Here is a 51,146-nt window from a genome sequence, read left to right as displayed (position 1 = left end):
TTAACGCTACGTAAATACACTATCTCAAAAGTATCCTAGCGTTATCATTTCATTTGGTTAGCCACCTTTAGATTTACTTTATAAATAGCCTCTAAACAATGCATATTTTTGTTGTACAGCAATATTTTCAGCTTTTTAGCAGATTGATTTAACATACTAAATACTGAAGAGCCGTTTTATTTATGGAATCGAATAAGAAATTAAACTTTTTTTTAGCCTGTGATCCTTATCATGACTGTATTTTCAAGTTTTAAGATTTACTATAAACCTGTAATTTTAATACCTTATCATAAAAGCAACCCAAGAACCAGATGTTTTATGGGAATATAGTTAATTGAATTTTGGTTTTTCAAATGAACTCATCAGGGTGCATTAAAGTAAAAAATATTGCTTATCCACTAACTACCTTTTTCTATGAGACTTTCTACAAACCAGGTCTATCCCGTTATTTGGCACAATGACTCAGTGTCACTAATTGATCAAACGCGCTTACCAAACGAATATACATTTGTGGAAATTCACCGCAGTGAAGATATGGCGCGGGCGATTAAAACCATGATTGTTCGAGGTGCGCCTGCAATTGGTATGGCTGCTGCATATGGAATGTATCTTGGTGCAAGGGAAATTCAGACAAGCGATCGCCACGAATTTTTGCAACACTTAGATAAAGTAGCCCAGATGTTGCGTTCTACTCGTCCGACGGCGGTAAATTTATATTGGGCAATTAGCCGGATGATGAAAGCCGCTTACGAAACGCTGGGAACGGTAGAAGATATCAAGCAAACCCTGTTGCAAACAGCCCAAGCAATCAACGCTGAAGATTTGCAAACCTGTCAGACGATCGGCGACAATGGTTTGGCAGTCTTGCCCACTACCCCAGAAAAGCTGACGCTGCTTACCCACTGCAACGCTGGGGCGCTAGCTACTTCTGGAGCTTTGGGTGTTGTGCGTTCTGCTTGGAGGGAAGGACGTTTAGAGCGTTTATTTGCCGGCGAAACCCGTCCCCGTTTGCAAGGTGCAAAACTCACCACTTGGGAATGTGTGCAACAAGGGATTCCAGTGACATTAATTACTGATAATATGGTAGCCCATTGCATGAAACAGGGTTTAATTCATGCTGTAGTTGTGGGTGCTGATCGAGTTGCTGCTAATGGCGATACCGCTAATAAAATTGGGACATATAGTGTAGCGATCGCAGCTAAAGCACATAATATCCCCTTCTTTGTCGCTGCACCTTTTTCCACCGTTGATTTTGAATTAGCCGATGGCAGCAAAATTCCCATTGAAGAACGCGATCCAAGAGAAATCTATCAAGTTGGTGATACCATTCTCACACCTGCGGGTGTAGATTTTTACAACCCAGCTTTTGATGTGACTCCGGCTGAGTTGATTACAGCAATCATTACAGAGAATGGAGCGATCGCACCAGGGGAATTGGTGAAATCTCAGCTAAAGCAAGTAGCTTAAGTAGCTGGACAAAAATATTTATAGTCATTGCGAAGTTGTGAAGCAATCCCAAACCCTTGCGATTGCTTCTCTACGAGACGCTGTGCGAACATTTCACTTCGTTACACTCGCAATGACATTGTGTGATTAATTCTGTCCGACTACTTAACATCAATCCTGTATGAAGATGAAGATGCATATAACATTGATCGGACTTTGTAAAAAAGTAGTGCCAAATCCGGCTAAAATGCTTGAATTTGAAACTATTCCGCTCAATTAAACAGTATTGACCTCAACTTCTTTAGTAGGAATTATGTGATGAAAACGAGTAAATCTTTGGCGATAGTGACTATCTGTGCCCTGTCAGCATTCACCATTCCATTTGCTGCGATGAATCTGCGTCAGGCGAATGCCTACCCCAAAAAGGATTGTGATCGCTTTGCAGTTGGCACATACCTCATAACAATTATCTGGTGCATCCTCAGCCCGCGAACTGCTAACGTTGACCCAAGATGGCAACTTTTTCGCCTCTGACTCCAGCCAAGCTGGTATTTCGGGTACGGCTGGCGTGGCAGGGCAACCCTTTGGTAATATACAGGGACGTTGGAAGTGTACCGGGAACAGGGAGATCACCGTTACGGCAGTCAACTTCGGTTTTCCAACTGGGACATTATCCGTTAGCGTTGTTCGAGATGATTATCATATAACGTTCGATTCCACAACTCAGGTAGTGCAAGGGACACTCATATTTCGTTCCTTCCCTTTAAACGCCAATCCGCTAAATAGAAATAATGATTCGTCAGTGAAGTCGTTCAAAACCACTTTCACAGGGCAGCGCGTCAACGCTGATTAAATTAACTTACTGACCACTTGCCAACGCTCTACACGCTCTAGAATATCCTACAAAGCCTCTTAATCCCTTAGACGTTAATCTTTGGCATTTATTAGCTGTCGAATTCACGTCAGGTTAAGAGGCTTGAAGCTAGCGTGCGGATTCTATTCGCCGGAACTTAAGTTGACACCAGTGCATTTAACCAAAATGCTGAATAATTGCCTCGGCAAATTCAGAACATTTTAAGGGTTCAACTGGCGGTTCTAGCAACCGGGCTAAATCGTAAGTGACTTGACTACTCGCGATCGCATCGCTTAAACCTTTCTTAACTAGGTCTGCGGCTTCTTGCCAACCCAGAAACTCCAGCATCATCACACCAGACAAAATCACTGAACCAGGATTAATCCGATCTAAGCCGGCGTGTTTGGGTGCAGTGCCGTGGGTGGCTTCAAATATGGCACTAGAATCACCAATATTTGCCCCTGGCCCCATTCCCAAACCACCAACAATGGCAGCAGCCGCATCAGACAAGTAGTCGCCGTTCAAGTTCATTGTCGCCAAAATCGAATACTCATCCGGTCTAGTTTGGATTTGTTGAAAAATACTGTCAGCAATCCGGTCATTCACCAAAACTTTATCTTTCCATTTGCCCTCGCCGTGGGTTGCCCAAATTGTGTTAAGAACAGTTTCAACTTCCTTGACAACTTGCTCTTTCTTGTCTTGAGTGAGAGCATTAAACCCAGGCTCAATCTGGCGGGCGTTTTCTTCCAAGGAAATATTGGGATTTTTTTCCTTGTTACTCAAAATCCAAGATTCCTGTTCAGTGACAGTTTCTTGGCGAAATTCATTGATTGCTAGTTCATAACCCCAATCGCGGAAAGCGCCTTCGGTGTACTTCATGATGTTGCCCTTATGCACCAAAGTCACTTGTTGCTTATGTTTGGGCAATAGCAAGGCGTGTTTGATCGCACGTCTGACTAGACGCTGGGAACCAGTTTTGCTGATGGGTTTGATGCCAATACCAGAATCAAGAGGAATTCGTTTTTTCCCATGTTCTGGGGTGGCGGGGATCAGTTCTTCGTTGAGAATTTTTATTAAGCGATCGCCAATTTCGCTACCTTGTCGCCACTCAATGCCTAAATAAATATCTTCCGTATTCTCTCGATAAACAATTACATCCAGCTTTTCAGGATTTTTGTGGGGTGAGGGCGTACCTGCATAGTAACGGCAAGGACGCACGCAGGCATACAAGTCAAAAATTTGCCGTAGCGCCACATTTAAAGAACGAATTCCCCCCCCAATGGGAGTAGTCAAAGGCCCCTTAATAGCTACACCATATTCTTCAATAGCCGTGAGAGTGTCTTGAGGTAAATATTGATAAGTACCGTATAAATCGCAAGCTTCATCCCCAGCGTAAACCTTGAACCAACTAATTTGACGCTGACCCTTATATGCTTTGGCTACCGCAGCATCTAGCACTTTTTGGGTAGCAGGCCAGATGTCTATACCTGTACCATCGCCTCGAATAAAGGGGATAATTGGATTGTCAGGTACGATTGGTTCACCATTTTTGAAGGTGATTTTTGCTCCGGTTGCAGGGGGGGTAATCTTGTCGTACATAGTTCACACACTCCTAATCGATACGCTGCTAGTTAAAAAAACCTTATCTGGCAGGCTTGTATATTTTGCTGTATCTTTTGTTTACCAAGCCATAAGGCGCAGATTTTCCCCCTATTCCCCTTGTACATTATTTGGGGATTAAGTGTGGGATTCAGTGAAGCGATCGCAATTTTGTACGATCAAAAATAGTAAACTACTTTTCGCTATCAGTGCTTTGTCTTGGAGAATGCCTGATAGCTTACCACTCTTTCACTGACCGCTAAAACAAGAATGGCATGACAGACCCAATGATTTTATCAGGCCCTGCTAATGACATCGACTCCCTCCGACGACCGTTAATCGCTGGGTCTGAAAAAGTCCAACAACAGATAATCCCACAGTTAGCTGAGTTGGGTAATGAGGGATTAGACGTGTTGATGGAATTTTTACTGAAACGACGTGACAACCTAGCGACTTGGGTTGATGGCAAAGCTTACCAAGTCCTTTACAACTCTGATGCACCTCAAGTCAAAGAATTTCTGCGATCCTGTTTTCCTGAAGGAATTGTACCTCTAAAATCAGAGTGCGGGATTAATTACAATTCTTTGCAACAGCTACTGGCTGTTCAAGACTTCCAAGCAGCCGATCGCGTGACTATAGAGAAAATGTGTGAACTATCAGGGCCAACGGCTGTACAACGAAAATGGTTGTATTTTAGTGAAGTAGAAAATTCCTCCGCTGTTGACTTGCAAACCATTAACAACCTCTGGTTAGTCCACTCCGAAGGTAAATTTGGCTTTTCAGTGCAGCGAGAAATCTGGTTGAGTTTGGGTAAAAACTGGGATAAATTCTGGCCGAAAATTGGCTGGAAAGAAGGTAATAACTGGACGCGATACCCTAACGAGTTTACCTGGAATTTGAATGCGCCTAGAGGTCACTTACCCCTCTCTAATCAACTTCGGGGGGTACGAGTTTTTGCTTCTTTACTCTCTCACCCTGCTTGGTCGAAGAATCCATAAAAATGATTTTGAGCTTACGTATAAATAGATTATGATCAATCCTAGCAACCGAGAATTCTACGTGCTCATTGAACGGGATGAAGATGGCTATTATGTCGGAGAAGTCCCTCAACTAAAAGTCTGTTAATGATGAAAGAGTACCTGCAAATTCAGGTATTTAAAAGGGTGATTTAATAATTCCATGAATTTTGAGTGGGACGAAAACAAAGCAGCAATAAATCTTTTAAAACATCAGGTTTCGTTTGAAGAAGCCAAAACTGTTTTTTATGATCCGCTCTATGTTGACTTCTATGATCCAGACCACTCTGAAAATGAAGAGCGTTATCTTATTATTAGAGAGTCAAGTCGGGGACGCTTACTAATCATGTCGTATACGGAGAGAGGAAATTCGATTCCTCTCATTAGTGCAAGAGAAGTAATGCCAACCGAGCGAGAAGCCTATGAAGAAGGGTAAGCCAGAAATGGAAGACGATCTGCGTTCAGAATATGACTTAAAGAGCCTAAGGTTTAGAAAGTTCGGCCCTGAACGAAAGAGCTTTGGTAAGACGACAATTCGTTTAGAACCTGATGTTGCAGAGGTTTTTCCCAATGCCGATGCCGTCAATGAAGCTCTAAGATTTCTGATTAGAGTTGTGCAGGACAACCAAGTTTCTGCACTTATAAAGCAGCCTCACAGTTCCTCAGAGGGGGGGGATAAAAGCCCCTAGTGCTGAATTGGAGGTTACTTGCCGCAGATCCCAAACTGAAAATATCAAATCAGATAATGGCAAACGTTCGTCTAGAAGAAATTAAACGTAGATTTAATAACGTCACCGCTATCGAGGATATTACCTTTGAAATTCCTGATGGCGAGTTTTGGGTTTTAGTTGGGCCATCGGGTTGTGGAAAGTCTACAATTTTGCGAACGATCGCTGGTTTAGAAACTGCGACATCTGGTAAACTCTTTATTGGCGATCGCTTGGTGAATAATATCCCAGCCAGACAACGGGATGTGGCGATGGTGTTCCAAAACTACGCTCTTTATCCTCACATGAGTGTGGCGCAAAACATCGGCTTTGGCTTACAGATGCGAAAGATTGACCGAAAAATCATTCAAGAACGGGTGGTGAATGTGGCGCGATCGCTTTCTCTGGATCACCTATTAGATCGCAAACCCAAACAACTTTCTGGGGGACAGCAACAACGGGTAGCATTAGGGAGAGCGATCGCTCGTGAACCACAAGTGTTTTTACTTGATGAACCTTTATCTAATTTAGATGCCCAATTGCGCGATGATACAAGGGCAGAATTGAAACAGCTACATCAAGAATTAGGCATTACAACTATTTACGTCACCCACGATCAAGTTGAAGCGATGACTTTGGCTGATAAAATTGTCGTCCTAAATCGAGGGCGGATTCAACAAATTGGCGATCCTCAAACTATTTATGCAAGTCCTGCTAATCAGATGGTGGCAAGTTTTTTAGGCAGTCCGCCAATGAATATTTTGCCTGCAATCTATCAAAATAACGGTTTTGATGTAAGTGGGCAGTTATTAGCGCTTCCAGCAGTTGTAAAAGAAAAATTACAGTTGCGTCAAGGACACAGTTTTGATTTGGGGATTCGTCCAGAGCATATTTTTCTTAATGAACCTTCAAGTCACCTTTCCTTAGGAACACTACGCGAACGTGTTGGTGAAGCTTCTGGTAGAGAAGCGTCTGGTAGAGAAGAACGCCAAGATGGAAATGAGAGTCAGCTGATTGTAGAAGTTAAACTGGTGGAACCTTTGGGAAGGGAAACTTTGATTCGTGCGAATTTACCTGGTACGGCGGTGGTGTTGAATATTCAGGTGGGTGGGGATGTGCGTCCACGTCCAGGCGATCGCCTTTCTCTACAACTCGATTTAAATCAATTGTTTGTATTTGATCCCAAAACTGGGGACAGAATCTTATAAATAGTTTCTTAAACTGCCAGAAATAATCGCAAATTCTCAATTTTTTGTAGCCAAAATCTAAGAAAATAAAAACTGCAATAGAGACTTAATGGATTTGCTGCAAAAACTTATATGACTATTAATCGACGCCATTTCTTGTTTTTACTCACAGCAGGTGCGGGTACTTTTGCATTAGATGCTTGTGCATTGGCAGAGAAATCCCCTGATGGAAACACTGCAATATCAAGTACAACAGCAAGTGCAACAGCAAGTACAACAGCAAGTACAATAGCAAATACAACAGGGGCTATCCAATTACCGCCTTTACTTTACGCCTACGAAGCACTAGAACCACACATCGATGCCAAAACGATGCGGTTTCACCATGATAAACACCATGCAACTTATGTGAAAAACCTGAATGCAGCCTTAGACAAACACCCAGAACTCAAAGGTAAAACTGTTGAAGAACTGTTGCAAAAACTTGACAATGTACCACAAGATATTCGCAAAACAGTACGCAATAATGGCGGTGGTCATGTGAACCATTCAATGTTCTGGAAAATTATGAAGCCGAAAGGTGGGGGAGAACCAACAGGAAATATAGCCTCTGCAATTAATCAAAATTTTGGCTCTTTCGCAGTTTTCAAAAAACAGTTTAACGAAGCTGGTGCTGCTCGTTTTGGTAGTGGTTGGGTTTGGCTAGTGCGTAACAAAGCTGGTAAGTTGGAAGTGACAACTACAGCTAACCAAGATAGTCCTTTAAGTGAAGGCAAATATCCCATCCTGGGTAATGACGTATGGGAACATGCATATTATCTCAATTACCAGAATCGCCGTGCCGATTATTTAGATGCTTGGTGGAACGTGGTTAATTGGGATGAGATTAACAAGCGGTTTGCAGAAGCCAGTAAATTTGCCTGAAACAAAACAACAATTTAGAGTTATAAACGCTTAAAAAATGGCAATAGAAATAACATTCTGCTGCCATTTTTTTGATGTGATATCAAATGTGGTGTGAAAATTTCCCTCATCACGTAAGTGTCCTCCTCTGCGTTTCTGGCTGAGATAAAAAAATAGCTTCATTCAACCCTTGCAGTTATTTTTTTATTTTTTGGAAATTTAATCTAGCTTAATTTTACGTGAAAATCCTGAATATATCTCAACAAATATTGTAATTAAGCTTACACATCTCGGCTAAATTATTTATACTTGCAAAAGCTCTATTAAGATGAAAATTTAAAATTTCATCATAATAACGCGTAAGACTTAGAATCATTTCTTCAAATGTGCAATTTGAGTAAAAACACTCTTGAGTCATTTTGATTATAAGGAGGATGTTCTCATGAAAATTGGTTGCAAATTATTCACGGTTGTTTTAACTATTCCATTATTTCTTGGAATTTTAAATTTTAAAGCACAAGCTCAAGTTACTAGACAATGGGGAACAGGTGACGATATTCCCGTTCCCGGCAATTATGATTATGATGGTATAACTGATTTTGCAGTATGGCGACCAAGTAATGGTACTTGGTATATAATTAACAGTTTTACAGGTCAAGTAGTTACTAGACAATGGGGAACACGTGGCGATATTCCTGTTTCCGGCGATTATGATAATGATGGTATAACTGATTTTGCAGTATGGCGACCAAGTAATGGTACGTGGTATGTAATTAACAGTTCTACAGGTGAAGTAGTTACTAGACAATGGGGAACACGTGGCGATATCCCTGTTTCCGGCGATTATGATAATGATGATATAACTGATTTTGCAGTATGGCGACCAAGTAATGGTACTTGGTATGTAATTAACAGTTCTACAGACCAAGTAGTTACTAGACAATGGGGAACACGTGGCGATATTCCTGTTTCCGGCGATTATGATTCTTCTATTGGGAGTGACTTCGCAGTATGGCGACCAAGTAATGGTACTTGGTATATTTTTGGGAATTAGGGCTAATATTTTGTCTGGTTAATTTCCTCCAAACAATATCTTTACCAACCCTGCTTTAACAAAGTTTAGTCTTTGCTCACCTCTTTCCCGCAAGCGGTGAGGAGTCATTTTATATTGCACAATTGGTATTACAGCTATTTTCAGATAAATAGACTACGCGGTAGGGGTTTAGCAATGCTAAACCCCTACGACAGATGGGGTTCAAATACATGAAAACTGTTTTTAATTGTGCAAACTTTTATCTTTTATGGAAACTGGTTATGACATTAATTGTAGTATGAATCACTCTTGTACCTTTTTTAAAAACGCCAAAATATAAACTTTCTCTCTGGGTAAGGCTAATTTATTCAGGAATGTCTTTTTTATCGCACTCTCCCCTCAAAGCGGTTTTTGAGAAGATACACCTACAGCACGGGGAAAATTAGCTGGTGTGTTTGCTACCTTACGCACATAAAGGCAATGACGAATGCTATCACTTAGAGGAGTGGTAAATTTTTCAATTAATTCAATCACACCACCTAGCTGATTAACAGCATTTTGCAAAACTGTGGTTTCTTCCTCTGTCCAATTACCACGATAAATTATGGCTAAACCACTCTGTTTGAGTAATGGTAGGGCATATTCTGCACAAACAGAAGCTGTGCCAACAGCGCGGATCAAGGCAATATCATAAGCTTGTCGGTGCTGGGGTTGCTGACCGATTTCTTCAGCCCTACCAACGAGAGTTTTGGCATTAGTCAGAGCAATTTCACTTAAGATTTTTTCGATAAAAGTAATTTTTTTCCGGGTTGAATCCATTAGAGTAATTTTGCAATTAGGTGCAGTAATTGTGACTGGAACACCCGGAAAACCTGCACCCGTGCCAATATCAATCACACATCCAGCATCTTGAAGAGATGGGATAAATTGTCCCTGTGGCGCAATTCCTTTAAGAGAATCCCAAAGATGTTTTTCCCAAAACTCTTGGGAGTCAGTGATTCGAGTTAAATTTAGTTGGCGGTTACCTTCTAGGATTAACTCATAAAGCCTTTGGAATTGCGCTTGCTGTTGAACAGTTGGTTGCCAATTGAGAGTTTGCTGCCAAATTTCTGCCATCTCAGGCAATAAGTTAGTCATTAGTTAGGAGTTAAAAGGAGAGACGCGATTAATCGCGTCTGTACAGGAGTTAGGAGTTATTTTCTTTATCTACCCATCTCTGATCTCCCTTATCTGTGTCATTTTCCCCTGCTTTCCTTTCATACTGCTGGAAGAGGTTCTTTAACTTTGGATTCTAGTGTCTTTGGGTCTACTGATTGTAGTTCACCGTGGTTGAGTGTCCAGCAACGGTCTGCGATCGCTAACAGATCCCCAGCATCGTGTGTCACTACCAACAGTGTCCAATCTTGTTTCAGTTTCGCTAATAAATTTACCAGCTGCCGACGCATTGACCAATCTAAACCAGCTGTGGGTTCATCCAATAACAGTAAATTTGGCTGGCGAATCAATTGTACTGCCAAAGCTAAACGTCGTTGCTGACCACCACTCAAAGCATGGGGGGCAGCAGAAAGCGATAAATGCTCTAATCCCACCTCACTCAAGGCCTGTCTGACTCGTTCTGACCCTAACTCAGGATGTCCTAAACGCAATTCTTCTAAAATTGAACCACCGCAAAAGTGCCGTTCTGGAAACTGAAATACCAACCCAGCCAATTGTTGCAGCTGTTCGGCTAGAAGTTCTTGTTCTCGCCAGAAGAGTCCGCCAGTAGTGGGTTCAGCTAGTCCCGACAAAATTTCTAGTAAGGTACTTTTTCCTGAACCACTTGGACCAATAATCAGACCTAGCTGCTGGGGTGCTAATTCCAAGTTGATCGATTTGAGAATCGCTGTTGGGCACGCTGTCGGGTGATAAATTAGATTTCGGAGATAGAGCATTTGTTAAGATTACCAAAAAATCAGCAAATTACTGATTAGCTAGACTGAGAGCGCATTACCTGGATTAACACCTTAATTTAGCAGCAACAATCATCCACTTTTCTTCTATTGTGGCAGAATCACTCTTAAACAATGGCTATAACAAGCTTGGGAACATGAAAAAATTATCAAAGTCAACTTTTATATAAGAAAATTTTGGTTGAAGCAGAGGCAAGTTAACACTTCGACTTCTCTACGAGACGCTACGTGAACGCTCAGTGTAAAAATTAACCATTTTTTGCATTCTAAGTAACACATACAACTATTTCAACCGCAATTATTCTGAGGGTTAAAATGACTAAAAGGTTTTCTTCGCCTCGATTAGTAGTGTCTACTAGACTCACTATGCTTGCTCAGACTGCTTTTGCTACTGCGTTCGCCTTTGGCGTTGCCCCTTGGGCAATCGCACTTAATCTATGGGTAAATCCCTCCCTAGCTGGCGATCCGTTTCGCAATAGTGAACCTCATCAAATTGGTGACCAAACAGAAGCAGCTTTTAAAGCGATTTTCCAACAAGGCAACTATCCAGCCGCAGAGCGTTATCTGGAACAAGCATTATCCAAAGAGCCAAATGAACCTCTAGCTTATGCCATGAAGGCATCTTTAGCATACGGAAATAAAGATTGGGCTAAACTAGACACCTACAGCCAGAAAACTCTAGAAGCCGGACAAAAACTGATTCCTAGCGATCCATTGCGTGGTAACTTATACACTGCTGTTGGTCATTTTTTAGAGGGTGCAGTAGTTATCACCCGTAAGGGTACAGTCAACGGTGTGCCGCAAGCCTTTAGTCGGTTGCGGCAAGTTTATGAATATTTAGACAAAGCTGAAGCAATTTCTGCTAACGATCCAGAACTGAATTTAATTAAGGGTTATATGGATTTATTGTTGGCAGTTAATTTGCCTTTTGCTAGCCCAGATCAGGCAATTGGACGGTTAGAACAAAATGCTGCTCCTGGGTATCTCGTGGATCGGGGTATTGCTCTTGCTTACCGGGATTTAAAACGGTATTCACAGGCACTAGAGTATGTCAACCGGGCGATCAAAACCACATCCGATAATCCAGAAATTTATTATCTCAAAGCCCAAATCCTGAAACAACTGGGGCAAAAAGAAAATAGCCAGCAGATGATCCAGGAAGCGATCGCTAATTTTGACAAAGCATTGACTAAAAAATCCCAACTCCCAGGCGATTTAGTTAAACAAATTGAGGGTGAACGCAGTCGTGCTGTTAGCCTGAACAATCCTAGATGATTGGGCATAGGGCATAGGGTATTGGGTGCAGAGGAGAAGAATTTTTCCCCCACTCCCCACTTTGATATGCTTATTTTCAGAAGAGTAATTGAGATATTAGACCAAAATGGAGATTCAGTTCCGCGAAATTAATCCTTTTGATATGTGGATTTGGCTGAAATTCAGTACAAATCCTTCTGCGCGTGAAAAGCAGTTTGTAGAAGAAGTTTTCAATTCCTGGTTTTATCTGGGTAAATTGGGTGCATTTAATGCAGAGAATCTTCAGGTGCAAGACACTGGACTCGATATCAGCTACATGAATTATGATGCACAAGGGTATGAAAAAAGTCTGCTAGCACTGATGCATAACATCGGTGAGTTTGAATATGAGGGTCAGTGGGGGCGTTGTTGGCTTGACTTAGGAACCAGTGATGCGATCGCTCTGGATATTTTAATCAACGCCCTCACACAGCTAAGTGAGGAATATGTCACCATTGAAGAATTGTACATCGGTGGCGAAAATCCAGATTGGCCTGTTGAGGATAGTGAAAGTCGTCCTCAGTCTATTTACGATAATTAGTTATAAAAATGAATAAAGCAGGCGAAATTCGGGTAATAACCTTAGGGTTAATTCGGGATGGCGAACGCATATTTGTTTCTGAAGGCTACGATCCCGTCAAGCAAGAAACATTCTATCGGGCTTTAGGCGGTGGTGTTGAATTTGGCGAAACCAGCCGTGACGCTTTGCAACGGGAGTTTCAAGAGGAAATTCAGGCAGACTTAACGAATATTAAATATTTAGGTTGTATAGAAAACCTGTTTATATTTAATGGTAGGCAAGGTCATGAAATTATTCAGCTTTATGAATGTGACTTTGCTGATTCAAAATTTTATCAACTGGAAAGTTTAGTTTTTTCAGAATCACCAAATCATAAACATAGAGCGTTATGGATAGATATTTCACGCTTGCAATCTGGTGAATTACGATTAGTACCTGAAGTATTTTTTGAATATTTATAAATTATCTGGAAATTGACTAAGATTGCTTTGCTGTTAATTATGCTACTGCACTCAACAAAGACACAATATACTGGTTGAGACTAACGCCTTCTTGTTCAGAAGTCTCAGCCAAACGTCGATGTAAAGATTTCGGCATCCGTAGCAGTAGTTTACCGCTATAGCTATCATTACTAATTGGTAAGGGAATATCATCGCCGGCTTCATAAGCTGTCTCAATCCACAATTCCCGCGCCTCATTGAGATTTGCCACTGTCTCTTCAAGGGTTTTGCCTTGGGTAAGACATCCAGGTAAATCTTTAATTTGAGCTACATATCCCCCCTCTGGGTCGGGGTAAAGTGTTAAAGGGTACTGAAGATTTAAATAATATTCTAAGGACCGCTTCTCAATCTGCTGGTTCTTTTGGTTCAGTGTCTTCATCAATCCACTCTTCTAAATTTAATAGTTCAACTATTTACTGTACATACATTCCTTTAACTTTTTGTCCTCCTGTTTTGGGTACAGTGATCGTTTTACCTTGGGAGTCTCGGAAGCTATGATGGCTACCCTTAGACCTTTTCTCTTCAAAGCCAAAAGCTTCTAATAGATAGTAAACTTCCTGAAACTGCACTTCTGGAGGTCGTTTCAAGAAGCAATCTACTAATTTTCTTAATTTGCTCATTCAGAGATGATACTATATATAGTATCAAAGTATCAAAGTTTTAAAATATAAAAAAGTGATCACTTGTTCAAGTAGCTCAGTCACAGCTGTTATACGAAAGTCATACTATAAATTATCCCTGCTTGCACTCTGTTGGGGTTGCTAGGGTGCGATCGCTTAGGGTGGGAGTAAAGCGCGATCGTTCTCCATAGCCGAAGTAGTAAAGTTTGAGTAGAAGCAAGTGTTGAGTTTATTCAGGAAACCCAAACTACGTCAAAGGCGATCGCACTACTGCCTCAGTTACGCAGAGAATTGGATATTTCTTAAGAATGGGTTCTATACTGATATCTATCAAATTTACAGTTAACCCAAGCATATAACCTGTTTCTGTAAAGCAATAAAGGGCTGTAAATGAGTCTGTATTGGCAGCTTGCCATAGTCCGATAGTACGACCAACACGTTTTAATTCTAAGTAAACCTTTTCATCATTTGTAATGAACTTGAGGCAATTTGGTTCGCTTCCTTTGATAGTTACTATTCCAGATTCTAGTTCGATTTGTTTGCCTTCTAGAGTGAGCTTGTTACTGCGAATCGCTTCCCACCCAAAATGACTTATCATCACGGCAACTTTACACCCTTGCTTATATAGCTCTTCTGCTTCTTTACGCTCGTTCTGAACACTTCGCTCAAGTTCAGCCCGAATATCGTATGGATATCCAGCGTCAGCAGCGTCGTAAGTTCCTATATGTTCTTTTAAGAGTTTAAGACCAGCAGCTGGAAGAGGATTCCACAAATGAAGAATTGCCATATTCACCTTAGCCACAGATATTCCAGCTTCGACTGCTTTAGCATACGCAAGATATGCAAGTGAATAAAGTTTTAGCTCATAAAACGCACGCCCTAGATTATTTGCAGCAGTTCCTTGAACATCAACCCAATCTGCATATTGAGCGAAATAAGTAAGCAAAGAAGACCATTTATTATCAAGAGCCAACTCTGTGAGGGCGTTGAGTATAATTGAAGAGTCAGCTTTATCGCTTAGACCAGTTAATAAAATAACTAGTTTCTCAAGAAAGTGAGGCTTTTGGTCAAAATTTTGCCACGTTTCTACAGCTTCAGTTCTAAGGTCTCTATCTTCACTGACCATTGCTTGTCGTAAGGTCTCAAGTGCTATATCTTGCTCACCGATTTTGAATTTATTCTTAGCTAAAGCAAGAGTTGCTTGGTTAGAAAAGAAAGTAGCATTATTAGCTGTAGCTAGACGTAGGCATTCTTCATAATAAAAGATTGAAGCAGCAACACGAGATTCAAATAAGCCAAGCCAAAACTGGCAATGGTAAGTATTACGTAATTCAGGAGCTAGCGACTCTAGCTCCTTTACAGAGTTACGTTCTTCCCGATCACTATTTAGCAACCTGGTAATTCTAATCTTTGCTTTATCTTCGTTGGTGGATGCAGTTTCTTCAAGCCGCTCAAAGAGCGTGTTAGCTTTCTCTACTTCTCCACGTTGCAAAAGCTTAATTGCTTGAGATAGAGATGAAGACTCTTCTATATTTTCTTCAATAATCTCTAATAGAGATGAAGACTCTTCTATGTTTTCTTCAATAATCTCTATTTTTTGATCAGCTTCAATTTGTTTAGAAAAAGCTTGATATCGTTGATTTAAACGTGTCTTAATATTACCACCGACCGCCTGAGCGACTGCAATTAAGAGATGCTTAACTTCTTCTCGATCAGATGCTCGCACTGTTTGATAGTCAGCCATAGTACTAGCTAGCTCACTTGGGCTTGTACCAACTAGTAAGGGTGCATACAACTGATTGCGTCCCCAAGCAGCTCCAGCTTCAAAGAAAAGCCACTCACGTTCCTTGGATTGCTGAGTAATAATAGCAATAAATGCTCGTGAAGACTGGGCAGCTGCTTGTATCTGGGGTTTGTAACCAATGTTAGATGGGCGTAGACCACCTGCCCCAGCAACGAAAACGTGAGGTCGGGGTTCTATTGCTCCCTCAATCAGTTCTTTAAGAGCAACTGCAAGACCTTGATCGGGGCTAGTACGATAGGAAATAAATACCTCAAAATCACTGGAAACCTTTTCAGTTCTAGAACTGCTATTGCTTGACTGACTTGTTTGAACTACTGAGGATTGTAGAGATGGATGAACATTGTCTGACATAATTTACTGATTCAGTAATTGTCCTGAGCGGGCAGCCTTGTAATAAATTTTTTAAGCAGCAAGACCAAGTATAGCTTTTTGTTTTTCAGACGCAATTATAGTTCACCTTAAAAAATAAAATGAAGGTAGGTGTAAAATTGCGCGATCGCTCTCCACAACAATAACTATTGTTTAACTACTGCTCAAAGAACAGCCACTTTAGCGATCGCTCTCAATAGTAGAATTAGTAGAGTTTGAGACAGTTATACAATAAAGGCAAAGACGTTGAGGTTGAACTAACCTAATGCGTGTACCTAAAACAAACCCAAAGATACCAATGCCTTCACTAAGCCTCTACGAAACTGATTTTTACGCTTGGACACAGGAACAAGTTACTTTACTTCGCAATCAGCAGTGGAATCAGATTGATCTGCAAAATCTGATTGAGGAGATTCAATCTTTGGGTAAACAGCAACGTCAAGAACTGCGAAACCGTCTGAGTGTGTTGATTGGACATTTACTAAAATGGCAGTACCAGTCAGGGCGTCGTAGCCGTAGCTGGTTAGCAACACTTCGTATTCAACGCTTAGATATTGCTGAACTGCTCGAAGACAATCCTAGCCTAAAGCCCTACCTTGAAGAAGCACTTCGCAAAGCCTACCTTAAAGGTGTCGAACTGGCTGTTGGAGAAACAGATTTGCCCAAGCGGACTTTTCCGGTAGAGTGTCCTTACAGTTTGGTAGAGATCGTGGACTATGATTTTTACCCCGGTGAACCAAGCAAGTTAGTAGATGAATCAGAGTAGTAATCTCAACCTGAAATGCTAAATAATTCTAACTCAGTATTTAAATTCCAATTAACACGAATCATCTGTGAGATGGTATTTGAAGAGATTTACTAGAGAAGACTTTACAGACCATTATCATGTTCACCTTCACCGTAATATCTCAGAAACCTGAACTTCTTGTTAACATATTTATAGTGAATTCTTGTTGAGGATGGCCGTTGAGTAACCCTGAAACGATGTTCTTTTGTTTGTGGTAAATATTCATCTTTTAGATATGAATCTTTAGCTGCTTCTTGCTGGTTTAATGTTAACCTCTTTGCAGCATATTCAATAATTTGCTCTCTATGAGTTTTAGTTTTAATAATATCTTTTAAGAAAGCATTTGAAAACTCATATTCATAAATCGCTTTGCTGTTTAGTTTTTTAAACATAATGTTTAATGCCGTTTGAAATTTTTCAATTTCATCTAAACTGTCAGGCCAATAGTCTGATGCTAAATTAATATGATTAAGCCATTCAGTTGGTTTGGCGATAACCAAAGGAGTTATTCCAAAAGAGTGACAGTCACATGAAAAAAAATAATCGTTTTTGATTCTACTAGCACCTAAACATAAATATATATTTTCACTTCTATCAATTACTATGTGCATCAACTCTAGAAAAGCAAGTAGGGTTAAATCTCCAATTTCGCTACAGTCTAGAGAAGGTTGAACTAAGCAAGAAGTTAGGTTTTTAGAGTTCTGTATAAACTCTTGAGTGGTATTAAAAGCTCTATATATAACTTGAACTATTGGTAGGTTCCAATCTCTATTTAGTCGCCAAGGTGGTAATTGTGGAGAATCCCAAAGGAGCTTTTCTAGCTCGTCTGTCCAATATATTTTTGTTATTTTATAATTATTAATATAATCTAAGTTTTCTAATAAATGCTGTAAAAAATTATCTCTTTTTTCTGCATCATACCAGTCAGATTCAGATAGAAACAAATTTCCAGGCTCAAAAACAGTTTTCACAACTTCTCCCTATTTTTCACTTTTCCTACTATTATTTCTAGACAATTGTCGCTTCCTTAGCCCTGCTTTTAAAATATTTTCCTGTTCTAATGCAGCTTGATCAAAGAAGTCTACAGGCCAATTAGTAACTCCAAAGTTTTCATCAATACAGATTTCTTCACAGACAGAACCAGAATCAGTTGCACTAATAAAATATATACCAATTAGCGCTTTTAATACGCCTGTTTCATCCTCTACGATTCTTCTGACTAATCTATTTATAATATGATCGCTGTGAGTCTCTACCATCACCTTCTTACCAGATTTAGCTAATGCAATAAAATAATCAGCCAACTGCATCTGAAGATTTGGATGTAAATGAATTTCTGGTTGTTCAAGCAGGAGAGTATTTCGATGTGGCATCCTCAAACCTTCCAGAATAATGGGAAATATTTGACTTACTCCAAAACCAACATCAGCAATGCTAACACGAGTTTTAGAAGCAGAGCTTGAATTAAGATTTAAATAGACAATTTCATTTATAAGCTCAGATTTTAGCCCTTTTATATTCATCAAATCAAGCCACTCTTGTACGGCAGCAGATAAAGTTAATTCTTTTTTAGGCTTGAATAAGTTAGCTTTTTGATCATAGAAATAGTGATTAAAAACAGTTTTATCTTGATCAATTAAATAAATATATGCTGCATTTTCACCTTTCACGCCGATTTCTGTAATTTCATCTTCATATATATATCTTCTAGATGGTTCTTCTCTTAGAGGGCCTATGTAGCTATACGAAGAAAGAATCGTTTGAAGCAAGTTGTTTATTCTATAAATTGAAAACGAAACATCTGAAAAGTTAGCAATCTTCTCAGAATCAGCTTCAATCGAGATTGGTCCGATTGAAAATAGACTAGTGAATTTTATCTTTGCAGACACAACTCCACCTTCATTATTTGATTCTTCTCGGGAAACTCTATTTTTTAAATTTTTCCAAATAATTGTGTATAAATCATTGTCGCTAAGTTTTACATCAATTGAAGCACCTGGTATCTTCTGTTTATCTGAACCTACTGCCTCAAGATTAAACTGGAATTCTTCAACAATTATCGTTTTAATATGATTTTTATTCTTGCTTCTAGGTTTAGGCGCTCTCAACACAACTTTCACACACACAAGAATATCGTGAGGCTGAGGGAGTAATCGTTTAGGAAAAAGATCCCCCAGTAAATATCTCAATGGCATGGCATTTGCCCTAGAGGCTGATCTCTGATCCTCTTTAGTAAGCTGAAAGTTAAGCTCAAAGCATAATTTGTTGTCTAAGTTTTTCTCAAAAATTATGTTTTCAAATGAGCCTAGATGTACAAATCTTCCATTTAGTAAAAGAATTTGATTTGGAGCCTGACTTTCAAGAGTTTGTTTTAACAGAAGTACACTTTGCAAAATTGAACTTTTTCCACAGCTATTAGTTCCACATAATATAGTGATTGGTTTAAAGTTTAAATTTTCTAATTCTTTGAATCCCTTGAAGTTTTTTAAAGAAATGTTTTCCAACATATATTTTTGCCTTCAAGTCACTCTGTTACTCAATCAAGTATACTTCTGGAAGATAAATATTTTTAGTTTAATTATAATAAACTATAGAATCTTATCCATACTGCTGTCCTTCCTCCAAAATTATACTGCGATCACATCCCTTCGTAGGGTGTGTTGTCCCAAAACCACAACACGAAGTTTTAAACCAGATGAAGAATCTTACTAAGACTTAAGCAAATAGAGTTAGTATCTAGCAAATACATCAACTTTACCTATTCTCGCTCACGGGTTTAGGCTTCATGACGCAACTTACGAGCGTATGTTTGACTATCTGTAATATCAGGTCGTGAGTTGATAACACCTTTGCTCTGCCAATAAGCAACAAGTTCGGCTCCTGTCTTGGGAGGATTTGCTAAAACCTGCCTCACAGAAAGAATCCGAAGAATGTATTCAGAAAAAGGAAGGTTTAGCTGAGAAGCTTCGATACAAAGCTCGTTTTCTAGCTCTGGTGGCAAATCAAGATTAATACTCATTCTGATTATCCTATGTAGGTTTGGTTCTAAATTGATAGAAACTTGAGCAAAACTGATCAAATAACAGCCGCCTCTGGAATCGCACCTTGCATTCTCCCGAAAGCATCAATCAAATTCTGCAATTGTTGATCTGCTTTAAAAACTCCTAACCCACGCACCGTCACTTTACCTGGAGAATACACAAACCGCGTCTTGAGATTCTCTGGTAAATTCGCCGCCAACAAATTCCAAGCGGGTTCCTCCATCGGCGTTTCTAAAACAACGTGCTGCTTGTTTTCTGGTTTAATCCGACTAAATCCAAGTTTTTTCGCTAACTGTTTGAGTTCCATGACTCGCAAAAGTTGATTCGCCGACACTGGTAAATTACCATAGCGATCGCTCCACTCGGCAGCAATCTGCTTTAATTCTGATTTAGATTTCGCTGTCGCCACCGCCCGGTATGCACTCATCTTTTGATCCAAATCGGTAATGTAATCTGCTGGGATAAATGCTGTGAGGTTGAGATCAATCTGGGTATCCTCCACTTTCGGAATTTCTTGTCCTCGGATTTCCCGAATTGCTTCTTCCAGCATTTCCATATATAAATCAAAACCGATGGCATCCATTTGACCAGATTGTTCTGCACCTAGCAAGTTACCCACGCCTCTGATTTCCATATCACGCATCGCCAGTTGATACCCAGAACCTAGCTGAGTAAATTCCTGAATTGCTCGTAATCGTTGCCGGGCCGCATCAGATAATGCCCGTTGCTTCGGATAAAATAACCAAGCATGAGCTTGTATCCCTGCACGTCCCACACGACCGCGTAATTGATACAGCTGTGCCAATCCAAAGCGATGAGCATCCTCAATCAAAATGGTATTTACTCGTGGAATATCTAAGCCAGATTCAATAATTGTCGTACAAACGAGGATGTCTGCATCGCCATTATTGAAAGTAAGCATGGTTGATTCTAACTCGCTTTCATCCATTTGACCGTGAGCGATCGCAAACCTAGCCCCCGGTATCACTTCTCGTAAATTGGCTGTTGTCTCTTCAATTCCGTCCACACGTGGAACTACATAAAACACCTGCCCACCTCTGTCTAATTCTTGACGAATAGCAGTACGGATACTTTCGGAATTAATCGGGGAAAGATGGGTTTTTATCGGGCGTCTGGTTGGGGGTGGCGTGGTAATCAAACTCATTTCCCGAATTCCCGACAAGGACATATACAAAGTCCGAGGAATGGGAGTGGCAGAGAGGGTAAGCACGTCCACCTGAGTTTTCAGGCTTTTAATTTTCTCTTTTTGATTCACCCCAAACCGCTGTTCTTCATCCACCACCAACAGTCCTAAATCGCGGAATGCCACACCTTTACCTAAAAGCTGGTGCGTACCAATTACTACATCTAATTCACCCGTTGCCAATCGTTTTTGAATATCGCGGCGTTCTTCAGCAGACCGAAAGCGGTTGAGTAAGCCGACATTTACCGGGTAGGGAGCAAAACGTTCTTTGAGTGTATGGTAATGCTGCTGTGTTAAAATAGTCGTTGGCGCAAGGAGTGCCACTTGTTTACCGGCGATGACTGCTTTGAAAATAGCACGAATCGCCACTTCCGTTTTCCCGAAACCGACATCGCCACAAACTAAGCGATCCATTGGGCGATCGCTTTCCATATCTCGTTTCACATCTTGTACAGCTTTGAGTTGATCCGTTGTGGCTTGATAAGGGAAAGAGTCTTCCAATTCCTCTTGCCAAGGCATATCACCTGGAAAGCTAAAACCTTGTTGTTGCGATCGCGCTGCATAAAGTTTCAACAAGTCCACCGCCAATTTTTTGATCGCTTTGCGGACTTTATTCTTGGTATTTTCCCAAGCTTTACCGGTCATCCGGTTGAGTTCCGGTGCTTTATCACCTGCGGCGCGGAACCGGGATAGAGCTCCTACTTGATCGGCTGCGACTCTGAGTAATCCGTCAGCATACTGCACCACTAAATAATCACGGGTTTCATTATTAATCGTCAAACTTTCCAGCTTGACAAATTTGCCAACACCATGATTTCTGTGAACTACATAATCGCCTGGACGCAGCTTATTGGGATCAACTTGTTTAGAAGTAGCTTTGTGGCGCTTGCGGATATAGCCAGGAGTCGCCAAAGAATGCTGTCCAAAAAATTCCCGATCTGTAACGATTACTAATCGGTATGTAGGTAGGATAAAACCTTCTAGTTCCGCAAGGCCAGAATATTTTAGGGCTATGGGAATATGGTTGATTTGGAGCTTATCTATCGCTTGGTAGTCGCGGGGATTCGGGATAAACTGAGCCGGACAGTCATGTTCTTGCAACAGCGAGACGGAACGCGAAGGTTGAGCAGAAAACAGCCAGATAGAAAAATTGCGATCGCGTTCTTGGCGGATGGTTTCAGCTAGTTTAGCAAACTGGTGTGGCGTAACTGGAACAGGTCGGCTGGCAAGATTGATCCCACTATTTTCCTCTGACAGTTCCGATAAATATAATGTTTTAAATTTGGCAACGTCAGCCAGACACTGATCAAAAGACCGATGAATTTTCGGCAATGTTAAGGGAGTAGATTCCCCATACCCCATTCTCCATTGTTCCTCAGCATTTTCTACCCAGCGATCGCTATGAGCATGACACTGTTCTGGCTCATCAATGGCAATCAGGGTATTTTCTGCTAAGTAGTTTAGCAGAGATGCTGGTTGCTCGAACGCTAACCCCAAAAAGCGACGACTCCCCTCCAAGAGTGATGAATTCTGAGTGCTAAGTTCTGATTCAGAATTTAACTCATAACTCCTAACTCCTAACTCAAAACTCTTCTTGAGTGCTGCCATCACCACGGGAGTAAAGCTAGTGGGGGTAAGAATTAACTGATCTACTTTGTCGAGGGCTGAACGTTGAGTTGCTGGGTCAAATTCCCGCATTTGCTCGATTTCATCGCCAAACCATTCCAACCGGACTGGAAACTCAGATGAAACTGGGAAGACATCAACAATATCGCCCCGCCGACTCCATTGTCCTTCCGTTTCCACCAGAGGTACCCGTTCGTATCCCAGAATAGTTATTTTCTCACTGAAAGCATTCAAGTCTAATTCCATCCCCCGCTTCAGGGTAAGACAGAATTGCTGAAAAACTGCTGGTGGTGGTAAGTGGGGTTGCAACGATCCTTGGGTAGCCACAATCGCCATCTTGGGTAATTGTGAGGGATTGGGAATCTGGTTTTCTTCCCCATGCCCCATGCTCAAATCTGCCAGTACCTGCATTTGCCCCCAACTCATTTCAGTTTCCGGGTCAAAAGGTTCGTAGGGAGAAGCCTCGGAGGTGGGGTAAAAATGTACTGTTTGCCATCCCATTGCCTCCAGTTGTGCATAAACGCGTCCAGCTTCTTCCAGAGTGGCGCAAACTACAAACAAATCCTTGTCCATAGCGCGCGCTAATGCCGAAGCCACTAGAGCCTTGGGCAGCCGGGGAATGCCATTTAACCGCAATTCTTGTTGTCGGTTTAGCTTAGAAATAAATTCAGTGGTGAGCGGCGATCGCGCTAAGGCACGCACAATAGAAGAAAATGACATAAGTACTACTAGCGTTGGGAGTCTTTGTGGGTCAGAAAATCTTGAGGCAGTTTATGTCAACCATTTTAAAAGTGTTAACAGCCTTCTTATTCCTCCGATGGAAGAATAATGCACAGCGACTAATAGACTTAAGAACTATAACTATTACTTTGTGTACAGTCAAAGCATTTATCGAAGCATCTTTAAATACTAGATACTAGGGATTGAGCTACGTTCGCTCTGATAAGCCGCAATTTTAAACATGTCCTCCATGACTTTTGAAATTTTAATAATTTTGGTGCTAATTATTGCCAACGGCGTGTTTTCTATGTCTGAGATGGCGATTGTCTCAGCCCGCAAAGTTAGGCTACAGCAGCTTGCCAATCAAGGAGATACCAAGGCAAAGGCAGCATTGAAACTAGCTGAGTCTCCAAATCATTTCCTGTCAACTGTTCAAGTAGGTATTTCCCTGATCGGTATCCTGACTGGTGCTTTTGGAGGAGCAACAATTGCCAACCGAGTCGCAATTTATATAAAACGTGTCCCTTTGTTAGCACCTTATAGTGATCCACTCTCTTTCGGAATAGTGGTTTTGCTGATTACCTATTTCTCACTCATTGTTGGCGAATTGGTACCGAAGCGTCTGGCATTGAACAATCCAGAAAGGATTGCATCGATTGTAGCTATTCCGATGCAAGCCTTGGCGGCGATCGCTTCTCCTGTAGTCTATCTCTTAAGCGCTTCTACAGATTTGATCCTGCGAGTGTTGGGAATTACAGCCTCTACCGAGCCACAAGTCACCGAAGAAGAAATTAAAATTTTAATTGAGCAAGGTACCGAGGCGGGAACCTTTGAGGAAGCCGAACAGGATATGGTGGAGCGAGTCTTTCGTTTAGGCGATCGCCCTGTCAGCTACTTAATGACACCCCGTCCAGATATTGTCTGGCTGGACTTAGAGGACTCTGCCGACGAAAATCGCCAAAAAATGGTTGATAGTGCCTATTCTCGGTATCCGGTTTGTCAGGGAGGACTTGACAATGTGCTGGGTGTTATCCCAGTTACCGATTTATTAGCCAGGAGTTTCCGAGGAGAACCGCTAGACTTGACAGTGGGATTGCGACAGCCAGTATTCGTGCCAGAAAGCACCCGTGGCTTGAAAGTTTTGGAATTGTTCAAGCAAACTATCACTCATATGGCGCTAGTAGTCGATGAATACGGCGTGATTCAAGGATTAGTCACTCTCAACGACATCATGAGCGAAATCGTGGGTGATGTTCCTTCAACAGATGGGCAGGATCAACCACAAGCTGTGCAACGCGAAGATGGTTCCTGGCTTTTGGATGGGATGTTGCCTGTAGAGGAGTTTTTGGAACTTTTCGGTATGGAAGAGTGGCAATCTGAGGAACGCGGCAGTTATCAAACCTTAGGCGGTTTTGTGATTACCAATTTAGCTCGTATTCCTGCCGCAGCAGATTATTTTGAATGGCAAAGTATGCGAATTGAAGTGATGGATATGGATGGTAACCGCGTTGATAAGGTGCTAGTCGTACCGAAAGGAAATAAATCATCGGATACGACAAAATCTGACTAGTACCGCAAGGCGGAAGTCAAAAGTCAAAAGTATTACGGAATAGGCTTTTTAGGGTTTTAAATGGTTGCTCTATTTACGCCGTGCTGTACTAGTGTTGGGCACTTGTGCTGAGTGACTTGTAATGAGCGTACCCCTCCAGGGAAGCAAGCTAGCAAGAGCGTCTGGTAGAGAAGTATTGGGATCGGGCATTAAGCATTGGGCATTAATAATTATTATTTACTACTTCCCATGCTCAATGCCCTATTTATGTAATTTGTCAAGTCTTAGATAGACGTTTGACGGCTTCACCCGCTAACAACTGATGGGTTTGTTCCAAAACTTGGGGGATTTTATCGGCGTGGGGATTGCGGACGAGACATTGCCGCAAGTCTAATTCATCTAGCCGATCAGCTTTGTTACCAGGGAACCAGTGGCTGGCATTGCCAAGCAGGTTGTAGCGCATTTTAGCGTAGTCTACCAGATCGTAGGCGATCGCTAGATTCCGCAGCCACAAAATCACCCGAATATTTATCTCACCCGGCGTTTGGTCAAAGGTTGGTAGATTGGTCTGCCAGGATTTTACCCAATCTTCTCCCAAAGTAGCGATCGCTTCTGACTCCAACCTCGCTAAAATTGGTGGCAAAATTTCTGATGCCCGATTTACTAATTCTAAAGTCTTCAGGTGTTCATCAAAATCTTGTGGTTTTTCTGCTCCCAGACTCAGGGTATGCACCTCTTGATGACTCAAACAAAACAAATCATTAAACACCATTGGACTCAAAGGGGCGCAAAGATTTACTAACTTTTCTGGAGGTTTATATAACAAACCCCCTTTATCAGATGGGCTAATAATAAACACTCCCATATCGTGGCGTTTAGCTGCTTCAATTGCTGCCCAATTCCATTGATTAATGTAATACCAGTGGAGGTTGACGTAATCAAATTGGTTAGTATTAATTGTCTGCACAATCATATCTGTTGAGCCGTGTGTGGAAAAGCCAATAAATCTAACTTTTCCCTCAGCTTGCAATTGCTGCGCTACTTCCAAACAGCCACCAGGACGGATGCTGTAGTCGAATGACTCAGCATGATTGATGCCGTGCAACCCTAAAAGGTCAACATAATCTAATTGGAGATTTTTCAATGATTGTTCAAATTTATTACGGAATTCTTTTGCATCTGCCTCTGGGTTGACTTTGGTCTGAACAATCAACTTTTCGCGGGAAAACTTAGGCAATATTCTCCCCAATTGCATTTCGGAAGAGCCATAACCACGGGCAGTTTCAATATGATTAATTCCAACTTCAACTGCCCTTCTAATAATTGCTTCCAGATTCGCCTGATTATCAACAGGAATTTCATTATTAGGAACATCCTGCCATTTGAACTGATATCTCATGCCACCGCAGGAAAACACTGGCATCTGTAATTCTGTGCGTCCAAATCGTCTATATAGCATCAGTGGATTGTAAATTGCTTACCAACTTAAAATCTAAAAACGACAGTCATTCGAGTTTTCAGTGCCACAATAATTACCTCTGTTCAATTTGTGACACTAGCAAGATTCATTGCATTATTAAATTGATCAGGTCTTTTGGTTATTCGACTGTGACCAGTATTCCAGTTTCCCAAAGTAATTATCTCATCCTAGTTACTACAAGCAAGTATTTTTCTATTATTCTCCCAATTGGTTTTTAGACTAAATACTGTATTTCATTAATTCGTAGCGAATTAAATTTGGTAATACCCTGCAATGCTAATGCGTTGTCCGCATTGTGAATGTGTCGGCTTACAATGATAATACATCAGCCGCATTGTGAATGCGTCGGCTTACAATGCCAATACGTCAGCCGCAGTAGTGAATGCGTCGGCTTACAATGTTAATGCATCAGCCGCATTGTGAATGTGTCGGCTTACAATGTTAATGCGTCAGCTTACAATGTCAATGCGTTGCCCTGCATTGAAAATGCTACGCTTTTATGCAAAACTGTACTAAGAAATAGCAAAACTACCCAGCAGTACTGAGTTGTGCAAAGGTAGAGGATTTTCAGATACCCTTCGGGTGACGCTCGTTTGCCCTTGGCGTCTCACGCCACTTTGGAGATAACTGGTTGGCGCAGCCTCTGGTAGAAAAAAGGCTGCACAATCGCCATTTGCCTTAAGTCAGAAAACCCTTTTGCAGCAGTGATCTCACAATATCATTAGCTAACCATAACTTTCAGGTGATCATTTTCTGCCGTTGTGGTCTCTTATTTTCCAAGGCTTCATAGATGCTGACCCGTTGCCTCGAAATCCTGAACTGAAGGAAAAGTTCAAATTAATTCTTTGGAGACTGCGCCTGAGTTAAGCAATTTCTCAATGTTTCAGCTAACACCTGGACGTGGGGTTCATTAAGTTGATCAAGGTGAGATCCAGGAATGTAATGGACATCTAATCCTCCAGCCACTAGGTCGCCCCAGCCGAATTGAGGATCGTATTCTGTGCCTATAGCTTCAAGTCGATTGCGATCCTCCGTTCGCAAGAGGATAATTCGACCAAGGTAAGGTGAAAAGATATATTCACTGAGGGCTTGAATGTTAGCATCTATAATCTTTAAATGCTTGTCAGTTTCAGGTAAATGAAGTACTCCTTCCAAGTAACGGTTATAGCTATTTTGGAGATGGTGCTTACGCCAATAGCTCCATCTCACAACCTTTTGCCAAAGGTAGGTAGGCCCGCGTTGAACTATATTATTTAAATGCAAAAAAACTCGCTTGAGAAATGACGCCCGCCAGCTATAACCTGGACGACAACTATCAAGCATAATTAGAATACCAACTTGTTCACCTTGCTTTTGGAGTTGCCGAGCCATCTCGAAAGCAACTACACCACCAAAAGAATAACCTCCCAGAAAATAAGGACCATTGGACTGAAGGGTCTGAATTTCTTGAATGTAGTGTGCTGCCATGTCTTCAACCCGCGTATGGAAAGGGTGTTTTCCATCTAGCCCTTGTGGCTGTAGTCCGTAGAATGGTTGGTCTGATCCCAGATGCATTGCCAATTCACGAAAACACAAGACTTCTCCACCCAGTCCGTGAATACAGAAAAAAGGTGGCTTGGAACCGTTGGGTTGAATTTCTACCAAGGATGACCAGCTAGATTTTGATTTATCTAAGGTATTTACTAAAGCCAAGTTTCTTGTTAAATCTTCTTCTTGGCAGATTATTTTGGCTAGAGCCTCTACAGTCCCTGACTGGAAGAGAATCGCAAGAGGGAGATTTTTACTAAATGTCTTCTCAATTTGCCAAAACAGTTTTACTGCTAAGATGGAGTGTCCTCCTAGCTCAAAGAAGTTATCCCTGACGCCAATGGGCTGGACACCTAAAATTTGTTCCCAAATCTGTATTAGCTGGTGTTCCACCTGATTGCGGGGAGCAACAAAGGTGGCTTCTGGCTCTTGCCTCGATAAGTCTGGTGCAGGTAGGGCACGCCGGTCTACCTTGCCGTTGGGAGTTAAGGGCATAGTGTCCAGCAAGACAAAAGCCGAAGGTAGCATGTACTGTGGCAATTTTGTTGAGAGGAAGCGCCGGATATCACTAATCGCGGTTGCAGAGTCCTGATTCGGTATAATGTAACCCACCAAACGTTGATCACCGGGAACATCTTCACGGGCAATTACTACAGTTTGGAATACATCTGGATGTTGGGCTAACACCGTTTCAATTTCCCCTGGCTCAATGCGTATCCCACGGATCTTGACTTGATGATCTCGGCGACCGAGAATTTCTAGAGAGCCATCTGGACGATAGCATCCGCGATCGCCTGTATAATAAAGCCAATCCTGTTGATCATTCCGAAAAGGGTTCTTAACAAACCGAAAACAGTTTTCTTGTTGGGCATTGATATAGCCCAAACTGCGGAATGGAGTTCGGATCACAATCTCGCCCGGTTCACCGATACCGCACGGTTGGTTATTTGGTGTGAAAACCAGTGCTTGGGTTTGAGGAAGCGGCAATCCTACTGGCTGTACCCCTGGTGTACACTCAATAGGTACTTGGTAATAACACTTCGCCAAAGTTGTCTCTGTCGGGCCGTAGAGATTAATAATTTCACCTGATTCTGGAAAAGCCTCCCGCCAGCGAAGTACAAGTGTTTCCTTCAGAGGTTCTCCAGCCAAGAACAACCAGCGTAAATTACGTAAAGAGACTCCTGACGGCACATTCGCTAACCATAATTGCGCCAGCGAAGGAACTGTGTGGAGTACAGAAATTTGTTCATTCTCCAAGTAACGCAGAATCCTAGTTGGTTCTAGGTTATCTCCTTCTTCTGGCAAACACAGGGTTGCACCACTAGTCAAAGGTAAAAAGATATCTCTGAGGACGACATCAAAGGAAAAACCCGTTAATTGGGCAACGCGGTCTTGCTGATTAATTTTAAAGGTCTGCCGCTGCCAGTTAAGAAAATGCGCCATCCCTTTGTGACATCCCAACACTCCTTTAGGTACACCAGTAGTGCCAGAAGTAAAGAAAATATAAGCTGCATCGTCAGCAGCGATTTCAGGTAGGTTTACTGCTTCAATGCTGTTTTTGAGTGAATTTATCGCTTCTCCTGTGTCTGGGTTTACACAGATGCTAGTTAAAGACTGCCATATCTTTTCGTTTTCTGGGCACTGACCATCAATATATAATATATATTTGGCTTTAGCTTCTTGTAGCATCAGCCGCTGGCGATTGCTAGGAAGTTGCGGATCGAGGGTGAGTAGCACACCGCCACTCAAGAGTACGCCAACCATACTGGCAATCAGACCAAAGCTTCGTGTCCCAAACACGGCTACGACATCTCCTCGCTCCACTCCGTGAGACAACATAACCTGTGCTAAGATTTGAGCGCTTTTGCCCAATTCCCCATAATTCCAAGTGCGAAATCCTTGACGGAGTGATGAATGTTCTGGAGTGCTATTTACCCAAGAGGTAAACATTGTTGTCGTCAATTCATACCGTGGTTCTGGCAAAACCGCCCTTGGTTCTGGTAGTAAAGACTGGGCTTCTGGTGTTACCAGGGAATATAAACTAATCTGGCTCTCCGGAGCAGCAACAATTTGATTCAGCAAATGATGGAATTGATGAAGCATTTCCATCATCCGCTCTGAAGTAAACAAATCGGTGTTATAGACTAAATCAAGTTTGATTCCTTGGTTTTGTTCTATAACGTACAGGGTTAAGTCAAACTTGGAAGCTGTTTCTAGCATCGAAACTGGTTCTATAGCCACCCCAGGTAGTTCCAGTTGGATGTCCCTTAAGTTGAGCATATTAAACCATACTTGAAACAGTGGGTTGCGACTGGTATCTCGCTCTGGTTGAAGTTCTTCTACCAGTTTCTCGAAGGGCATATCTTGATGTGCATAAGCATCTAATGCCATCTGGCGAACTCGACTTAGCACTGACCGAAAACTGGGGTTGCCGACAAAATCAGTCCGTAAAACAACAGTGTTAATAAAAAATCCGATCAACCCTTCAATTTCAGAACGGTTACGGCCGGCAATGGGAGAACCGATGAGAATATCTTCTTGCCCAGTGTAGCGGTGCAGTATTGTCCCAAAGGCCGCCAGCAATGTCATGAATAGGGTGATCCCCTCCTGATGCGAGAGTTCTGTGAGTGATGCACTCAAAGTCTGCGGTAGGATCAGAGATTGGGCTGCACCTTGGTAAGTTTGGACTGGTGGCCGGGGTCGATCGGTAGGCAATTCCAGTACAGTCTTAGCACCTGCTAACTGGGTTTTCCAATAGTTAATTTGGCTGGAAAGTACCTCACCTGATAGCCATTGATGCTGCCACACAGCAAAATCTGCATACTGAATGGGCAATTTTGCCAGGGGGGAAGGCTTATTGCTCAAAAAGGCTTCATAAACGTCTGTTAACTGCTGCCAGAGAATGCCTATTGACCAGCCATCTGAGGCGATGTGATGCATGACCAACAAGAGTATATGCTCCTGTTCATCTACCTGGAGCAAAGTAGCTCGCAGCATCAAGTCAGATTCTAGGTTGAAGGGATGTTGCACCTCTTGATTTAGGAGACATTCCACTTGCTCCGGTGTTACCTTAATGATTTTCAGTTCCACTGGCCGAGGCGGGCCAATTACTTGTATGGGGCTACCATCAAGTGATGTAATAAAGTTTGTTCGCAGTGCCTCATGATGGACAATGATCGCATCTAATGACTGTTGTAATACACCTGCATTTAATTTGCCCGTTAAGCGCTGTGCATTCGAGAGGATATATGCTCGGCTGTTGGGTTGCAACTGCTGCAAAAACCATACTCGCTGCTGGGCAAAGGATAAAGGGGCTGATTCTCTATTGGCTACTTGGGGAATAGTCTGATTTTGGGGATCATCTTCTTGAGTCTGGTTTTGGGCGATTGCTTGAGCTAAAGTAGCGATCGTTGGATTCTCAAATAAGAGTTGCAACGGTATTTCTATCCGAAAAGCTTGGCGCACCCGAGACATCACTTGAGTGGCCAACAGTGAATGACCTCCTAATTCAAAAAAATTGTCGTGGATACTTACTTGTTTCAGGCGCAAAACTTTCGCCCAGATGGTAGCTAAGACTTCTTCTGTTAAATTCTGAGGTGGAACAAAGTTAGTTGACAGCCTAAAATTAAATGTATCCGGTGCAGGCAAGGCGTGGCGGTCTATTTTACCGTTGGCATTTAATGGCAAGGTGTCCAAAAATACAAAGAAACCAGGCACCATGTAGTCAGGCAGATGACCTTGCAAAAAGCGACGCAATTCAGCCTGGCTAGGGATTTGCTCTGGACTGGCAACAACATATGCCACGAGTTGCTTGTCATCTGTAACATCCTCTCTAGCTATGACTAGAGTCTGTGTCAGTGCCGGATGTTGACCTAATATGGCTTCAATTTCTCCCAATTCAATTCGGAAGCCACGAATCTTTACTTGGTGGTCAATACGACCAAGGAACTCGATATTACCATCACTCAAGTAACGTGCCAAGTCCCCAGTTTTGTAAAGATGTGCCCTTCTTTCAGAAATAAAAGGGTCGAAAATGAACTTATCTATAGTCAATTCTGGACGATTAAGATAGCCTCGTGCTAGACCAATACCGCCAATGTGCAGTTCACCTGATTCACCAACAGGCACAGGCTGCAAATTTTCATCGAGGATGTGAATCTCTGCATTAGTAATCGGGCGACCAATGGGAGCAATGGCGTAATTAGTGCCGCGCTGGCAAGCCCAAAAAGTGGTATCAATAGAAGCTTCTGTCGGACCATAGCAATTATATAGAACATTGTCCAAATTCAGTTGAGCAAAGAAGCGTTCTATGAGTTCGCCAGGTAAAGCTTCACCACCGCAGATAATGTGCCTGAGGAATCGGCAATTTTCAATTCCCTGCTCTTCGAGTAAGACACGGAGTATGGAAGGGACTAAAGCTAGGACGGTGATTTGCTGCTCAGTAATCACCTTCACAAGGTAGGCAGTATCTTGATGTCCACCAGGGCGAGCTATGAACAATTGCCCTCCAAAACACAATGGCCAGAATATCTGCCACACTGAGGGGTCAAAGCTAAAAGAAATAGTCAGTAAAACTTTGTCTGCCTGAGTTAATTTAAAGGTTGTTTGCTTCCAGTAGAGTTGATTGCAGATTCCACGGTGAGGGATCATTACACCCTTGGGCTGTCCTGTAGAACCAGATGTGTAGATTACGTAGATAAGATTATCAGCCGTCGTCTGACTTACAGGATTTTCTTGAGTATTTCCGATATTCCCTTGCCATTTTGAGTCCAAACAAATTACTTGTGCTTGATGCGGTGATAGATTCTTGACAAATTTTTCTTGGGTTAACAATACTGGTGTCTGGGTGTCTTCCAAAATGAAGGCTAAACGCTCTAAGGGATATGCCGGGTCTAAAGGCACATAAGCACCTCCAGCTTTGAGAATTGCCAGCAGTCCTACAATCATCTCCAAGGAGCGCTCTAGGCAAATGCCCACAAGTACTTCAGGTCCAACGCCTAAAGCACGTAAGTAGTGCGCTAGCTGATTCGCCCGCTGGTTTAACTGCCGATAAGTAAGTTCTGTATTTTCAAAGACTACAGCAATGGCTTGGGGCGATCGCTCTACTTGCATCTCAAACATTTGATGGATGCACAGATCCTGATGAGAAACTACTTGGCTATTATTCCATTCCTGTAGAACTTGAGTGCCGATGATGTGAGTTAAGGTATTTAACGGAATATTTTGCTTATATTCTGAAGTCTGGCTATTTTTCTGCATTTTATATATATTAACTCCATCAGCAAATGCCATTCTTTTAATTTATTATTTATCGTATTTTTTTATATCAAATTCCATGTAAGGTTGCAAATTCATGCCTTCAGGTATAGAAGCCAGAGGCTATAAAAACAAAACCTAGCTAGCTTGTAAGAGCAGGGCGCATACGCCTAGCTTGCTTTTCCAAAGGGTTACTGCTTATGGTTTACAGTACACAGGCAATTATATACATCTTTAAAAATAATTGTATTTAAAGCTCTAGCTAATTTACTTATACTTAACATAACACCACCACTTTTTTACCCAGCATCTTAATTTTAACTAAAACTTTAAAATCCAATTTAAACCAAAAAATTGTCTGATCAATTGTTGAGATGCAGCCAGTGACAAATATTTAATTTGCGGCTTTATCTTTTGTTGACAAATAAAAGCTTTTTTGTTTTATTTAAATCTGAGATAGCTCAAATATAACCCTGAACAGACTTTATCGTTTTTTCTGAACATTTGTTGAAAGAAAAAATAATTATTACCAAATCTTCATTGTGTTTCCTCATATGTAAAAATAGTGTAAAGTTGTAATGATAATTTGCTTAAATAATTAAGTAGCCGTCATGAACTGTATACACCAGAACAGATTAAAGAGGGACTGGGGACTGGGGACTGGGGCTGAGGACTAGTATTTTTTTACTCAGCACTTTCAGGTCAGGTCTACAAGTTCAAGCAAATGCAGTTTCTTCGGAGAGCGTTACGCTGACTCAGTAAAACTCTCATCAGGTGGGTTTCATCTCACTAAAGATAAAATGAAAATCTTGCACCAGGCTTAGCATTTGTGTCAATATGACGTTAGATACAGATTCTTAAGAACATTTTGAGTATTTTAACTGATTGAAAAAAAGCGTTTAACTTTAATCTCTCACCGATGTTCAAGCTCTTTGGCTACAAGCAAAGACTTGCAACAAGTCCAATGTTGATTTATTTTATGGTGATACCACCGAATCTAAGTACATCTCGCCGTAAAAAGGGGTCGGAAATCAAAATTGCGATCGCACTATACACTGTTTATCCCAAAAGTTAATTCCCTACCTAATTTCTGGAGACGTGTACTTAGCCCTAAATTCAAGATTAGAATAGTCCAAAATGTAATGTAGACGTAAAAAAATTCGAGCAAAAAAAATAGACTCTCTTAGGAGGCAAAAATGTCTATAACGCAGATATAGTAAGACTTACAAATATCAGACATTGTTGACATTACTTTCAGTTATCAGAATTATTTTCATTAATCTGTGAACAATTCTCTAAAAATGTCTATGAAACTGACCCAAGTTGAACCACAATATTCGACATGTAAAGTTTTGTAACAATAGTCAAATTTTTAATGCATTTTGCTGTAAGTTAAGTTTGTAAGTTTTGTTAATCAGTAATTATGCGTAAAGAAACAGAGAATTTCTAAGCAAAGCTGAATTAGTCTAGCTAAATATGCTACAGTAATTTCGGAAGGAATATCACTGTTTCATAGAAATGGAACTCTGCAATGGAACTGTAGTAACTCACTCAGTTCAACCATTACGCACCTTAAAGATCCTAATATTTTTACCTGACTTACTTAATTATTAATGTCAGGAATTTTATTCAACTATAAGTTAACTCACCAACAAATCCTTTTTTTGGCATTAAAGCTCAAAATCTCCAGACCGAACTGAATTTTATCCTACAACAAAAGCTAAATATCTGGGTAGTAACCATACTTAAACCGACCCTGGAAGATGCTTTTGATCAAGAACTTAAAGTTACTCGAAAGAAAATGGTTAATAGTAGACTACAAAGACCAAGTTTCTTTGAAATAAAAATGTGAGATATCCCACTTATATTATATAAGTTCCCCATTAGATTTTAATTACACCAAGTGTTCCTAACTTATGAGTAATCAAAGCATTACAACAAATAAATTCAGTGAAGTGCCTTTAGATTTACGTGCATCTGCATTTGTCAGGGTACGCAAGGGTTCGTGGTGGTTGAGATTAACAACATTGTTTTTGGTAGACTATACTCTTTTATCCTTAGCTTGGCTTTTAGCTGGATATCAATCTTCTTATGACTATTTTACTTGGTATATACCAAGCCATTATTTACCGATTTTAATAACTATTGGGATTCAAGTAGGAGCACTAGCTGTCCAAGGTATTTATCGAGAAGGTCAAAAACGCTATGACTATTTGAATATTATCAAATCACTAACTTTTGCTCATGGATTAATACTCCTTGTTTGTTCTTTGTATAAACCAGTTGTTGATATTACACGTCCAAGATTAATATTATTATCTTGGTTAATGAGTATATTTTTTATTTGTACTGGTAGATATGCTGTAAATACTACTCTTGAATATTTGCGTAAGCAGAAAAAAATAGTTCGTTCTTCTGTATTCATTATTTGTGACCCTCAAGATCATGAACAGATTGCTAGCTTTATAAAAAAAGAAAAACATTACATCATATCTGGAACAGCGAGTGCTAATTCATTAGACAGATATAAACGTCAACAAACATTGAATCAACTTAATGAATTAGGTGTAACAGAAGTTTTTATATCTTGGGATGCTCTAAAAAATAGAATGTTTTTATGCTGGTTATTTCAAGTATCTGGCATCCAAGTACATATTTTACCGATGGAATTAAAACCAATTTATAGAAACGTAGAATTTAATAAGATAGGGGGGATGCCTTGTCTGAGCTTGGATTGTCCAATAATTACAGGTAAAGATTTTTGGATAAAGCGTAGTTGTGATTTTTGTTTCGCGACTTTATTTGTAATGTTTTCATTCCCTATTTATATAGCTATAGCTATAGCTATTAAACTGGACTCTCCCGGCACAGTATTTTACAGGCAAACCCGTATAGGATTACATGGGCAACAATTTAAAGTATGGAAATTCCGAACGATGAGGTCTGATGCTGAAAAATTACAGAAAGAATTAGAAGCATTAAATGAAACTAAAGATGGAATTATCTTTAAAATTAAAGACGATCCTCGCATTACTCGTGTTGGAAAATTCCTTCGTCGTTACAGCTTAGACGAATTACCTCAACTTTTTAATGTTATCTTTGGAGAAATGAGTATAGTAGGACCTCGCCCTTTACCTACTAGAGATGTTGATAAGTTTTCTGAACATCATTTTATCCGACATGAAGTTTTACCTGGTATTACAGGTCTTTGGCAAGTCTCAGGGCGCTCAGATATTTTAGATTTTGAACAAGTGATTAATCTTGATCTTAACTATATTGAAAATTGGTCACTTGGCTTAGACTTTGAAATTCTCCTCAAAACAGTTATGGTAGTTTTGAAAAAAGAAGGTGCTTACTAAGACTAAATTATAGCGAACAGCAATCATTATACGGTTTACCTATTGATACAAAGATTGCACTTGATAGTAAAATTTTTCACGCATTAAATTTAGATTTTTCTACTTTACTGAGTGAAAAACTATCTGTTTAAGGGTAATAAAAGCTTTCGGATTTACAACCCAAAAGATTTGTTAATAAATCTTGGGAAAAATGCATTTTTGTACTTGACTCCTATGACTGGATGTGATGTATGAAAAAGCTAAAAAAGTTCTAACAGTATATTCAGATAAAAGTAAGTCATGAGATTTAAGGTATTGGTGATTTAAAATTAACGAAATAGGCTGATTAATAATTTTAGAATGGTAGAAAAGTACAAATTAATAAGTAATTCCCTCTCAATGCTAGTGAATCGGTTAGCGCAAAGCATTACAGCCTTTGTATTAACTGCTGCTATTGCTCGTACTCTAGGAGCTGAGGCTTTAGGTCAGTATCTACTAGCGTATAGCTACTATTTTATCTTTGTGGGCATTGCTTCACAGGGGCTAAAGGTATTGTTTACCAGAGAACTAGCCCATGAACCACAAAAAACATCAGTTTATTTAATGAGTGGTACCTGGTTGCAATTAATATTTAGTTTTTTGAGCTATGGGGCGTTAGTTTTTGTAGTGTTTTTACTTCCCTATAGTTCTCAAACGTCTACTGTTTGCTACATTATGGGCTTAACGATTATTCCCTTTGCACTTTCCAACGTAACGGAGGCAATTTTCCAAGCTAAAGAAAAGATGCATTTGATTGCCATTGCTACAGTCCCAGTGTATGTCCTACGCCTACTAATAATGATCTGGGCAATGCAATTGAAATACGGAATCGAATATCTGGGGGCGATCCTATTTTTTTCAGAAACATTAATTTTGGTAATTGAATGGATTCTCATCACCCGCTTCGTCAAAATACAATGGCAGATTGATAGAATTCTTATATGGAATATAATTAAAAATGCACGGACATTTGTTGCTATTGAAGCAATGTCTGTGGTAAGTAGCAGAATTCAAATCTTGATACTTTCATTGTTAGGAAATGAGTTTTTAGTAGGTCTTTTTGGTGGAATAGTACAACTGCTACAACCATTTTTGATTATTGCCAACAGTATAACTGTAGCTATGTTTCCGAGACTCTCAAAAGTAGTAGGTCAAGGGCGGGAAAAGCAGCAGCGGATCACTGAAAGCTTTATTGAAATTCTACTAACTATGGGATTACCCTTATTCCTTGGATTGTTATTTTTTGGCAGAGATTTATTGATTTTTATTTATCATCCTAGCTTTGCTCAAGGAAGTTTAGCTCTGAGTATAAGTGCTGTAGCACTACTTTTCTTGCCCTTCATACGCACACTGTGCTATCTACTTGTAGCCAATCATTATGAGATAGTGAACCTGCGTGAAGTGGTTATTACAACTTCATTAGGAAGCTTGGCAGGTGTGGCATTAGTTTCGCAATATCAGTTACAAGGTGCAGCTATAATGTCATTGCTAATGACTATTCTTGGCTTTAGCCAGTATGTTTACTTTACCTATACTCTTCTATTTCCATTAAATTTCTGGCGAATATTTCGCCGTCCTCTTATAATAAGCACTTTGATGCTAGTTGTATTCTTAATTTTAAAAAAAATTAATTTAGATTTTTTATTAACTCTGATTATTGCGACTTCCTCCTATATTTTGTTTTTTGTTTTCCTGACTATTTATGCTTTAGGAGGAATTCATGTTGTATTGGAAAAATTTCTCAGAAAGGTATGAAGTTTCAATGACTGACTCTGCTTCTAAAATAGTAAAGTTACAAAATTTAAGATAACTAGAGCAATGAATATTGAATATCTTCAAGTAGAAAAAGTAACCACTCAAAAATTAGCAATGGTAAATGAAAGTAATCAAACAATAGTCAGCGTAGTGATTCCTACACGCAATAGACCACAAATTGTTGCTAGGGGTGTCATAACAGCATTAACTCAAACGCTGCAATCAATTGAAGTGATTGTGATAATAGACGGTCCTGATCAGGAAACAGTCAATGTACTATCTCAGATAACAGATCCAAGATTGAGAGTGGTAGAACTACCAAAAAATATTGGACCATCAGGGGCTAGAAATACTGGTGTGAGAGAAGCTAAAGGTACTTGGATAGCCTTTTTAGATGATGATGATGAATGGCTTCCACAAAAATTGCAGCGTCAACTTGAAGTAGCAAATAATTCCCATTATGATTTTCCAGTTGTCGCCAGTCGTTTCATTTCCCAGACCCAAAAAGGTGAGTTTATTTGTCCAAGAAGGCTACCTAAGCTCTCTGAACCTATAAGCGAATATCTTTTTGCGCGTAACTCCTTTTTTAAAGGAGAGGGCTGCATACAAACCTCAACTATTTTCGTGAAAAAAGAGTTAGTGCAAAAAATACCTCTGGAAGAAAAATTTTACAGACATGAGGATTGGGAGTGGTTGCTTCGCGTTAGTGCTATCGAAGGTGTAGGAGTAGAGTTTGTGCCTGAGCCTATGGCAATCTGGCATTCAGAAATGGGAATTAAGCGCTTAAGCAACATCAATGACTGGCAATATTCCTTGGATTGGATTCGTTCTACCCGCAATTTAGTAACACCAAAGGCTTATTCAGGCTTTATTGCAACAATTATCACTCCTTCTGCGTCCTTAGTCGGTGATTGGAAAGCATTCTTTCCTTTGTTGTGGGAAGCTATCCGCTGGGGTAAGCTTCGACCAATTGATATCTGCTTGTACTTAACTATGTGGCTGTTCCCTCAGCAGTTTAGGCAGCAAGTTCGCTCTATTTTCACCAAAAAGTTCAAAACATAGGAGCCTCTTCAGAAAACAAAGGCAGAAGCCAGAAGATAAAAATAATTACAAAAAACTTGGAAGGGTGAATTTCAAGACTACTAAAAAAGGGAATTGTGCCTCCAAGCCTAGCATGAGATATCAAAACTTCTATGCTTAAATTATAGAATTTTGAACGTAGGTTACTTATGTCTTTGGGCTTAATCAAAAAAATGTCAATCTCAAAAATACAGCCATCTCATCAAAAGTGAATGAATAGAGAGAGATAGTAAAGTATTTGTCAAAATCAACTTAGAGTAGTAATCACAACTGTGTGAATTATTTAATATATATGTATCCAATGATATTTACATATCATAATCATAACAAATGAGGAAATTTTTAATTTTTGCTGAAGAATTAGCAACAATCACTTTTTTGATGATCTATTCAGGAACTCCATTAGATGCCTTGATAACGGATGGCTTTACCGCCAAAGAAGGTGATAGAATCATATTCAGATTGTTTTTCACTTTTACTTATATAGTTACCCTTTTCTTAATTACTCTACGTTGGAAGAAGGCTACTTACGTTTTTAGCAAAGATAAATTTATTTGGGTATTACTCGGAGTTTGTGCACTTTCTAGTTTTTGGTCTTTAGATTCAGATACTACTATACGTCGTGTTTTGGGTCTTGCAGGAACAATGCTTTTTGGGGTTTATTTAGCTTCACGCTACACCTTAAAACAACAACTGAAGTTATGTGCATACATGCTTGCTTTCTCAGGAGTAATGTGTTTATTATTTGTTGTATTACTACCACAATATGGTATTGGAGTCGATGCTGAGATGGGTGCTTGGCGAGGAATATACCCACAGAAAAATATTCTTGGCAGGAGATTTTTACTTAGTGGAGCAATATTTTTCTTCTTTGCCATGACTAATCGAGAAAATCGCTGGGTTTCATGGCTTGGCTATGTTACTTCTGGAATAATTGTATTCTTCTCAAAATCAACAACATCTTTAGGTAATTTTATAATCATTACAGCAGCTTTTTTTATATATACTCGAATTTTACATTTAAAGTATAAAGTAATGATACCTGTTTTGACATTCGTATCAACCATTAGCATAGCTTTTTATGCTTGGTTTGTCTCACAAGCGGATACAATTCTAGGCTCAGTAGGTAAGGACACAACACTCACTGGACGTTCAGAATTATGGCCTGTTGTGTTGGAAATGATTGCGAAAAAACCGTGGCTAGGATATGGCTATGGAGCATTCTGGATAGAGGATAATAGTGAGGCTTCTCTTATTGCAGAAGCTGTACAATGGAATGTTCCTAATGCTCACAATGGTTTTCTGGATCTGTGGCTAGCATTGGGTTTACTAGGAGTCCTTGTTTTTCTAATTGGCTTCGTTATTAATTTATTAAGAGCGATATATTTTATCCGGTGGAATCAAACACCTGAAAATTTATGGCTTTTAGTTTATCTTACCTTTATTATTCTTTCAAATTTAACTGAAACTTCATTATTAGAGCAAAATAGTCTTGAATGGATACTTTATGTATCAGCAATATTAACAAGCAAACTTTCTACACGCACAAGTCTGCAAAAATAGAATCGATAGACTTTATCGGTCTCAGTAAAAGGCTAGGCAGCGCTTTGAATCTAGGAAAATCAATCAAACCTATAAATTGTGATTCTTTTGTTGAGATATTAATCCAATATAGATCAATTATTGAAAAATTACAGCTTATGTGTCGAACTAATACTCTCAAAATTATCATGCTAGGTCCTAGCTTACTCCAGCAGGGTGGTATTTCAGGTTATGAGAAACTTTTTTTGGAGTATGCTCCTTCGGAAGTTCAAATTTATCATATTATTACTCACGATGAAGGAGCTATAGCACTCAAAATCATGGTGTTTTTGAAAGCTATATGGAAATTTCTGTGGATGTTGATAAGGGAAGAAGTTGATATTGTTCAAATTGAAATTTCACAGCGCGGCAGTGTTTTCCGACAAGCAATTATGACACTTTTAGCTTGGGTATTTCACAAGCCGATAATTTTACATGCTCATGGTAGTCAATTTCATCTTTTTTATGCTGGACTTGCAAAATGGATACAGAAATTGCTAAGTTGGGTATTTTGTAAGTGTCAACGCTTAATTGTATTATCCGAAAGTTGGAAAAACTTCTACATAGAAAACCTTGGTCTAAAGCCAGAACAAGTTGTAGTTTTTTACAATCCAGTAAAAGTTCCTGTTGAAGTTCCATCCCGTTCAGTTTCTAGTAAAGTGAACTTGCTTTTTTTAGGACGAATTGGTCAACGTAAAGGAGCATTTGATTTAATCAAAGCTTTTTCTTTTTTGCCTACTGAATATCAAACCAGATCAAGTATGATTATGGCAGGAGATGGTGACATAGAACAAGCACGCAATTTAGTTACGACTTTAAATCTAGAAAATTATATACAATTGCCTGGTTGGATAGGGTCAGATGAACGTGATATTCTTTTAACTGAAGCAGATGTTTTTTTGTTGCCTTCTTACAACGAAGGTCTTCCATTAGCAATGTTGGAAGCAATGGCTTGGGAGTTACCAGTCATAGTTACACCAGTAGGAGGGATACCTGAGATAGTTACTCAATCTGAAAATGGATTAATCGTTAACCCAGGTAATATTAAGCAGTTATCAGATGCTATTAAGTCTTTGATTGAAAATGAGGCTTTGAGGCTTTCTCTAGGAGCGAAGGCGAGAACAAGTGTTTTTCCTCTAGACATCAAAAAGCATTGGGTTGATTTTATAGATTTATATCACTCAGTCTTAAATTAAGATGCTATGGAAGAGCGCTGTAAGGGCTGAATTTTTTGTACTGTATGAAAAAATAACAACTGGTAGTTATGAAAATTAGCATTTTTGGTTTAGGATATGTCGGTGTCGTAACAGCAGCTTGCTTGGCCCGAGATGGACATCAAGTGATTGGGGTAGATGTAAATCCCGAAAAAGTGGATTTGATCGGTAAAGGAGAGTCGCCTATTGTAGAGCCTGGGCTGAGTCAATTGTTGATTGACGGAGTGGCATCTCAGTTAATCAGAGCTACTACAGATGCTGAAGCGGCGGTGCTAGCATCAGATGTTTCCCTGATTAGCGTTGGCACACCTCCAATAGAGAGGGGAGAACCGGATCTTACCTACGTTTGGAATGTGTGCAAGCAGATTGGAAAAGCTGCCATCCATAAGACTGAAAGTCATGTGGTTGTTTTGCGTAGCACTGTCCCTCCAGGAACATTAGAAAAGTGTCAAAATCTGCTAGATAGTCTCATAGGTGATAATTCGATTCATCTAGCATTTAACCCAGAGTTTTTACGCGAAGGTTCGGCTATCAAAGATTACGAGCAACCACCTTACACCATTATCGGTACTGAATCTCCTGTGGCAGAAGCAGCAGTACGGCAGATGTATGCCACAGTAGATGCACCGTTCACTGTAGTCAAACCATCTGTAGCAGAAATGGTTAAATATGTTGCCAATTGCTGGCACGCTACCAAGGTGGGCTTTGCTAATGAAATCGGACGAGTTGCCAAAGCCTTTGGCGTCGATGGACGAGAAGTAATGAACATCATTGTACAAGACACGAAATTAAATATTTCCCCTGTTTACATGCGTCCTGGATTTGCCTACGGTGGTTCCTGTCTGCCAAAAGATTTGAGTGCTTTGCTTTACTACGCACGGAACATGGATGTAGCAGTCCCCCTACTAAACGCCCTTCCAACTACTAACAGCCTCCAAGTTGATTTAGCCGCCCAGCATGTATTACGCCTTGGGGCAAGGAAGATTGCTATTTTAGGATTGGCATTTAAACCAGGTACAGATGACTTAAGAGAAAGTCCAGCAGTGCTGCTAGTTAAGCGATTGATTGGGGAAGGCTGCCAAATAAAAATTTATGACCAAGCCGTCTATGAAGCTCGGTTAATGGGAACCAATCTCACCTATATCCAAAATAACCTTCCTCATTTTGAGGATCTGCTAGTTGCAGAACCACAGCAAGCTCTGGAGAGCGCAGAATTAGTAATAGTTACCCATGCTAGTCCAGAGTTTCGCCAGATATTACGGGAAGCGCTCAAAAAAATACAAATTTTGGATCTGGCAAGTGTGTTTTCTGAACCGATTAAGGAGTTAAATTATTGTGGTATTGCTTGGTAAGCAAAGTATTGATGATGAAATAACTTAAGCATTTTCTGGATATGTACTTACCCTTTGTTTTGCTTAAGTAGTAGTACATCCAGAAAATTATCACTATTAAGTTGATATCTGGTGCATTCAATTCCTCACTTTAGATATGCAGATGATATTCCCTAATTTTGCGTTTAGGAATAAATAGTCCAACTGTTTTCAAAAATAAATTATGAGTTTTAAAAATTATCTGATAAGTCTCTGCTCTCCACAATTTCGTATTACAATTCTCTTTTATCTAAAGTAACTTAGAGTGGTATTCAACAAAATTACTGATTTTGGATATGAAGGTTGGTTATTGAATAAAGGTAAATTTTTTCCTTGATCTCAATATTTCCTATTAAAAATATCAAGAGCCGTTCTTGGGAGATGAGACGAAAGCAACATTTACTCATAGAAATAGAGCAAAAGTTAATAATTTTATTTTTAAATCTAGCCAAATTAACTAAAAAATGAAAAGCCAATTGAAAGGCAAATGAGATATGTCTAAGAAAGTAGTAATAATTGTAGAAAACCTGCCTGTTCCGTTTGATCGGCGCGTATGGATGGAAGCCACCACCCTGACAAAAGCTGGGTATGAAGTTTCGGTGATTTGTCCCAAAGGTAAAGGGTTTGAAGAAGAATACGAGGTAATCGATCAGGTTCACATTTATCGCCATCCAATGCCACCTGATATTAGTTCGGTCTCAGGTTATCTACGGGAGTATGGTACTGCCCTTTTTTGGGAGTTTCGCCTTGCCCATCGGGTGTGGCGAGAGCGAGGGTTTGATATCGTCCATATTTGCAATCCTCCAGATTTACTGTTTTTGGTGGCAGGATGGTTCAAGTTGCTCAAGGGTGTAAGAGTCATATTTGACCACCATGATATCAATCTGGAGATGTACGAAGCTAAGTATGGACGACGAGACATATTCTATTACGGACTCTCGTTAGTTGAGCGATTGACCTTTGCGACAGCAGACGTAGTTATCTCAACTAATGAATCTTACCTCTCAGTAGCACTTACCCGTGGAGGTAAGAGTCCAGAGGATGTCTTCGTTGTTCGCAGTGGACCTGACCTTTCCCGTTTTCAACCCGTACCGCCCAACCCCGTCTACCGTAAAGGTCGAAAGTATTTGGTAGGGTATGTTGGTGTCATGGGAGAACCGGAGGGAATCGATTACCTGCTGCAATCGGTGCGCTACATTGTCTATGAAAAAAAACGCCAGGATATTCACTTTATGCTCATCGGTAGTGGACCGATGTTTGAGAAGCTTCAGGCACTATCTGAAGAGTTAGAAGTTAATAAATTTGTAGAATTTACCGGGCGTATTCCTGATAAAGAACTTTTAGAACGACTTTCTAGCTGTGATGTATGTGCTAATCCTGATAAAAAAATGCCCTACAATGACCGTTCAACAATGAACAAGATCATGGAGTACATGGCAATGGGAAAACCCATTGTTCAGTTTGACCTTTTGGAAGGAAGGCGGTCGGCAGAAGGAGCATCTGTCTATGCCAAGGATAATGATGTTGTGGATTTTGCCGAGAACATTCTTGAACTTCTAGAGGATAGTCAGCGGCAACAGCAAATGGGAAAGCTAGGTAGACAACGAATGGAGGAGAAACTAGAGTGGCGACATCAAGTATCTAAACTGTTAGAGGCTTATGAGAAAGCTTGGCAATGCAAGTGAAGTACCCACTACTGCATGCTTTCCATACAGTGGGGGCTTCCCGTCTGACTCGCTTTTGCCATGTTTGGGATGCCACAAGGGCATTCGGGATTAAACCTGATCCTGGACTTACATTGTAAAATAGTACTAGTCTTATCAATAGCTACGCTTTGTACCTACTCTAAGTAGATCAATATTGAGTTTATCGCTTAAAACCTGTACTTTTGAAGATTTATGTCAGAAAAATATATGGAATCTAAAGAATCTATTGATTTAGACCTTAGTCGTTACTTGTTAATATTGAAACGATGGTGGTTACCTGCTAGTGCGATATTTGCAGCTACAGTTATGCTCAGTGCTATAGCTACACAATTTATGAAGCCATCCTATGAAGCCGAAGGAAAACTATTATTTAGAATTCCTTCTTTTAAAGTGGTAGGAACTGATCTGGTACCTAGTAACACTGAAGGAGGAGATGCAGGAGATTTAAAATCGCTGCTAGCAACTCAAAATCCTATAAACACTCAGATAGAAGTTATTACTTCCCCTAGTTTATTGCAGCAAACAATAGACAAACTACGACTGAAAGACGGAGAAGGTAAACCTATAGAAGTAGAAAAGTTCCGAAAATCCTTGACACTAAAAGTTGTTGGTGGGACAGATGTATTGCGAATTAGCTATAGCAGCCATGACCCGGAACAATCAGCAGCAGTAGTCAACACAATTATGAATTTTTATTTAGAAAATGATATTTTGACAAATCGCTCTGAGGCAGGATCAACTCGTCAATTTATGGCCAAGCAGCTTCCTAAAACTCAAGAGGCTGTTAATAATGCAGAAGTAGCACTACGTATATTTAAACAAAAGTATCAGATTGCAGATCTATCAGAGGAGACAAAGTCAGCCGTTACGACTATTGGAAATTTAGACAATGAGATGAATACTGTTAAAGCTCAACTGGATGAGGTAAACGCGCAAACCAATGAGCTGCGCCAGAAAGTAGAGCTAAATTCTCAGCAGGCCATCGCTGTGAGTGCCCTCAGTCAGTCACCTGCAGTACAGGGAGTTCTTACACAACTTCAAGAGACCGAGCGGCAGTTAGCGATTGAGCGCAGCCGTTTCCTAGATGACAACCCCGTAGTTATTAACCTAGAAGCAAAGAAAGCTAGCTTAAAATCTCTCCTGCAACAGCAAATTGGTCAGACTGTTGGCAATCAAACACAAGTTTCTCAGAGCCAATTGCAGATTGGAGAACTCAGACAAAACCTGATACAAAATTTTCTGCAGTCAGAAATACAGCGCTTTGGCTTAACTAAAAGACTTTCCTCTCTAGAGAATTCTCGTTCTAGCTACGAACAGCGGATGAAAATCATACCCCAGTTGGCACAAAATCAGCGGGAGTTAGAACGGAAAGTTGAAGTTGCAGATTCGACCTATCAAACTCTATTGAAAAAGGTTCAAGAATTACAATTAGTTGAGAATACAAATACAGCCAGTTCGCGGATTATTGCTCAGGCTTTAGTGCCAGATAAGCCAGTAGAAACCAAAAAAATTGTAGTTTTGCTGCTAGGAGTGATGTTCGGTTTATTTTTGGCCACTACAACTGTTCTGTTTCTAGGCATGAGAGATCGGTCTCTTAAAACACTTAAGGAAGTCAGAGATGTATTTAAATATACGTTGCTGGGAATTGTTCCTTTGTCTGTTAAAAAGGTTCGCTCTCGTTATTCAGACGTAGAATCAATAACTCAAAGAATTGCTGTCAGAGATACGCCCTACTCTTTAACTAGCGAAATGTACCGAATGATTCAAGCTAATCTGAAATTTTTGAGTTCAGATAAAGTGCTCAAAACTATTGTGATAACTAGCGCAGTTCCTAAAGAAGGCAAATCTACAGTTTCAGCTAATTTGGCAGCAGCGATCGCTCAACTAGGACGTAAAGTTTTACTAATTGATGCAGATATGCGAGTTCCTTCTCAGCATCATCTCTGGCAACTAACCAATGAACTTGGTTTGAGTGAGGTTCTTGTAGGTCAGGCTGAATTTGACGTTGCTGTATCTAAAGTAATGGATAATCTTGATGTCTTACCTGCTGGAGTTAGACCTCCCAACCCACTTGCTTTGCTTGACTCAAAACGGATGGCATCATTAATTGAAAATTTCTCATCTCAACATAACTATGATTTTGTAATTATTGATGCTCCTCCCTTGCTTTTGGCAGCCGATGCTTTGACTTTAAGCCAAATGACTGATGGGATTTTGTTAGTAGCTCGACCTGGAGTAATTGATTCTAACACTGCTAAAGCTGCTCAAGAGATGTTAGAGAGATCCAATTACAATGTCTTAGGTTTAGTCGTGAATGGAATCATTGAGAAAAATGAATCTAGTAGTTATTTATATCATGATCACGAATATTTTAAACCAAGGGAGTTGACAAAAGAACTCAAGGGACTTGCAAAAAAATAAAATCTCCAAAGTTTAGGGGCTACTAAAAGACAATCAATAAACCATTGATTAGAATTTCGTAGTTCCTCTGACCCTAGATTGTTTATCTCGACTTTATCCAAATCAAATAACGTCGCCTTGTTATTTGGCAAAAATTTTAGCTGATCACGCAAGTTTTTTTCCAATGTGACTAATTTTGGGTGACATCGATAAAGTCATAGTTACAGATTGATCAGGGTTTCAGAAGATAATTAGTTGGGACCTAGACAAAAAACACCCATAAAAAAGCTTCAAATCTATATACACAGAGACTTTAACATCTTTTGAAAGGTTGATTGATATATCTGGGTTTGAGCCATTTTCGAGCATTTGATGCATTTTCCTTACCCTGCATATGTTTGAGGCTTGTTTTTCCCTCGAAAAAGTTTAAGTCCCAGTGACTCCAATAATTTCTCACAAGTGCAGACTTTTAATGGGTACTTCAGGCAGAAGAAAGCAGCAGCCGACCGCTATCGCTTTCTTTTCTTAACAATGATTATTATTGTTGAAATACCCATAAATTAATTATTTGGAAGTTCTTAATAGACTATATCTAATTTGGTTTTACCGCCCCCTTATTTATGCTATAGCATTAAAATCAAGGTTTTATATCAGGTTCAAAATGTGGGTTACAAAAACGGGTTGTAGACAAAAACTCTATATAAATAAATCAGTATTTTGCCATACAACCCGATGCCATACTATTAACTCAATACCTTCGCCAAAAAAAGTAGGTCTAAGTTTTGCTGAAACGACCCAAGACAAGCTTGTGCTTCACTGGTAAGCAAAACATAAAATCACAGTGCATGCAGATAGGATAGTAAAAAATTCCTTCCACAAAAACCATGCAGGGTTTTATTGACTCAGTTTTTACCCGATGGCAAAAATAGGCACGCATCATCCAGTTTTCTTTGATGTCAATCTTCATAAATTGGCGAAGGTCATTATTAACTAATACCGCATTTCGTATGCCCCTCTATCGGATGCTGAACCATACACACGAGAGTTGCCTACAACATCAGTTGTCAAATTATTCCACCTAAAACCACTATTGATTGCCTGACTGTTCCGCTTCAGCCTAAAGTCCCCATTAGAGGCATTAATAAACAGTGGATCTGCCATAATATCGTTGGGTCCGACAGCATTTACACGAGAACCATTGTTGTTGTAGAGGTTGTAGTTAAAAGTAACGTTGGTACTTCCACCATTCAGGCTTATTGGTCTGTTAGGCGCAGAATAAAGGATGTTATTGATAACTTTGATATCACCTGAATGATTACTCATGATTTGTCCGTAATTAATTACGGCAGTCTGGTTATTCAGATAAGCTGTGTTGTGGACAATATCGACATGGTCACTTTCATAGGTATGAATGCCCGAACCACCATTTTTATATGTGATATTGTTGGCAATCAAAGTACGTCCTCGATACCCGTTATTTCTAGAACGATCAACAATAATGCCATTACCGTCTTGGAACTTTCCGTTTTCAATCCAGGGAATTAACATTTGATTGTTATGAACCTTGTTTCTGGTTATAAACATCTTGTAGTTCCGGCTGTTGTCAGAATTCCAAGTGTCGAGCAGCGAAATGCCACTAGCACCAAAGATCGAGTACCAGCAATTATTGAACACCTCGTTATTATCCACTGTCACATAGTCTGATGCCGTAGCTGTAATGCCTCCGCCTCCACAATCATGTACCTTATTGTTGAGAATACGTATATGGTGGGTGCGACCTTTTGCTCGTCCATCTATAGTGATGCAATTTCCATTCGTCAGAGGGTTGGATTGGTTATACTTCTGACTCTTCGCATAAGCAAGGGTTATATTGCGATTGTTCCCTACTACCTCCAGCCCGTTTACCTCAATATATGACGCTTTATTGTAAATCCAAATTCCATGCCATCCATTGTGCTGAAGTTTCGGACGAGCTCCAGGATATGCTTTATACGTAATCCATGCATTTGCCCTTCCAGAGCGTTTAATATCTAGTACCGATCCTGTTGGGTATGCATTCCTGTATACCCCGTTCATAATAAGTACGGTGTCGCCAGGGTTAGTCAGGTCTGCTGCTCTTTGAATTGTCCTAAAGGCGGATGAGGGAGTGAGTCCGCGATTTCTGTCATTTCCGTTACTATTAACATAGAATGTTGTCGCAGTTGGAATAGCACTGATCAGCTTGCGGCTAGGTAGTGGCATTTCCTGAACAGTGGATAACTGACCAACATCTTTAACTAAAGACTCTGTTATTCTCTCTCCTTGAACCAAACCTGTTAATGCCCAAGGAAGTACAAGAGATGCACTTAAACTGAGAAAACCGAAACCATAAATCATCATAGGGAAAAATAGGGTATGTTGCAAAAACTGAATCGTCAACGGTCAGTAGCTCTAGCCTTAATCAGTAACTCAGTATTGGATACGGTCGTATAACGACCATATGTAAAGTTATACACGGTTTGTTAGGTTTACACCTGGGCATTCTCGCGTAAATATGGCTTAAATGCATTTTCAGGTAGTGTCATAAACAACAAAAGGTTTTTGGTGAAAATACTGAAAAAATTATCAGTATTCAGAGTTAACCCATTAATGGACACCAAGTAACCGTACAAATGTGTCATTTCCAATTGGACATCATTCTACTGTGTATACGCGGGATCTATGGTTAAGATAGTATATCTGTCATCAATCAGTTAATTTACTTAAAGAATTCTTATGATAATAATAATCATCAAATTGTGATAAATAAGGCAGAGACTATAATTTATTGCCTCTCCGTTCTAAAATATTCTCATTATCATAATAAATCCAAGTACCTACAACAAAGTTTGCAATAGACTATCAATGCAGATTAAGAATTTTCATTGATACTCTCAGCGTCTAAAGCTGAGATTCTTAAGACCATAACTTGAATCTTAAAGGTGCTGACAAATCACCTCTACTGATTCCGCTAAAGTTTAGCCCTAACATCATCGCTAATTTTCTACCAATGTTTGCAGCGTCTATTACAATCTGCATTAATGAGCCAACCTTGGGCAGTAAGATACAACCGCTTGCTTGCCACCCTGACGCTCGTTCGCCCTTGGCATCTCCCTTTGGGAGAAGACTCGCTCTAAGCGAAGCCATGCCGCAGGCTTTACGCTGCGCTATCAGATTTTGTGCCGAAAGTAGGTGTGCTATATCATCAAAATTAAATAGTGAGAAAATACGGAGATAAAAATACGTATTTATAAGCTTTTCAGCTTTTTTCTCTCTTACGAATGATTTAGGATTGCTATATTCAGTAGATTGAAAACTTTTGTAAGTCGACGAAATAATCAGGGTTTCAGCCGACATTTTGGGGTTGATGATCGCGATGTCTACGACGGGCTGCGCCTACGCTTGCACTGGACTTTTAACTTACCAACAACGTCCGTTCCTTGAAAATCAGAGTTGAACAAAATTGTGGCAAATTGTGTTCCTAAACTAAAATGAACGGCTGGTAAGGGTTCTTGAAAACTTTTCGATCTACTGATATTAACTCTTGACTATTGAGCTTTGATTCAAGGATGGTGCAATTTTAGGGATGAAGAGGGTTGACCAACGCCCCTAATTTGCATCTATATCTTAAACTAGAGTCCGAAAATGTTCAGAAG

General features: G+C 40.2%; 38 protein-coding genes and 1 pseudogene (1 of these 39 cut by a window edge). 24 read left to right on the top strand and 15 right to left on the bottom strand.

The genetic code is table 11. From position 1 onward, the window contains the following. Nucleotides 1–414 precede the first annotated feature (414 nt). The 3 genes from mtnA to V7K48_RS20110 all read left to right on the top strand — a co-directional run bounded on the left by mtnA (nucleotide 415) and on the right by V7K48_RS20110 (nucleotide 2,299). Entirely contained in the window at nucleotides 415–1,467 is a 1,053-nt protein-coding gene (mtnA, locus tag V7K48_RS20120) for an S-methyl-5-thioribose-1-phosphate isomerase (protein WP_335074967.1), read from the top strand. A 297-nt stretch (nucleotides 1,468–1,764) separates the two neighbouring features. Next, nucleotides 1,765–1,980, top strand: coding sequence for a hypothetical protein (locus tag V7K48_RS20115; RefSeq protein ID WP_335074966.1), 216 nt, complete (start codon nucleotides 1,765–1,767; stop codon nucleotides 1,978–1,980). Next, nucleotides 1,949–2,299, top strand: coding sequence for a hypothetical protein (locus V7K48_RS20110; protein WP_335074965.1), 351 nt, complete (start codon nucleotides 1,949–1,951; stop codon nucleotides 2,297–2,299). Before V7K48_RS20115 ends, V7K48_RS20110 begins: the two co-directional genes overlap by 32 nt. Before the next feature lie 177 nt (nucleotides 2,300–2,476). On the opposite strand, the gene V7K48_RS20105 is transcribed toward V7K48_RS20110, so the two are convergent. Next, nucleotides 2,477–3,898, bottom strand: coding sequence for an NADP-dependent isocitrate dehydrogenase (locus V7K48_RS20105; protein WP_335074964.1), 1,422 nt, complete (start codon nucleotides 3,896–3,898; stop codon nucleotides 2,477–2,479). A 275-nt stretch (nucleotides 3,899–4,173) separates the two neighbouring features. On the opposite strand from V7K48_RS20105, the gene V7K48_RS20100 reads away from it, so the two are divergent. From V7K48_RS20100 to V7K48_RS20070, 7 genes and pseudogenes are all read left to right on the top strand, one after another. Further along, on the top strand, nucleotides 4,174–4,896 hold the full coding sequence (locus tag V7K48_RS20100) for a GUN4 domain-containing protein (RefSeq protein WP_335074963.1): 723 nt from the start codon (nucleotides 4,174–4,176) through the stop codon (nucleotides 4,894–4,896). A 31-nt stretch (nucleotides 4,897–4,927) separates the two neighbouring features. Continuing rightward, nucleotides 4,928–5,020: pseudogene (locus tag V7K48_RS20095) on the top strand (type II toxin-antitoxin system HicB family antitoxin); the annotation flags it as partial. 57 nt (nucleotides 5,021–5,077) lie between these two features. Further along, a complete protein-coding gene (locus tag V7K48_RS20090; protein WP_335074962.1) occupies nucleotides 5,078–5,350 on the top strand; it encodes a BrnT family toxin in 273 nt (90 codons plus the stop codon). After that, on the top strand, nucleotides 5,337–5,603 hold the full coding sequence (locus V7K48_RS20085) for a hypothetical protein (RefSeq protein WP_335074961.1): 267 nt from the start codon (nucleotides 5,337–5,339) through the stop codon (nucleotides 5,601–5,603). The genes V7K48_RS20090 and V7K48_RS20085 overlap by 14 nt, the downstream gene beginning before the upstream one ends. A 56-nt stretch (nucleotides 5,604–5,659) precedes the next feature. Next, nucleotides 5,660–6,829 carry an ABC transporter ATP-binding protein gene (locus V7K48_RS20080; RefSeq protein WP_335074960.1) on the top strand — a complete coding sequence of 390 codons (1,170 nt, stop codon included), beginning with the start codon at nucleotides 5,660–5,662 and terminating at the stop codon, nucleotides 6,827–6,829. Nucleotides 6,830–6,940: 111 nt separating this feature from the next. Further along, nucleotides 6,941–7,732 carry a superoxide dismutase gene (locus V7K48_RS20075; RefSeq protein WP_335074959.1) on the top strand — a complete coding sequence of 264 codons (792 nt, stop codon included), beginning with the start codon at nucleotides 6,941–6,943 and terminating at the stop codon, nucleotides 7,730–7,732. A gap of 421 nt (nucleotides 7,733–8,153) precedes the next feature. Next, nucleotides 8,154–8,765, top strand: a complete 612-nt coding sequence (locus tag V7K48_RS20070; protein ID WP_335074958.1) for an FG-GAP-like repeat-containing protein — start codon at nucleotides 8,154–8,156, stop codon at nucleotides 8,763–8,765. 378 nt (nucleotides 8,766–9,143) lie between these two features. Here V7K48_RS20070 and rsmG read toward each other — a convergent pair whose 3' ends face one another. After that, nucleotides 9,144–9,881, bottom strand: coding sequence for a 16S rRNA (guanine(527)-N(7))-methyltransferase RsmG (gene rsmG, locus V7K48_RS20065; protein ID WP_335074957.1), 738 nt, complete (start codon nucleotides 9,879–9,881; stop codon nucleotides 9,144–9,146). Between the two features lie 119 nt (nucleotides 9,882–10,000). Continuing rightward, a complete protein-coding gene (locus V7K48_RS20060) occupies nucleotides 10,001–10,675 on the bottom strand; it encodes an ABC transporter ATP-binding protein (protein WP_334970920.1) in 675 nt (224 codons plus the stop codon). A 333-nt stretch (nucleotides 10,676–11,008) separates the two neighbouring features. Between V7K48_RS20060 and V7K48_RS20055 the strand changes: the two genes are divergently transcribed. The 3 genes from V7K48_RS20055 to V7K48_RS20045 all read left to right on the top strand — a co-directional run bounded on the left by V7K48_RS20055 (nucleotide 11,009) and on the right by V7K48_RS20045 (nucleotide 12,967). Further along, on the top strand, nucleotides 11,009–11,968 hold the full coding sequence (locus V7K48_RS20055; protein WP_335074956.1) for a Sll0314/Alr1548 family TPR repeat-containing protein: 960 nt from the start codon (nucleotides 11,009–11,011) through the stop codon (nucleotides 11,966–11,968). 106 nt (nucleotides 11,969–12,074) lie between these two features. After that, complete coding sequence (locus V7K48_RS20050) at nucleotides 12,075–12,527, top strand: DUF3531 family protein (RefSeq protein WP_335074955.1); 453 nt, start codon at nucleotides 12,075–12,077, stop codon at nucleotides 12,525–12,527. A gap of 8 nt (nucleotides 12,528–12,535) precedes the next feature. Next, nucleotides 12,536–12,967: an NUDIX hydrolase gene (locus V7K48_RS20045; RefSeq protein ID WP_335074954.1), complete on the top strand. Its 432-nt coding sequence runs from the start codon at nucleotides 12,536–12,538 to the stop codon at nucleotides 12,965–12,967. Nucleotides 12,968–13,004: 37 nt separating this feature from the next. Here the strand turns inward: V7K48_RS20045 and V7K48_RS20040 are convergent, their stop codons facing one another. The 3 genes from V7K48_RS20040 to V7K48_RS20030 all read right to left on the bottom strand — a co-directional run bounded on the left by V7K48_RS20040 (nucleotide 13,005) and on the right by V7K48_RS20030 (nucleotide 15,781). Further along, nucleotides 13,005–13,385 (bottom strand): type II toxin-antitoxin system HicB family antitoxin, encoded by a 381-nt coding sequence (locus V7K48_RS20040; protein WP_335074953.1) that lies wholly within the window; start codon nucleotides 13,383–13,385, stop codon nucleotides 13,005–13,007. Between the two features lie 34 nt (nucleotides 13,386–13,419). Continuing rightward, the gene (locus V7K48_RS20035) at nucleotides 13,420–13,593 is read right to left on the bottom strand and encodes a type II toxin-antitoxin system HicA family toxin (protein WP_335074952.1); all 174 of its coding nucleotides are present in this window, start codon (nucleotides 13,591–13,593) and stop codon (nucleotides 13,420–13,422) included. A 280-nt stretch (nucleotides 13,594–13,873) separates the two neighbouring features. Further along, a complete protein-coding gene (locus V7K48_RS20030) occupies nucleotides 13,874–15,781 on the bottom strand; it encodes a hypothetical protein (RefSeq protein WP_335074951.1) in 1,908 nt (635 codons plus the stop codon). A gap of 316 nt (nucleotides 15,782–16,097) precedes the next feature. Between V7K48_RS20030 and V7K48_RS20025 the strand changes: the two genes are divergently transcribed. Continuing rightward, the gene (locus tag V7K48_RS20025) at nucleotides 16,098–16,565 is read left to right on the top strand and encodes a DUF29 domain-containing protein (protein ID WP_335074950.1); all 468 of its coding nucleotides are present in this window, start codon (nucleotides 16,098–16,100) and stop codon (nucleotides 16,563–16,565) included. Between the two features lie 104 nt (nucleotides 16,566–16,669). On the opposite strand, the gene V7K48_RS20020 is transcribed toward V7K48_RS20025, so the two are convergent. The 4 genes from V7K48_RS20020 to mfd all read right to left on the bottom strand — a co-directional run bounded on the left by V7K48_RS20020 (nucleotide 16,670) and on the right by mfd (nucleotide 23,177). Further along, nucleotides 16,670–17,557 carry a hypothetical protein gene (locus tag V7K48_RS20020; protein WP_335074949.1) on the bottom strand — a complete coding sequence of 296 codons (888 nt, stop codon included), beginning with the start codon at nucleotides 17,555–17,557 and terminating at the stop codon, nucleotides 16,670–16,672. A 9-nt stretch (nucleotides 17,558–17,566) separates the two neighbouring features. Then, the gene (locus V7K48_RS20015) at nucleotides 17,567–19,093 is read right to left on the bottom strand and encodes a DUF3696 domain-containing protein (RefSeq protein WP_335074948.1); all 1,527 of its coding nucleotides are present in this window, start codon (nucleotides 19,091–19,093) and stop codon (nucleotides 17,567–17,569) included. 269 nt (nucleotides 19,094–19,362) lie between these two features. Continuing rightward, nucleotides 19,363–19,605 (bottom strand): hypothetical protein, encoded by a 243-nt coding sequence (locus V7K48_RS20010; RefSeq protein WP_335074947.1) that lies wholly within the window; start codon nucleotides 19,603–19,605, stop codon nucleotides 19,363–19,365. A 56-nt stretch (nucleotides 19,606–19,661) separates the two neighbouring features. Beyond that, entirely contained in the window at nucleotides 19,662–23,177 is a 3,516-nt protein-coding gene (mfd, locus tag V7K48_RS20005) for a transcription-repair coupling factor (RefSeq protein WP_335074946.1), read from the bottom strand. Nucleotides 23,178–23,418: 241 nt separating this feature from the next. Between mfd and V7K48_RS20000 the strand changes: the two genes are divergently transcribed. Then, complete coding sequence (locus V7K48_RS20000; protein WP_335074945.1) at nucleotides 23,419–24,747, top strand: hemolysin family protein; 1,329 nt, start codon at nucleotides 23,419–23,421, stop codon at nucleotides 24,745–24,747. 256 nt (nucleotides 24,748–25,003) lie between these two features. Here V7K48_RS20000 and V7K48_RS19995 read toward each other — a convergent pair whose 3' ends face one another. Both V7K48_RS19995 and V7K48_RS19990 read right to left on the bottom strand, forming a co-directional pair. Further along, on the bottom strand, nucleotides 25,004–26,185 hold the full coding sequence (locus tag V7K48_RS19995; RefSeq protein ID WP_335074944.1) for an aldo/keto reductase: 1,182 nt from the start codon (nucleotides 26,183–26,185) through the stop codon (nucleotides 25,004–25,006). Between the two features lie 858 nt (nucleotides 26,186–27,043). After that, nucleotides 27,044–33,025: an amino acid adenylation domain-containing protein gene (locus V7K48_RS19990; RefSeq protein WP_335074943.1), complete on the bottom strand. Its 5,982-nt coding sequence runs from the start codon at nucleotides 33,023–33,025 to the stop codon at nucleotides 27,044–27,046. An 883-nt stretch (nucleotides 33,026–33,908) separates the two neighbouring features. Between V7K48_RS19990 and V7K48_RS19985 the strand changes: the two genes are divergently transcribed. The 9 genes from V7K48_RS19985 to V7K48_RS19945 all read left to right on the top strand — a co-directional run bounded on the left by V7K48_RS19985 (nucleotide 33,909) and on the right by V7K48_RS19945 (nucleotide 47,493). Then, nucleotides 33,909–34,064 carry a hypothetical protein gene (locus V7K48_RS19985; RefSeq protein WP_335074942.1) on the top strand — a complete coding sequence of 52 codons (156 nt, stop codon included), beginning with the start codon at nucleotides 33,909–33,911 and terminating at the stop codon, nucleotides 34,062–34,064. 841 nt (nucleotides 34,065–34,905) lie between these two features. After that, nucleotides 34,906–36,348, top strand: coding sequence for a sugar transferase (locus tag V7K48_RS19980; protein ID WP_335074941.1), 1,443 nt, complete (start codon nucleotides 34,906–34,908; stop codon nucleotides 36,346–36,348). 339 nt (nucleotides 36,349–36,687) lie between these two features. After that, nucleotides 36,688–38,121 (top strand): oligosaccharide flippase family protein, encoded by a 1,434-nt coding sequence (locus V7K48_RS19975; RefSeq protein WP_335074940.1) that lies wholly within the window; start codon nucleotides 36,688–36,690, stop codon nucleotides 38,119–38,121. Between the two features lie 63 nt (nucleotides 38,122–38,184). Continuing rightward, nucleotides 38,185–39,183 (top strand): glycosyltransferase family 2 protein, encoded by a 999-nt coding sequence (locus V7K48_RS19970; protein ID WP_335074939.1) that lies wholly within the window; start codon nucleotides 38,185–38,187, stop codon nucleotides 39,181–39,183. A 348-nt stretch (nucleotides 39,184–39,531) separates the two neighbouring features. Next, nucleotides 39,532–40,764, top strand: a complete 1,233-nt coding sequence (locus tag V7K48_RS19965; protein WP_335074938.1) for an O-antigen ligase family protein — start codon at nucleotides 39,532–39,534, stop codon at nucleotides 40,762–40,764. A 44-nt stretch (nucleotides 40,765–40,808) separates the two neighbouring features. Beyond that, the gene (locus tag V7K48_RS19960; protein ID WP_335074937.1) at nucleotides 40,809–41,978 is read left to right on the top strand and encodes a glycosyltransferase family 4 protein; all 1,170 of its coding nucleotides are present in this window, start codon (nucleotides 40,809–40,811) and stop codon (nucleotides 41,976–41,978) included. 68 nt (nucleotides 41,979–42,046) lie between these two features. Then, nucleotides 42,047–43,348 (top strand): UDP-glucose dehydrogenase family protein, encoded by a 1,302-nt coding sequence (locus V7K48_RS19955; protein WP_335074936.1) that lies wholly within the window; start codon nucleotides 42,047–42,049, stop codon nucleotides 43,346–43,348. Between the two features lie 512 nt (nucleotides 43,349–43,860). Continuing rightward, on the top strand, nucleotides 43,861–45,051 hold the full coding sequence (locus V7K48_RS19950; protein ID WP_335074935.1) for a glycosyltransferase family 4 protein: 1,191 nt from the start codon (nucleotides 43,861–43,863) through the stop codon (nucleotides 45,049–45,051). Between the two features lie 228 nt (nucleotides 45,052–45,279). Continuing rightward, nucleotides 45,280–47,493 (top strand): GumC family protein, encoded by a 2,214-nt coding sequence (locus tag V7K48_RS19945; RefSeq protein ID WP_335074934.1) that lies wholly within the window; start codon nucleotides 45,280–45,282, stop codon nucleotides 47,491–47,493. A 969-nt stretch (nucleotides 47,494–48,462) separates the two neighbouring features. Here V7K48_RS19945 and V7K48_RS19940 read toward each other — a convergent pair. From V7K48_RS19940 to V7K48_RS19930, 3 genes are all read right to left on the bottom strand, one after another. Continuing rightward, nucleotides 48,463–49,890: a right-handed parallel beta-helix repeat-containing protein gene (locus V7K48_RS19940; RefSeq protein WP_335074933.1), complete on the bottom strand. Its 1,428-nt coding sequence runs from the start codon at nucleotides 49,888–49,890 to the stop codon at nucleotides 48,463–48,465. 516 nt (nucleotides 49,891–50,406) lie between these two features. Then, a complete protein-coding gene (locus tag V7K48_RS19935) occupies nucleotides 50,407–50,847 on the bottom strand; it encodes a hypothetical protein (protein WP_335074932.1) in 441 nt (146 codons plus the stop codon). Between the two features lie 275 nt (nucleotides 50,848–51,122). After that, nucleotides 51,123–51,146, bottom strand: the final stretch of a protein-coding gene (locus V7K48_RS19930) for an SLBB domain-containing protein (RefSeq protein ID WP_335074931.1). The gene runs 1,449 nt beyond the window's last position; 24 of the gene's 1,473 nt are visible here — the last part of the coding sequence; the start codon falls outside the window, past its right edge; the stop codon is at nucleotides 51,123–51,125.

The organism is Nostoc sp. (assembly GCF_036919615.1).
Taxonomy (GTDB): Bacteria; Cyanobacteriota; Cyanobacteriia; order Cyanobacteriales; family Nostocaceae; genus Nostoc.
Note: the sequence above shows the minus strand (reverse complement) of the source record. Positions and strands in the feature narration are given on the sequence as shown.

Coding starts and splice junctions, on each gene's coding strand:
- V7K48_RS20055 (WP_335074956.1), top strand. CDS start 11,009: ATGACTAAAAGGTTTTCTTCGCCTCGATTAGTAGTGTCTACTAGACTC.
- V7K48_RS19965 (WP_335074938.1), top strand. CDS start 39,532: ATGAGGAAATTTTTAATTTTTGCTGAAGAATTAGCAACAATCACTTTT.
- V7K48_RS19970 (WP_335074939.1), top strand. CDS start 38,185: ATGAATATTGAATATCTTCAAGTAGAAAAAGTAACCACTCAAAAATTA.
- V7K48_RS20070 (WP_335074958.1), top strand. CDS start 8,154: ATGAAAATTGGTTGCAAATTATTCACGGTTGTTTTAACTATTCCATTA.
- V7K48_RS19950 (WP_335074935.1), top strand. CDS start 43,861: ATGTCTAAGAAAGTAGTAATAATTGTAGAAAACCTGCCTGTTCCGTTT.
- V7K48_RS20090 (WP_335074962.1), top strand. CDS start 5,078: ATGAATTTTGAGTGGGACGAAAACAAAGCAGCAATAAATCTTTTAAAA.
- V7K48_RS20050 (WP_335074955.1), top strand. CDS start 12,075: ATGGAGATTCAGTTCCGCGAAATTAATCCTTTTGATATGTGGATTTGG.
- mtnA (WP_335074967.1), top strand. CDS start 415: ATGAGACTTTCTACAAACCAGGTCTATCCCGTTATTTGGCACAATGAC.
- V7K48_RS19935 (WP_335074932.1), bottom strand. CDS start 50,847: ATGTCGGCTGAAACCCTGATTATTTCGTCGACTTACAAAAGTTTTCAA.
- V7K48_RS19985 (WP_335074942.1), top strand. CDS start 33,909: ATGTTCAAGCTCTTTGGCTACAAGCAAAGACTTGCAACAAGTCCAATG.
- V7K48_RS20085 (WP_335074961.1), top strand. CDS start 5,337: ATGAAGAAGGGTAAGCCAGAAATGGAAGACGATCTGCGTTCAGAATAT.
- V7K48_RS19975 (WP_335074940.1), top strand. CDS start 36,688: ATGGTAGAAAAGTACAAATTAATAAGTAATTCCCTCTCAATGCTAGTG.
- rsmG (WP_335074957.1), bottom strand. CDS start 9,881: ATGACTAACTTATTGCCTGAGATGGCAGAAATTTGGCAGCAAACTCTC.
- V7K48_RS19955 (WP_335074936.1), top strand. CDS start 42,047: ATGAAAATTAGCATTTTTGGTTTAGGATATGTCGGTGTCGTAACAGCA.
- mfd (WP_335074946.1), bottom strand. CDS start 23,177: ATGTCATTTTCTTCTATTGTGCGTGCCTTAGCGCGATCGCCGCTCACC.
- V7K48_RS19995 (WP_335074944.1), bottom strand. CDS start 26,185: ATGCTATATAGACGATTTGGACGCACAGAATTACAGATGCCAGTGTTT.
- V7K48_RS19980 (WP_335074941.1), top strand. CDS start 34,906: ATGAGTAATCAAAGCATTACAACAAATAAATTCAGTGAAGTGCCTTTA.
- V7K48_RS20075 (WP_335074959.1), top strand. CDS start 6,941: ATGACTATTAATCGACGCCATTTCTTGTTTTTACTCACAGCAGGTGCG.
- V7K48_RS20080 (WP_335074960.1), top strand. CDS start 5,660: ATGGCAAACGTTCGTCTAGAAGAAATTAAACGTAGATTTAATAACGTC.
- V7K48_RS20100 (WP_335074963.1), top strand. CDS start 4,174: ATGACAGACCCAATGATTTTATCAGGCCCTGCTAATGACATCGACTCC.
- V7K48_RS20040 (WP_335074953.1), bottom strand. CDS start 13,385: ATGAAGACACTGAACCAAAAGAACCAGCAGATTGAGAAGCGGTCCTTA.
- V7K48_RS20025 (WP_335074950.1), top strand. CDS start 16,098: ATGCCTTCACTAAGCCTCTACGAAACTGATTTTTACGCTTGGACACAG.
- V7K48_RS20000 (WP_335074945.1), top strand. CDS start 23,419: ATGTCCTCCATGACTTTTGAAATTTTAATAATTTTGGTGCTAATTATT.
- V7K48_RS20045 (WP_335074954.1), top strand. CDS start 12,536: ATGAATAAAGCAGGCGAAATTCGGGTAATAACCTTAGGGTTAATTCGG.
- V7K48_RS20115 (WP_335074966.1), top strand. CDS start 1,765: ATGAAAACGAGTAAATCTTTGGCGATAGTGACTATCTGTGCCCTGTCA.
- V7K48_RS20060 (WP_334970920.1), bottom strand. CDS start 10,675: ATGCTCTATCTCCGAAATCTAATTTATCACCCGACAGCGTGCCCAACA.
- V7K48_RS19945 (WP_335074934.1), top strand. CDS start 45,280: ATGGAATCTAAAGAATCTATTGATTTAGACCTTAGTCGTTACTTGTTA.
- V7K48_RS20010 (WP_335074947.1), bottom strand. CDS start 19,605: ATGAGTATTAATCTTGATTTGCCACCAGAGCTAGAAAACGAGCTTTGT.
- V7K48_RS19990 (WP_335074943.1), bottom strand. CDS start 33,025: ATGGCATTTGCTGATGGAGTTAATATATATAAAATGCAGAAAAATAGC.
- V7K48_RS20030 (WP_335074951.1), bottom strand. CDS start 15,781: ATGTCAGACAATGTTCATCCATCTCTACAATCCTCAGTAGTTCAAACA.
- V7K48_RS20105 (WP_335074964.1), bottom strand. CDS start 3,898: ATGTACGACAAGATTACCCCCCCTGCAACCGGAGCAAAAATCACCTTC.
- V7K48_RS20015 (WP_335074948.1), bottom strand. CDS start 19,093: ATGTTGGAAAACATTTCTTTAAAAAACTTCAAGGGATTCAAAGAATTA.